Genomic DNA, 56832 nt, shown 5'->3' on the forward strand with positions numbered 1-56832 from the left:
ACGCGGCCCAGCCGTCGTTCATTTCAGCGCGCCAGTTCACGCCGTTGCCGGACGCTTCCAGGTTGATGTCGTCGATCTTGTGGTAACCGGCGTCGATCGCGCCGTACCAGCCGTCCGGCTCAGCCGAAGCAGCACCAGCGGACAGGGCGAGAGCCGCCGCCGCGCTGGAAGCCAGGAACAAGGTCTTGAAACGCATGGGTGTGAGCCCTCCGCAGCCATAATTGATTATTGCGGCGGTCTCACCGCCTCCCGGGGTCATAACAGCGTTGCCGCAGCAGGTCGATAGGTTCCGGCGCTGTTCGCCCGCTCAAACTGCAAGCGTGACGTTGAAGCTACAGGAGAAATCGGCAGCCCGGGTTTCGCGAACCCCGTTCGGCCGTCCGTTCTGCAGGCGCGCTCGTCCCGCTATCTCGACGCGCCGAACCCCGCTATGCCCGCGTGGCATGACAGGAGCCATAAGCGGATGATCCGGCCAAGGACGGGCATAGGCGTATTCACCGCCACGCGGGCGGAGTACGGCCTTCTGCGCCCGGTGCTCGCCGCGATGGAGGCCTCGGGGACAATTCGCCCCTTTCTGATTGTCGCGGGCGCACATCTGTCCCCCCGGCACGGCGCGACCCTGACGGAGATCGAGGCGGATGGGCGGCGCCCCGCCGCCCGCGTTTCGTCGCCCATGGCCGGCGATGACGGTCTGTCGGCGGCGCAGGACATGGGCGCGACCCTGTCCGGCTGCGCCGAGGCCTATGCGGAGCTGAAGCTGGACGCCGTCTTGATTCTGGGCGACCGCACGGAGGCGCTGGCGGCGGCGGCGGCGGCAGTCCCGCTAGGCCTGCCCATCCTGCACCTGGAGGGCGGGCACAGGACCGCCGGCGCGGTCGATGATGCGATCCGCCATGCGATCACCAAGCTGGCGGCCCTGCATTTTACGGCCGCCGAGCCTTATCGTCGTCGCCTGCTGCAGATGGGCGAGGCGCCCGAGCGCGTCTTCACTGTCGGATCGACCGGCGTCGACAACCTGATGGCTTTCGGGCGCAGCACGCCGGCGGAGGCCTCGGCCTTGACCGGCCTGGACCTGCCGTCCGGCTTCCTGCTTGTGACCTTCCATCCCGAGACTCTGAGCGCCCTGTCGCCGGGCGACCAGATCGAAGCCTTTCTGACCGGTCTGGCGAGCGTCGAGGACCGCGTGATTCTTTTCACCCTGCCGAACGCAGACGCGGGCGCGGGGGCGATCCGGGAAGCCATCTCCGCCTTCACCGCCGCCCGGCCTGGTCGCGTGCGGATCGCGGAATCGCTCGGCGCACGCGGCTATGTCGCCGCCCTGACCGCCTGCGCCGCCGTCATCGGCAACTCCTCCAGCGGCATGATGGAGGCGCCGGCCGCGGGTGTCCCGGTCGTCAACGTGGGCGACCGCCAGGCCGGGCGGCTGCGCAGCCCCGGGGTCATCGATTGTCCGCTCGAGGCCGGGGCGGTGGCCGCCGCGATCGGCCGCGCCCTGACGCCCGGGTTCCAGGCCATGGCGCGAAGCCAGCCCGCGCTTTTCGGTGACGGCCATGCCGGCGAGCGGATCGTCTCGATCCTCGAAGCCACCGACCTGAAAGGGCTGGCGCGGAAGCCCTTCATCGATCTCGACGACGTCTAGCGCCGCACACTGTCCAGAGGCCCGGCCGCCTCGCCCCGCACATGGGGCCACAGGGCCTCGCAGACGGCGAAATCGAAGGCCGTGTCCACGTCCCAGCCTCGCTCGGGCGGCATGACGTGGGCCAGGGTGTCGGGTCCGACGAAGGTCCGCCGCTCCAGCAGAATGTCCGGCCGCCCGACATAGACGGCGCCGTTGATGATCACCGGCTCGTCCGGGCGCTGCGTATCCGGACGATAGAGGCCCGACGCGTCGACCCGACCGTAGAAGGTCTGGGGCTTGAGCACCGGCGAGACCCCGATGACCGCCGAGGCCCCGCTGGCGTGGCACAACTCGACCGCCGCATCGATGTCTCCGCCGAGCCGCAGCGGCGAGGTCGGCTGCAGCAGCACGACATAGTCCCAGGTCCCGCCCACCGCCTCCAGCGCATGGGCGACGGCGTCGATGACCGAGGCCTCGGGTCCCGAGAGGCTGTCCGGGCGGCGAAACGGCGGCGGATAGCCCATTTGGGTCGCGACGGCGGCGACCGATTCGTCGTCGGTGGACACCACGACCCTGTCCAGCACCCGGGATTCGCGACAGGCCTCCAGCGTCCAGGCGACCATCGGTCGACCCGCCAGAGGGCGAACGTTCTTGCCCGGCAAACCTTGCGATCCGGCGCGCGCGGGGACCAGACCCAGAACCCGTCCGGCGAATGCGCCGTCGCCGATCATGTCCGCCTCCGTGACGCGCCTGTGGTGGTCCTTTAGACTCTGATTCGGACGGTCCGGGCGCAATCACGCCGCCGGACCGCGTCCCTGCGGACGGCGGGTCTTTCGTGGACGTCGAGGCGATCAATCAAACGCTCAAAGGTCGGCGGGTGCTGGTCACCGGCGCCGGCGGCTTCATCGGCAGCCGGCTTTGCGAACGGCTGGTCGAGATCGGGGCCAAGGTCCGCACCCTGGTGCGATATACGTCCGACGGCGACGCCGGCTGGCTGGACCGATCGCCGATCCGGGGCGAGATCGACGTCCGGCGGGGCGATCTGGCCGACCGCGACAGCGTCTATGATGCCGTGAAGGACCGGGAGATCGTCTTCCACCTCGGCGCCCTGATCGCCATTCCCTATTCGTATCTGGCGCCCGAGAGCTATGTCCGGACCAACATACTGGGTACGCTCAATGTGCTGCAGGCCGTGCGCGAGATGGGCGTCCAGCGCCTGGTCCACACCTCGACCAGCGAGGTCTACGGTTCGGCCCAGTTCGTGCCGATGACTGAGGCGCATCCTCTGGTGGGCCAGTCCCCCTACTCCGCGTCCAAGATCGCTGCGGACAAGCTGGCCGAAAGCTACCACCGCTCTTTCGAGACGCCGGTCGTGACCCTGCGCCCCTTCAACACCTTCGGCCCGCGCCAGAGCGCCCGGGCGGTGATCCCGGCCATCGCGGTCCAGCTGCTGGCCGGTCGGCCGATCAGGCTGGGCGACACGCGTCCGACGCGCGACTTCGTCTTCGTCGACGACACCGTCGAGGCCTTCCTGAGGGCCGCGACCGTGCCGGGGATCGAGGGACTGACAGTCCACACCGGCGGGGGACGCGAGATCGCCATCGGCGATCTGCCCGCCATGATCGGAGCCGCTGCTGGTCTCCCGGTCGAGGTCGAGGCCGACGCCCAGCGCCTGCGTCCGGCCGCCAGCGAGGTCGAGCGCCTGCACGCCGACGCCTCACTGGCGCAGGAACGACTGGGCTGGACGCCCTCGATCAGTGTCGAGGAAGGCCTGGCCCGCACCGTGGCCTTCATTCGGGACAACCCGACCCTCTACCGTCCGGCGGAGTATGCGGTTTGACCCCGCCGGGAGACATCGCCGGGAACCTGATGGGGCCCGACGCCCCCCTGCTGGACGCCATCGCCCGGCTCGACGCGGTCCGGCGCAAGCTGATCGTCGTCGTCGATGAGGATCGCCGGCTGGTCGGCAGCGTCACTGACGGCGACATCCGGCGTGGTCTTTTGCGCCGCCTGCCGATGGACGCGCCGATCCGAGAGGTGATGAACACGGCGCCCGTCGCGCTGCAGGTCGAGGGCTCGGACGTCGTCGCCCTGCGGCGTCTGGAGGAGCGCGGCGTCACCCTGGCGCCCCTGCTCGACCGGGCCGGGCGGGTCGTCGGCCTCTACCCGGACACGGTCGGCACGCCGCGTGCGCGGGACAATCTGGTGGTCATCATGGCCGGCGGTCGCGGCGTGCGGCTGGCGCCTCTGACCCAGACCTGTCCGAAGCCGATGCTCAAGGTGGCGGGACGCCCCCTGCTCGAGACCATCATCGAGCGGCTGAGGGCCCAAGGCTTCGGCCGGTTCCGGCTGGCCGTGAACTATCTGGCCGAGATGATCGAGGATCATTTCGGCGACGGCGCCTCGATGGGGGTCGAGATCGAATATCTGCGCGAGGATCACCCGCGCGGCACGGCCGGCGCCCTGTCGCTGGTGCGCGATCCGGTCACCAGCCCGATGCTGGTGATGAACGGCGACGTCCTGACGCGCATGGCTTTCGGCGGCCTGATCGACTTCCACGAAGAGCACGGCGCCCTGGCGACCCTGTGCCTGCGCGAACACCAGTTCCAGGCGCCTCACGGCGTGGCCGAGGTGGACGGCGTGCGGATGACGGCCCTGCGGGAAAAGCCGACCTTCCGCTGGCTGGCTAACGCCGGCGTCTACTGCCTGGACGGCTCGGTCCTGTCGCGCATCCCGGCCCAGGGCCCCTACGACATGCCCGAACTGCTAGCCGGCCTGGCCTCCGACGGAGAGATGGTCGGCGCCTACCCCATCCACGAATACTGGCTGGACATCGGCCGCCCGCCCGACTTCGAAAGCGCCCAGACCGATTTCGGCGCGGTGTTCGCCGGCGACTGAATCCAGCCGTGGCCCCGGCGCATACGCCGCCGCCTGATGGGTGACGGAAGCGCGCTGAGGCCTTGACCTCCGTTGCCCCCCGGCTCATTCAGCCTCCTGCCCCCGCTTGCGGTCGGGCTTGGACCGCGAGAGTACAGGACAGATGGTTTCAGGCGCGATTTCGCGGCAATCCCGGGTCATCAGCGCCCTGATCATGCGCGAGATGACGACGCGCTATGGCCGTCAGGGTCTTGGGTTCGCCTGGGTGATCGGCGAACCTCTGATTTTCTGCTTCGGCGTCCTTATCCTGTGGACATTGACCAAGCCGGCCTATGAACACGGCGTCCGGCTCGCGCCCTTCGTGATGACGGGGTACATGTCCCTCATCCTGATCCGGCACTTCATCAGCCTGCTCGCAAGCGCGCTGCAGGCCAATCTGGGCCTGATGTACCATCGTCAAGTGGCGCCCTTGCACCTGCTGTTCTCGCGCGCGCTGCTGGAGCTTGGCGGCGCGACCGCGGCTTTTGTGGTGGTTTACGCGGTCTTGCTGGCGCTCAAGGAGGTCAGCCTGCCTCACGACTATCTGCTGCTTTATTGCGGGTGGCTGTTGCTGGCCTGGACGGCCCTCGGCTTTGCTCTCGTGCTGACTGGCCTGGCGATGCGATACGACATCATGGAGCGACTGGTTCCGGTGATCAGCTACGTGCTGATCCCGATCTCCGGCGCCTTTTATATGGTCTCCTGGATGCCGGCGAGCGCGAGAGAATACATCATGTTGATCCCGTTCGTTCACGGCATCGAGATGGTCCGGGCGGGCGTTTTCGGAGAATTCGTTCCAACCTACTATAATCCCGCCTATGCCATGTTCACCGGTGCGATCATGAACATCATGGGCCTTTTGATCATCTCATCCTCGCGCGACCGCATCGAAGTTGAATAAAAAACCAGCCCGGAACAAAGACCTCTCCGGGTCCAGACGGATCGAATATGGCCGAAGCTCAAATCAACTACCTGGGTCCCATACCGGAGGCCCTCACCTTCCGTGAGGAGCGCAAGCCGTGGTGGCGTCGCCTGCCTGTCGGCTTCCTGATGGTCGTGGCCCTGCCGACCCTGCTGGCGGCGATCTACTATCTGTTGATCGCCACGCCGCGATACGTGTCGGAGGCGCGCTTCATCGTCCGGGCGTCGACACAGTCCCCGCCTTCGGCCATCGGCATGGCGCTGCAGGGCGTGGGACTGTCAACAGCACCCTCCGACGCTTTCGCGGTGCACGAATACATCAAGTCCCGCGACGCCCTGCGCGAACTCGGCCGTCGCTACGACATCGCCGCCATCCTGAACCCGCCTGGAGCCGACGCTTTCTCTCGCTACCCGCGCCTGTGGGACAGCCGGGGAGAGGAAGGCCTCTACACAGGCTTCAACCGCTTTGTCGTGGTCGGCTTTGATTCCACCACGGGCATCAGCACCCTGCGTGTCGAAGCCTTCAGGGCCGAAGATGCACGCCAGTTGAACCAGGCGTTGCTCGCCAGCGGCGAACAGCTGGTCAACCGACTGAACGATCGCGCGATGGGCGATGCAGTCTCCGAGGCGCAGATCGCGCGTGACGAAGCGCGCGCGCGTCTCAGCGCCGTGCAGCAACAATTGACCGCCTTCCGCAACCGCGAGGGCTTCATCGACCCTGAACTTGCGGCTCGCGAGAGTTCGTCCCTCATCGGCGGCCTTCTGGCGACGGTGGCCCAGCTCCGCGCCGATCGGGCGCAGCTTGTCGGAGAAGCGCCCCAGAGTCCCCAGCTTCCAATCCTTGACGGTCGAATCGCGGCCTATGAGCGTCAGATCACTGCGGAACGAGCGAAGGTGGCCGGGACCTCGACGTCGCTCGCGCCTCGCGTCGGCATCTATGCCGATCTGGAACTGCAACGTGAACTGGCGGATCGCGAACTGTCGCAAGCCACTTCAGCTCTTCTAAACTCCCAACAGGAAGCTCGGCGTCAGCGACTGTACCTTGACCGGATCGTGAATCCGAACCTGCCCGACAAGCCGACGCAACCGCGTCGGTGGACCGCCATACTGACGATTTTCGCCTCTGCGATGCTGATCTACGGCGTCGGTTGGCTTGTGTGGGCAGGGGTGCGCGAGCACCGCCAGGACTGATGGGCATCACCGCCAACGATATTGTCGAGGCGCCTGGCCTTCGGGTCTCGCGTCTCGGCAAGACCTTCCACGGCGCTAACCGGCCCGTGTTCCAGGACATCGATTTCACCCTGGGCCGCAGCGGCCGGCTGGCAATCCTCGGTCGAAACGGTCAAGGCAAGTCCACTCTGATCAAGATGCTTGGCGGCATCCTCCCGGCGACCGAGGGCGAGATCATCTGGAACATGTCGTCGTCATGGCCGATCGGCTTCGGGGGCGGCTTTCAAGGCAGCCTGTCCGGGCTGGACAACATCCGCTTCCTCGCTCGCCTCTACGCTCGCGACTATCGCGAGACGCTGGCCCGCGTCGATGATTTCGCTGAATTGGGCCGTTCGCTTCGTCTGCCGGTGAAACACTATTCGTCGGGCATGCGAGCACGACTGGCGTTTGGCTTGTCGCTGGCCATTGAGTTCGACTGCTATCTGATCGATGAACTCGTCGCCGTCGGCGACGCCCGTTTCCAACAGAAATGCCAAGAAGAGCTGTTCCAGCTACGCAAGGACCGGGCCTTCATGATGGCCTCGCACGACACCCATCTGGTGGCCCACTATTGCGATCGGGCGATCATCATCGAAAGCGGCAAGTGCAAGGTTTTCGAGGACGTAGGTGAGGCGGTCGAAATCTACTCCTGGCTCCGGGCGGCCTGATGACCGACGACAGCCTGACGCTTCTGATCACGCCCGGGCACCCGGGCGTCGCCTGGCGGGCCGCGATCGAGGCGCGCGCGGCGCAGATGGGCCTTCCTGTTTCAGAAATCGGCCCCGGGGAGGAGGCCGACCGGCGCAAAGGCGTGATATTCACCCACCAGAGTGCGGCACTGGCCTCGCCGTCGGGGCACCGTGTCGTGATCACGGACACCACCGCGGTGGGAATGCTGGACCCCTCGCAGCCGGCGACCGGAAACGAGCTGATCGTCAGAGCCCATAGCCTCGTTGAGGCGGACGCCGCCGCTCGCCAGGGCGCTATCGTGCTCAACGCGTCGCGCTATCAGCTCAACTTGCCGCTTCTCGGGACGGTCGAACGGCCCGAGGGCGAGCGCTACCACATTCACCCCCTCGCCGCCGCATCTCCACTCTCCATCTTCGACGAACTGCCTGTCAGGGCCGGCGCCCAATCGGTCTGGGCTCCTCATTGGTTCACATACGCGCCGGATGCCGCCGGTCAGGCGAGCGGCCCCTGGATCGACTTGACCGGTCGGATGCGCGCCTTGCTGTTCGGCCCGTACATTCGTCTGCCCGCCGGCAGATGGCGGGTCGACGTGCGAGTTTCGGTCGATCCCGAGAGAGCGCATGTGCCGCTTCTGTTCGAATGGGGCTCAGACGCGGAGTTCTGCCGGATTGTGACCGAGGTGCGGCATCCGGGATCCTACGGGGTTTCGCTGGACCGGATCTGGACCGGAGCCGAAGCCGCCCAACTTCGTATCTGGAACGCTCATCCGGTCTTCCAGGGGCGGCTCATGTTCGAGGATTGTCGCGTGGTTCGCGTGGCTGACGACGATCCGACGCCGCCGACGCCGCTGGACCGGATCGTCACCGCCGAAATCCTCTAGACTTCCCTGAGCCCCATCGGCTCACCGTCGTAGGCGAACGGACTCGCGAGCTGCGACAGAGGCGGCAGAGCCGCGTCCTTGTCCGAGATCGTCCGTTCGACCCCTGGCAACGGCCAATCGACCGAGATGGCCGGATCATTCCACGCGATCCCGCCCTCGGCGTCCCGGTCATAGGGACTGGACACCTTGTACACCGCGCGGACGTCGGCCGTCAGCGTGACAAACCCGTGCGCGAAGCCGACCGGCACGAAGAGTTGTTCCCCCGCCTCGGTCAGTTCGACGGTCAGGGTTTTACCGAACGTCGGCGAGCCCAGACGGATGTCCACGACATAGTCCAGGAGACGACCGGAAAGACAGCCGATCAGCTTGGCCTGTGCTGCAGGCGGCCTTTGGAAGTGGAGTCCCCTTACCGTTCCCGCGTTTCGAGACAGGGACTGGTTGTCCTGCACGAACCGGATGTCGAGCCCGATCGCCTCGAAATGACGTGTGGAGTAGGTTTCGCTGAACCAGCCCCGGGCGTCCGCATGCCGATGCGGACGGATCAGCGTGAGCGCCATCAACCAGCCTAGGGCTGGCCGGATGGCGCCGCGGCCGCGCCTTGCAACGCCGCATATGCCCGATCGAGGGCTTCATTACGGACGAACACCAGGCCGCCCGTCCGGGCCGGGGGCTCGGCGGGCGGGGTCAGGGCGCCAGGGGTGCCGCCGCCGCCCAGGGCGGCCCCATAGAAGATGTGGGTTCCGATCTGGCGAACCCGCTCCAGCCGACGCCCCCATGACGGAGATACGTAACTGGCGTGGTAGTTGAGCGAAGTCGCAGGCAGGGCGGCCGGCATGCGGCCCTCATGGACATCGCGGGCAATCCGTTCGGCCCGCGCCCATTTGACCATATCCACCGGACTGCGACCGATGGCGCCGTCGCAGGTGAAGGTGAATTGGCAGGTGCGACTGTTGCGCTGATAAACCACCGCGCAGACCGACCGGGGATAGGCCCCGCTTCGAGAGCGGTTCATGACGACCTCGGCGACAGCCGCCTGCCCCTCCTCGGATTCGTTTCTCGCCTCATAGTAGATGGCCTGGGTCAGACACTCGACGTCGCTGGTCGGAACGCGAGGCGGAGTGGTCAGGTCCAGCCGGGGCGGCGTGTAGTAGGCGCCGCTGGATCGCGGCGCCGCGCCCCCGACATAGGCTGGCGGCTGAATCGTCGATGCCGGCGCGATGACAGTCGAAGTCGCCGCAGCGGCGACGACAGCGGGGGGGGGCGTCGTCGGCGCCGCTGGCGTGCTCGAGCGCAAGGCGCGGCGACGCCCGGGCGTCGCACGACGCGATTGGGGCGCCGGTTCGGTCAGTCGTGCGCCTTCGCCGGAGCGCAACATTTCGGCCATCCTGGCGTTCAGGCGATCGCGACGCTGTTGATCGGTTTCGGTCTGCCGAGGCGCGCTCTCTCCAGCGGGAGCCGGGCTCGCAGCTGCCGCCGAAGACCAGGCGCAGGCGATCGCACACGCTATAGCGGCCGCCGGCAGTGTGGAACGAAGTAGACGCACGCTGTCTCCCCTGATGGCGCACCCATACCAGCGGGCCCGCAGGTCGCCAAGCGTCGCAGCCTGGTCGGTTCCAGGCTTTGCAAAGCGATCATGGCTGCGCTATCGCCAACGTTGTTCCCAAACACTGATCGAAAGTCGCCATGGCCTCGCCCCAGTTCCCTCTTGAGCGGACCCATCCGCTGGCCATGCCGACCGAAAACTTCCACACCCATCACTTCGGGGATGGTGAGGTGATGGTCGGCGCGAAGCCGGCCGAAATGCTCCAGGCCGAAGCGGACATCATCTTTTCGCAGGGAGTCCTGGGCAAGACGGTCCTCGACATCGGCGCCTGGGACGGCTTCTTCTCCTTCGAGGCCGAACGCCGCGGAGCGGCGCGCGTCCTGGCCACCGACAACTTCTGCTGGTCCGGCCCCGGCTGGGGGACGCGGCAGGGTTTCGAATACGCCCACCACAAGTTCAACTCAGGGATCGAGGCGCTCGACGTCGATCCGACAGAGCTGGATCCCGCCAGGATCGGGACCTTCGACGTGGTCCTGTTCCTGGGTGTCCTTTATCATGTGAAAGATCCGCTTCGGATCATCGAGATCGTCTCTTCCGTCGCTGCGGACACCGTCGTCTGCGACACCGAGACGGCGTTGGACATGTTCCAGGAACCCGTGATGCGCTACTTCCTGGGCTCCGAGATGAACGGCGACCCCACCAATTTCTGGGCTCCCAACAAGGCCTGCATGGAGGCCATGTTCCGCGAGTTCGGCTTTACCCAGTTCAAGTTCACGGAACACCCGCATCGTCCCAACACCGGTCTGCGGGGGCGGGTGATCATGCACGCGCGTCGCTGACACCGGAGGGTCGGGCATCAACCCCTACAGGCAGCGCCCGGATACGGCCTTCTGGTCGCGCTCCGTCGCCCGACCGGCGCCGGACGACGTGGATCCGATGTTGCCTCCGCCTTTCCTGATCGATCGCGACGATCGGGTAGCCACGGCTGGAAGCTGTTTCGCCCAGCATATCGCGCGGACGCTCAGCGCCCAGGGCTTCGGCTATCTGGTGACCGAGCCCGGCCCGGCTGAGGACGGCTACGGCCTCTACCCGGCGCGGTTCGGCAACATCTACACGGTCCGCCAACTGCGCCAGACGTTCCAGCGCGCCTATGGCCTGTTCGCGCCGATCGACGACGCCTGGCGGGTGGGCGACCATTGGGTGGATCCGTTCCGACCCGGGGTCCAGGCCGGCGGCTTCGCACACAGGGAAGCCCTCATCGCCGACCGGGACAGCCATATGGCCGCGGTCCGCACCATGTTCGAAACGGCTGACGTCTTCATCTTCACTCTGGGTTTGACAGAGGCGTGGATGGACGCCCGGAACGGCGCCGTGGTTCCGCTGGCGCCTGGCGTGGTCGGGGCCGAGGCGGCAGAGGCGGGCTACGTCTTCCACAACTTCACAGTCCAGGAGACGATCGACGATCTGCTTGCCTTCATCGACGAAGTTCGCCTTCTGTCACCGGCGCTCAGGATCATCCTGACCGTGTCGCCGGTGCCTCTGATCGCGACATTCGAGGACCGCCATGTGCTGCAGGCCACTACTTACAGCAAGTCAGTTCTGCGTGTGGCCGCAGAGACAGCGCGCACCCTCCGCGAGGGCGTCGTGTACTTTCCCAGCTACGAAATCGTCACCGGCGCGCACAATCGGGCACGCTTCTTCGAGGATGACCTGAGGAACGTGAGTCCGGACGGCGTATCCCGGGTCATGGCGATCTTTTCGAGACATTTCCTGTCGTCCGAAGACGGCGTCGCACGCCCGGCTCAGAGCTTCGCTCCACAGGAGTCCGTTCGCGACCATCTGGCGGAGCACCGGGCCCTCGCCGATGTGGTGTGCGATGAGGAGGCGATCGAGCGATGAGGCGGGCGTTCGTCCTCGGCAACTGCCAGGCCGAGGGGATATCTGACTGGATGCGCGCGGCGGCGGCCGAAATGACGGTCGAGAATGCCAGCATTGCGGGCGTAGCGCCCGGCGATGCTGGCGCGGCGGCCGCCTGGTCAGGGGTGATCGACCGATCGGACACCGTGTTCTGCCAGCTGACCGATGCGCAGCTGGCCGACTACAACCTGCCGTCACCCGGCGATATGGCCCGGGTGGGAAAGATCTTCGTTCGCCTGCCGGTGGTCGCCTTCAAGGGCTTCCAGCCCGACTGCACCTATGTGTTCGTTGGCGGTCACGCCGCAGCGGGAGCCATGGGCCCCTACCATTCCGCGATCGCGGTCGCCGCTTTCATGGAGGGCCTGAGTGTCGAGCGTGCGATCGGCCTGTTCAACACCTTCGTCTATGCGGCGCTTGGATACATGGCCGAGTTCGAGGCTGCCTCCACCGTGCTCCTGGAAAAAGCCCGGGAGATGGGGCTGGATCTCTCCTCCGGCGTGCGGCGCGACGGCTCCGTCTTCATGCATACGATCAACCATCCTAGCATCACCATCCTCGGCGAGGTCGCAATCCAGGCCCTGGCCCGGGCAGGGATCACATCATCCGCCAACGCCCCCGCGCCCCACGACGTGCTGGGGGACAGTTTCCGCTGGCCCGTGTATCCCGAGATCGCGGCCCGTCTGGGGGTGCCAGGCAGCCTGGCGTTCCAGGGGTCGAACGCTGGAAGCGAAGGCCTGATGGATTTGCGCACCGTCTTGGAAGCGACCTTTGCGAGCCTGGAAGCGTTGCAGGCCGCAACGGGATCCATCGTTCTCGATCAGGACCGGCCGATGGCCACCCCGGTGATCGAACGTGCCCAGGCTTTCATCCGGCGCCATGTGGTCATCTGACGGCCCTCGCAGCGCCCGCCGGATCGGACTAGGAAGGGCGATGCTCCGTCGCTCGGGATTTTCGCTGATCGAGGCCCTGGTGGTTCTGGCCATCGGCGGCATGGCGCTCGCAATCATCTTCAGCATCGGGACCAAGGCCGGCGACACGGGTTTCAAGATCGGGCGCGGGGCGATGGCGGCGGCCGATGCCGATGTCGCTGTCTCCGATCTTCGCACCATCCTCGGCAGCTTCGTCCTGAGACCGCCCGGCACATTCCTGGCCGACGTCGACGAACCCATCGCCGGCGAGGAAAGCCGGCTGACCGGCGACGTTGTCATGCGGCGGGCCAACATTTGCGGTCCGCAGGGTTGGGCCGGACGCCTGACGCTGGTTGTGGAAGCATTCGAGGGGGGCCAGCAACTCCTTTGCGAGGCCGGCGGGCAGCGCGCGACCCTCCTCACCATGGCGCGTGGCAGCGGCCGGTTCAGCTACTCGAACGACGGCGCGGACTGGAGATCGACTTTCAGCAACGATCCGGCTGACTTCGACACGCCCGCGGAGGTGACGCAGTTGCAACTCTTTGTCCGCTTCGAGGGCGAGGTCGACGGCATTGACGTCGTCCAGGGCCTGTCGTCGGGCCCTGCCGAACGCTGGATCAGAAATATTGGCCAGCTCTAGGTCATCCCCGTCGCGCTCCGGGTTCGCCCTGCCGGCGGTGCTGGCGGTAACCGGCGTGGTGACGCTGATCTTCCTCGTGGCGATCACCGCCCTGTCGAACCTGAACGCTGAGGCGGCATCCGCGCGCGCGCGCGTTGCCTTCCTGGAACGTGCGCTCACGGCCGAGGCACGCGTGGCCTATATCGCGCAGACCGAACCTTTCGGGCCCTTGGGTCTGCGCATCGGCAGCCTTCGGAACGTCAACGAAATCGCCGGCTTGATGCCGACGGAATCTTCCGGCCTGCCCACGGCGGACCTGCGCCTCGACGATCGACCCTATCGCATGACGGTTGGCGGCGACGAGATCATCGTCCGGCTTCAGGATCAGGCGGGAATGCTCAACCTCGCGAGGCTGGATGACGAGGGGCTCCGCCGCCTTGCCCTGACGGCGGGTGTCGCGCCCAACCAGATCCAGGGCCTGATCGCCCGGTATCGCGACTATATAGACGCCGATGATCTCAAGCAGATCAACGGCGCGGAACGCCGCGACTATGTCGCCGGGCGCCCGGCCGACCGCGCGCTGTTGACCGCCGGTGAGTTTCTTTCAGTGCTCGGCGCCCGAGAAGCGGTCGATGGACGGCGCTGGCGCGCCCTGCGTCCCGACCTGACGGTCGACTACCAGGAAATTCCGGCCAATGTGAACACGGCCACAGCACTGACCTTGCAGGTTCGCTACGGCCTGACCAGCGAGCAGGCGCGGACGGCGATCGCCGCTCGGGACAACACGACCCTGCTGTCGCTTGAGGATCTTGCCGCCGTATCCGGCGCGGCCATGCCGTTCGTCGAAGGCATCTTCGCCTATCCCTCCGGACGGATCGTCTTTACGATAGAAGATGAACGGTCACGGTGGACATATCATGGCCGGCTGGCCATTTCGCCCGGTCACCCCGACCGCCCCTTCTGGATCGATCAGACAGAGCTCACGGAACGGCAAGCCCGCGAGACCGGAACCGAAACGCCCGATGCACCTGAGTTTCCTTATCCCGAGAGTTGAGAGACTGTCGGCCGAAGGGCGGTTCGAACCGCTTCATCCGGGTGGCGCGCTGGGCCGCTTCCGTCGGCCGGTCGTGCTTCTCGACCGGAGCCTCTGCACGTTCGCCCGCCTTGAGACAGCCGCCCTTCCCAGGGGACGGCGCCGCCAGGCCGCCCGGCTGCACGCACGCCTGGGCTCCCCTTACATCATCGGCGGCGTAGCCTTGGTGAAGGCGGGAGCCGATTTCGGCATCTGGTGGTGGGATCTCGAGTCGGTGGAGCCCTATGTGGCCGAAAGATTCGGTCCGGGCGGCGCCTCGCTTCGCCCAGAAACGCTCGCGCAACCCATCGGCGACGGCTTCCGGATCGTCAGGCTCACCCACGGTTACGAGGCGCAACTCTGGCGCTTCGGAGCTTTGATCGCTTCGTCGTGGAGACTGGACCGGTTCGATCCGCAGCGGTGGCTGGCCTTCATCAGTCTGCAACGGGGCGCCGATGCTCCTGCCTCGCCGCCTGCGGCGGTCACTCTTCCGATCTCTTTTGAGGGCGAGGCATTCAGCTTCTCCACCTCGGAAATCTCTCGCGAACAGGCTGTCGCCGGCGCAGCGGGGGGATTCGCATGCGTCGCGATGGCGATCGCCGCCTTTCTTTTCGGTCAGGGCGTACAGTTGGGCGACCGGGCCGAAGCCCTCAATCTGGAGACGGTGGCGCTGCGCGCCGAAACACCCGCGGCCGCCTCCGTCCAGGCTCTGGACGCGACGCGCCGCCGGCTCGCCGACTTTCGCGCGATCGAGGAGCGCACCAATCCGTTGAGCGCGGCCGGCGCCGCAATCGGCATCGTCGCCTTTCACGATTTTTCGCCCACCGCCGTGGATGCGGAGGAAGACACGCTCCGGATCACGCTTCCCTACAGCGCGGTCGAACGCGCGGACGAACTGGTCGCCGACTTCGAGCAATCGGGCTATTTCTACGACATCGAACCCCGGACTGAGCCGTCGAGCCAGTCGCTGATTATCGAGATGAGCGTGCGAGCGGCCGCGCCGCCGTTGTCTGCAGCCGGCTGAAGCGACAGTCGGGCGTATCGCTGCGCAGGGTCATGACAATCCGGTCGTTGTTCAGCAGGTTCACGCTCGTCGGCGCGCATATCCCGCCTTCGGCGATCTCCATCGCGGGCGCGATCGTATAGCGCCACGGGTCGCGCAGTACGATGTGCCGATCACCGGCGTCCGGGTCGAGCTCCGCAGCAGGATCCACCAGGCGTAATGGCGTCTCGCTCCGGTTCGCCTCGCGACGCAGATTGGACACGTCTCGCTGAAACTCGAAGAAGACCGCATGAGCGGTCGCCTGATCCAGCATTCGCGACATGCCGGGCATAATGATCGCCGTCGCCAAGGCCATCAGCGTCAGGACGATGAGGATTTCGATCAGACTGAAGCCTGCGCGACCGCCGGCCCTGGCTCTCGCCGGCGGCGGGTCAGCGCGCCTGATCGGACGAAACATCGGCGTTGACGCCCTGGCCGCCCTCAGTCCCGTCGGCGCCGTAGCTGACGACCTTCGCGGCCGCCGATGCCTGGCCCGGGGCCCCCGTCGCTTCTGCGGGCGCCGGGACATAGACATAGGGACGTCCCCACGGATCCGCCGGCAATGCCTTGTCGAGATAGGGTCCGTACCACCCGGAAACCGCCTGCGGATCCGCTTCGATCAGAAGACCCAGTCCTTCCTGCTCGGTAGGCAGGCGTCCGATGTCCAGCCGCATCGTTTCGAGCGCGGCTTCCAGGGAGCGAATCTGCAGACGCGCCGTCTGCGTCTTGGACCGATCCAGTTGGGCGAACAGGCGCGGGCCGACGACGGCCGCGATCAGGGCGATGATCGCCAGGACGACGAGAATTTCAAGCAGGCTGAACCCGGCGCGATCTCCTTCGCGAGACCGGATTGCGACGCGTCGGGTTGCGACCCCGCGCCGGAGCGCTTTAAGGAACATGAAGACGATTGCCTTGAAAGTCTGAGCTATTCCGCATATCGGCTGGCTGATATAGCCCACCGTCTACAGGCGGTCGATGACTAAAGCGGCGCGGGGGGCGTGCGGCGAACCTGGCGGTAGGGATTTGCAGAAGTTTCTGGCTGAATTGCTATCCGCGGCTCGTGTGCGGGCGGACCAGCTTTCGGCCCGACTGCAACGCACGACAATGCGTGAACGTCTGCTGCTCGGCGGCCTGGTCATGGTCGCCCTCATCTATGCGCCGATGGCCGCGTTCGAGTGGCGCGGCGCCCGCGAAGAACTCTACATCGACGCGGTGACGGAGCGCGCCGCCGCCCGGCTGAGCCGGGATTCGGCGAGACGTGTCGCCTCAACCGCAGCGAACAGCGCGGCCCAGCGAGACATGGATGAATGGGGATTCGACGCTTCAAACGTCGCCATTGCACAAGTCCTGATCGAACGCCGTCTTCTTTCCGCAGCAACCGAAGCGGGTCTGACCAGTGTACGGATCACCGTGAACGACGAGGTCGAACAGATCGGATCTGTCAACTGGTTGGCCGGTGAAGTGCAGGCCGACCTGATGTGGAAAGGCGTCTTTGGGATGCTCGACATCCTGGGCGGATGGACGGAAGGGTTCCGCGTCACCGGATTCCACTATCAGATGCGGCCGACGTTGCCCGGGGCGGTCTATGTGCCGGGCGGGCCTCCGATCGGTTCGGTCAGGATCGGGTTCAGCTTCCCCATCATCGTCCCGAATGCCAGAACCGACGACACCGACGGTGCGACCGGGACGGGGGGCGCATGAGGCCGATTCTGTTCATCGTGCCGGCGCTACTGGCGCTCGCACTGCTGCTGGGTTGGGTGTTTCCCGGCGCGCCCGCGGACCCGCCGGCGGTCGTCCGAGGCGGCGCGAGGGTCAACGAAACCGGCCTGAATCTTCGGCCAGGCGAGAGCACGGTGGAGGCCGTTAGATTCCTGCGCACGCTGCAATCGGATCCGCTCCCCCCCCCGCCTCCCCCGCCGCCTCCCCCGCCGCCGCCGCCGCCTCCCCCACCACCGCCTCCGGATGTCGCGGTAGTCTTCCGCGCGGCCCTGAGCGCCATCGAACGGGACACGCAAACAGGCCGTTATGCAGCCCTGGTCCGGAATCCGGCCCCCGGGGGGCCTCAAATCGTCGCTATGCAGGTCGGACAGATGTTCGACGACTGGCGGATCACCGATATTTCATCAGATGCCGTCACCCTCTCGAGGGGCCGAGACCGGCGTGTCGTCCGGCTGTACGGCTGAGTTGGGGAGAGTGAACTTGTCCACCACCATGATGGATCGCAAAACGCGCGGCCTGCGCACGGCAGTATGCCTGTTGCCTCTTCTTCTCGTGGTCGGTTGCGCTGCGACCTTTCCGTCCATGTCGACGACGGTTCAGCAGCCGGATCCCGCCCAGCGCCGGACCGGAGACGACCTCGAGGTCGTGGTCGAGACAGGCGGCGGGGCGCCTTCCGGCCGGCGCGACACTCTGCGAATTCCCGGAGAGCAATCCGCCACTCCGCCCCGCCCCCCCATCACGGATGCGCAGATCGACGCGCTGATCCCGGACGGCTTGGTCGACGCCGCCCTGGCCCCTCAACCGGTGCCCCAGTTCGTCGCGACAGTGTTCGGAGCTCTGCTGGAGGTGCCCTATACGATGAGTCCGGGCGTCGCCTCGCGGCAGGAGATCATCTCGGGCGGGACCGGCGGCACGATCAACAAGCGGGATCTGTTCCGGCTGACCCAACGGGCCCTGCAACAGTACGGCATCCAGGTCTATTCGGACGGCACGTTCATCACCGTCGGGGAATCGGGCGGGTCTTCAGGCGCGGAAATCGTCCGCGGTCGCGAGGCCAACCCGAACGCCAGCCGCGTCGTGCAATTCTTCACGGTGCAGTCGATCGAGGTCGGCGCCCTTCAGGCCTTGCTCACGGACCTCTATCCCGAACTCTCGGGCGTGCGGGTCACGCCGGATCTGAACACCAACAGCCTCATCCTCTCCGGGAGCGGCCGCGACGTCGCTGCCCTCGTGCGAGCCCTGCGGGAAATCGACCAGCCGCGCTTCGCCGGCTCGGAGGTCATTCGCGTGGAACCCGTCTTCTGGTCGGCCGAGGCCCTGGCGGGGTCTCTTGAGCAGGTGCTGACGACCGAAGGCTATATCGTCAGCCGCCAGGCGGGTATCGTCCGGGCGATCACCATCCTGCCCTTCCCCAGTGCTAACCAGATCCTCGTCTTCTCGGCGGATCCGGAACTGCTATCGCGGGCGCGCTACTGGATCGATACCCTCGACCAACCCACAGCTCTGGGCGACAAGACCTCGACCTTCGTCTTCCAGGTCCGCAATACCGACGCCCGCTCGATCGCCGAACTGGCCATGGGCCAGGCGCCTACGGTGCAGACGCCCCGAACGCCCGTCGGCGTTCCCGGCACGGTGGCTGCTTCCGGCCAGCAGTCGCAGCAGGGATCTACCAATCCGGCGACGGGACAGTCGACGCCGGGCTCCACAGCCGGCGCGGCCGGCAACTCCTCGGGCCAATTCCTGGACGGACGTGTGATCTCCGATCCCACAGGGAACCGCATCCTGTTCACAGGCACAGCCAGTGATTTCGCCCAGCTTCGCGCCCTTCTCGCTACGCTGGACGTTCCTGCGCCCCAGGTGGTGATCGAGGTCATGATCGCAGAGGTGACGCTGACGGACGGCACCGATATCGGCGTCCAGTTGTTCGGGTCCGAGTCGCGCGGCGACGGCCTGCTGTCAGGCGGAACCGAGGGGCTGGGCCTCAGCGGCGAAGCCCTTGTCGCGACCTTTATAGGGCCCGACTACCGCGCCCGGCTGGCTGCGTCCGCGTCCAACACAAAGATCAATATCCTCCAGAGGCCCCAGCTGGTCACCCGCAGCGGCGGCACGGCGCGCTTCCAGGTCGGTACGGACGTGCCGATCATCACCTCCCAGCGCGCCACCGACTTCCAGTCCGGCAATGGCAACACGGATATCCTTCAAAGCGTGCAGTATCGGCAGACCGGCGTGATCCTGGAGCTGACGCCGGTCGTTTACGGCGACCGCGTCGACATCACGATCAGCCAGGAAATCTCGTCGGCCGGCGCAGCCCCGACCGGCATCTCGAGCCCCACGATCCTCAATCGGAGCCTGACCACCCAGATCTCGATAGGAGATGGATGGACGGGCGTGCTCGGCGGCCTGATCAGCAACGCCTACACCAAGTCGAACACCGGAATTCCCTTCCTGAAGGACATTCCTCTGGTCGGCTCGGTCTTCCAGACGAACTCGGTGGAGGGCGACAGAACAGAGTTGCTGATCCTCATCACTCCCCGCATCCTGCGCGGCGATGAAGATATGTCCGATCTGGCGGGGACGTATGCGCGCGACATGAACGCGGCGTTCCGGACAGGTCGCGGCTGGTCCTACACCCTGACACCCTTCAGCGTCAGTCCCACGATCCGGGGGATCGGCTTCGATCTGCCCAGCCCCGAACGGGCCTCGGAGCGACCGGCCCTGCGGCCGCGCCGGGATCCCGCTGCGGATGACGCCACGGCGCCAGCCGACATGCCCGATCCGGTCGCCGATGAGGGACCCGCCACTCGCTGAGATCAAACGCCGGCTGAGATCTAGAGGCTGGTCCAGCCCACGCGTTCGAACACCATCGGCCGAGGCGAGCGGCCGGTGCGTCGCTCGACCTCGACCGTCACGCGGAACCGCTGCACCCGGTAACGGCCGTCGCCGGACGGGAAGCCCGCGCCGCGCACGGGCTGGCCGATCATCTCGCTGGTCCAGCGTATGGTGTCGCCATCCGGCAGTTCGATCTGTCCGACCGGCTGCGCCATCGGGTTCAGGTCGCGCGTCAGCGCCAGGGCGTTCTCCTGCGCCGCGACCTGCTGCATAGCCTCGGAAGCCCGCTCCCGGCCCCGCACCATCTGGATCTGAAGTTCGAAGATGGCCGTGAGCGTCATCGCGGCGATAGTCAGGGCGACGAGCGCCTCGATCAGACTGAAGCCTGGCCGCGACCCTGCGCGCACGATCATACCACCCCTTCATAAACGCTCGACAGAGCGAGCACGAGGGACAGGGCGACGAAGCCGACCACCAGTGAAATCACCGCGATCGCCGCGGGCTCGAGCAGCGCCGTCATCCGCTTCATGCGATCGCGCAGACGGCTTTCATAGTTGTCAGCCATGAAGCCGAACATCGGCCCGATCGCGCCAGACTTTTGTCCGGCCCGCAACAGGCTCAGATCCATCGCCTCCAGGCTGGTGTGAGCCCCCAGAGACTGATCGACGGTCTGGCCCGAAAGGAGGTCGCGTTCCAGCAGCTCAAGCCCCTGACGGAAGGGTCCGATCGGCACCGCCGCCTTGGCGAGTTGCGCCGCTGACAATATCGGCACGCCATTGTTGAGCGCGAACGCCGTGAGTCGGGCCCAGGAGGCGATTTCCCGGGCCTGGATGACCGGCCCCACCACGGGCAGTCCGTGCGCGATCGTATACGCGCGCGCCTTGAACACCGGATTGGCCACGATCACGACGATCAACGCGATCAGGGCGGCAAGTCCCACTCCCACGATCGGAAGGTTGGCGTTGGCGAATTCGCCGGCCGCGAGCACCCACCGGGACATGGCGGGCACGTTGGTGCGGTCGTCCCCGATCATGGCGCCAAAGCGGGGCACCACCTGGGTGAAGATGAAGGCGACAGCCGATACGCCCGCCAGACCAAGGAAGGCCGGATAGGTCATGGCGTTGGAGAAGTCGCGGCGGAGCCGATCCTCATAGGCCATCTGCTCGGCAGCCTCTTTGAGAACCTCCGCAACACGTCCGGAGGCCTCGCCGACGCGCGACATGGCGTAGACATAGAAGGGAAACCCCTCGACGTGAGTCTCGAGCGCATGACCGAGAGAATCGCCGCGACGAAGAGAGGCGATTGCCGCCAGGAACTGGGCCCGGCCCTTCCTCGCCTGCATGCCTTGCGTCACCGTCTCCAGGGCCTCCATCAGCGACACCCCTGCCTCAAGCATGATGGCCAGCTGGCGAAGCACGAGGACGCGCTCAGCGGGCCTGAGAGCCCGGTCCTTGCCGTCCGCGCGGGTCGCCCTGACCGGACCGATCCGCAACACCGTCAGCCCGTCCCCCGTCAGCCGGCGGAGCGCGGAGGCCTCATCCCGAGCCGTGAGCGTTCCCTTCGAAACCTGGCCATCGCGGCCGACCGCCTCATAGGAAAAACCAGGGAGGTCGCTCATTGACGAATATAGGCGCAGATCCGCTGGCCGCGCGGATGGCCCCATTCGCCGATAGGCTCAAGACGCCACGGCGCTCCGTCGATCGCCCACTGCAGGTCGGAGACCCTGTAGTGGTAGGGATCCTGATAGTCGCGGGTCACGACACCGGCCGGTTCGTGGACGAGGGGCGCATAGAGATCGCGATCCGGCGGGCACTCGAAATAGGTCACGAAGAACCGGCCGCCGGACGCCATGACGGGGGCGAGCTTGTCGAGACACCGGCGCAGGTGATTCAGCGGAAGATGGGTGAACAAGGACTGGGCGATCGCCACATCCATCCGTTCACGGAGAAAGCTGAAGTCGAAATCGCCATTGGCGTCGAAATGGGCCGGCGGGCATTTGGCCCGCAAGGCGCCGTCCAGCTCCCGGCTATATCCCGCCTCGATGAGGGCGCGCGAAAGATCGATCCCGAAGTATCGCGCGGGGTCCAGCCAGGCGATCGCGCGCGCGCCGAGCCGCAGGGATCCGCACCCCACGTCCAGCAACCGATCCGACGGTTTCAGGCCCTGTGCGATCAGGAAAGCCAGCTGATGATCGCCGACCTCGTCCCACAGCCCGCCGATGATTTCGCGATGTCGGCCTTCGCGCACGCCGGTTTCGACCGCGGTGACATCATAGTAGCCGCTATGCGACATCCGCATCCTCCGCAACGGAGCCGGCGACGCGATAGACCTCGGTCAGCGCGGTCTGGCCGCGACGCGCTTTCAGGAATCCGTCGTCTCCGAAACTGAGGAAGCCGTCGGCCCGGGCCAGCTCCGTCAACTGGTCCTCGTCCGCCCGGGCCCGGACGCCAGCCAGCATCGCCGGCGAAGCGGGCGCGATCTCATACAGGCCGACGCGGCCTCTGAAGCCGCTCTGCCCGCATTTGGGACAGCCGACGGGCTCGCGCCAGGCCGGCTGTTCCTCGGCCGCCAGGCGGCGCAGATGGGTCGGTACCGCGCGCTCGTGCGCCGCGGCCTCCGTGGCCGTGGATGGGCGACTGCAATCGGGACATAGCCGGCGCACCAGTCGCTGCCCGGCCACGCCGCGAAGCACGTCCGCCAGCAAATAGTCCTCGATACCGAGATCCAGCAGACGAGGCACGGCGGCGAGAGCGGAGTTGGTGTGGACGGTCGAAATCACGAGGTGGCCGGTCAGGGCGGCCTGGACGGCGATCCGGGCGGTCTCCGGGTCCCGGATTTCGCCGACCATGATGACGTCGGGATCCTGGCGCAGGATCGAGCGCAGCCCGGCCGCGAACGTCAGCCCGATCTCTGCCCGGACCCGGACCTGGATCACGCCGGGAAGGTCCAGCTCCACCGGATCCTCCACCGTGATGATCTTGCGCTCGCCGTCGTTGAGGTGGGTCAGCAGGCGATAGATCGTCGTCGTCTTGCCCGAGCCCGTCGGCCCGGTGATCAGGAACACGCCGTTCGGCTGTTCCGCCATCTCGATCAGCGTCGCTTCCTGCCCGGCGCCGACACCCAGCTCGGCGAGCTCCGGCAGGCGGCTCGTCTTGCCCAGCAAGCGCAGCACGATCGATTCCCCCCAGGAGCAGGGCAGGGTCGAGACGCGCAGATCGACCTCCTGCCCGGAAACGCGGATGGACTGGCGGCCATCCTGCGGCAGGCGACGCTCGCCGATGTCCATGCCGCTGAGCAGCTTGATCCGGGAACACACGGCGTCGAAATTGGACCGCGGCGCCGAGCGGGCGGTGCTGAGCACGCCATCGATCCGCATACGGACGACAAAACGGTCTTCGAACGGCTCGACATGGACGTCGGACGCTCGCCGGCTCAAGGCCTCGGCAAAGATCGAGTTCACGAAATCGATAGTCGGCGCTTCCTGGGCCAGCTCGCGCAGCCGCGCGGCGTCTGCGCCTCCCACTGCGCCCGCCGGGTTCATTCCGTCGCGATGGTCCTCGCCGACGTCCTGTGTCAGGGCCTCGATCAAGGCGCGCTGGGCCAGCAGGAAGGTCACAGGTTCGCTGGTGGCCTGGCCGAGACGCTCGGCGAGCAGGGGGTCCAGCGGCTGGACCGCGGCGCACAGGATCGGACCTCGGGCTCCCTCCGGCGCGCCTTCGGGCAGCGTGGCCCGCCAGGCCACGGCCTCGCGCTCGGCCCACCAGGACAACGGCGAGCGGATTTCCGCGAGAAACTCGTTCGCCTGCTCGGGCGTGGGGCCGTCTTCGGGCGCCAGGACGCCCAGGCTCAGCTCGGTGGACAGCACCTCCAGAAGCTGGACTTCCGATACGGCGCCGAGCCGAACCAGATTGAGGCCCAGAAGGCCGCCATTCTGGCTCTGCAGCGCGAGTGCGTTGTTCAGGTCGGCCGGACGGATCAGCCCCCGGCCGATCAGCACCTCTCCGAGACGCTGGCGCATGGGTGCGAAGCGGATCGTCACCGACTCGGCAGGCTCTGGAACGGACGGCGTCGTCACGGCTCTGTCGAGGCCGGCCTCAGGCGGCAATGTGCGAAGGCGGGACATTGTCGTTGAATAGCCGGTCCGAAAGCCTTTTTCACCCGCTCATTCTTCGGTCGGGCGCGCGCCGAAGAAGGTGAACGAGCCGTACTCTCCGAGGCAGTCATCGGGCACGACATCCAGGACGACCAGTCCGGCGCGCTGCATTTCCGCCAGGACGACGGGGCGCGGCAGGCCATGCATCTCCATCTCCGGCGGCGGACTGGCGAGATAGCTGGCGGCGTCGAAGGCATAGCCTTTCATGTCGCTGGGAATCTGGAACAGGGCGACGCCCCCGGGACGCAGGTGGGCGAAGAGCTTGCGGAGCATCTGCTTCTGGATCGGGGGCGGATTGTGCTGGAGGACAATGAACGAATACAGGCAGTCCGCAGGCGGAAGGGCATCGAAATCGTCGAGGCTGCGGATCAGCACCGTGGTGACATTGGTGACGCCGATTTCCGCCATATAGGCTTCGCAGGCGGCCAGGTTGCCGGGCGAGATGTCGAGCGCGAAGACATGCTCGAAGCGACCGGCCAGATGCCGCGTGATCCGCCCTACTCCGCAACCGAGCTCGAGGCACACGCCGTGGCGCACGCCGACGCCTGCACGACTGGCGAACAGATCGACGTCCGCGGCTTCCTGCGCCCCTCCCGTCCGGAACAGCTGCAGGGCGCGGTCATCAAGGTTCGCCGTGAGAAACTCCGGCTGGCTGATGACGGAGTACATCGGCTCGGTCTCGCCGAGGGTCGTCCACTGGTCCTGGATGCGAGCCAGCATCGCCGCCAGGGTCTGCGGGTCGGTCTCGTGCTCCACGACGCCGCGCGTGACGCGATGCGACGCGCCGAGATAGGGCGACGCCCGGAGCGAAGTCGCCGCGTTTTCAAACCGGCGGCGAACCTCGTCGGAATCCCGCATGGCGGCATTCAGGTCGGTCTGGGTGGTGTAGTGGGCGACGTGATCGTCGATGACGGACTGTGACTCGGGATCGCGACCCAGGATCATCCGATAACTCTGGACGACCTCGGCTCCGGTCAACGGCCTGGGACGCGGGCGCTGGTCGCGTCCTCGGGATAGGAAAGTACGCACGCATCCTCCTGACAGGTCGGCATATCCAGCCGGGGTTCATGGCATGCCGGGGGTGGCGCGCCAACAGAATCGTGCCGCGGCGAAAGCCGAGGTTGCCTCGTTTGCTGGAGCCCGGTACTCGGGCATGAACCCTGAGTAGAGAATTGGAATTCGAGATGAACCTGGCCGAACGGATGAAGTCGCATTTCTGGTTCCACTCCATTGATCTGGGCGACGGCCTGGTCACGCCCGGCATCAAGTCCGCCGAGGTGCACGCGAAGGAGTCCGAAGCCTTTTTCGGCGACCTGGACCTGACGGGAAAGTCCGTGCTCGATATCGGCGCGTGGAACGGCGTCTATAGTTTCGAGGCCAAGAAGCGTGGCGCGCGCCGGGTGGTGGCGTCCGACGCCCCGACCTGGATGGACCCGGCGGTCAGCGGGCACGGCGCCTTCTCGTTCGCGCGCGAGGCCCTCGGGCTCGATGTGGAAGACGCGGTCATCGCCGTCGACGACATGACCCCGCAGACCTTCGGGGAGACCTTCGACGTGGTCCTGTTCCTGGGTGTCTTCTACCACCTGCAGGATCCGCTGCTGTCGCTGAAGCGGGCGGCGGCGATGAGCCACGATCAGCTGATCGTGGAGACCCATATGGACCTGGTCAGCCTCGGCGTGCCGGCCATGCGCTACTACGTCGGCGACGAGCTGAACGGCGACAGCAGCAACTACTGGGGGCCCAACCCCCTGCTGGTCGTCGAGCTGCTGAAGGCCGAAGGCTTCGGCGAGGTCGAGGTCAGCACCCCGCTTCACCCCAGCCGCGGCATCTTCAAGGCCCGGCGGACCGGTCCGCCGGCCTAGGACCTGATTGACTGACGGGCGGCGGGATCGACCCCGCCCGTCGGCGACGGATCAGTTCGACAGTTCGGGAATAAGGCTTTCGACGACCGGCCGCATGCCGGTGGTCCGCGCAGCCATGGAACGAAGGAACAGCAGGGTGTCGTTCGCCGGGCCGTCGAAGGTGAAGGTCGCCTCGTTGAAGCGGCAGTTCAGGAACTGCGGTGGCGTTCCGCCCGAATACATCATCTGGACGTCCAGGAAGTCGCAGTTGTCGAAGACGCCGCCGTCCAGCGTGACGCGGCCGCTCAGCGTTTCGTCCTTGTAGTTCGTCATCTGTCACAGCTCTCCGTTTGCGCCGTGCCCTCTTAGAGGTTCGGCCCGGACAAGGGGAGCCTTTTCGCGCCCGTCCGATCCTGTGCGCCGACGAGCCCAGGGGCGGCCACGTCCGGGCTGCGCCTCATTCATCGATCGCCCCGGCGCTCCCCGCCCCTTCGCAGTCTCACGGCGACGTGCGTCCGATCGCACACCGGCCGCCGCCCGTCGGGACATGGCGTCCGGACAAAAGAAAAGGGGAGGGCTTTCGCCCTCCCCTTCCCACTCTGGCCGAAGCCGGGGTGGCTAGTCTTAGTAACCGACCGTCTGGTTTTGCGGCAGGTTGGCCAGCGACGAACCTTCGCCGGCGACAACAGTCATTTCGGTCAGGCCGCCAGCAGCGTTGGCGATGATACGCTTCACGATGATGGAGGAGTTGCCCGAACCAGCGCCGGCAGCGGCGTTGGGGATGGTGTTGCCCGTGGCGTCGACCGTGGCGATGACCAGGCGGACGTCGGCGCGCTGGTAGTTGCCGAAGGCGGCTTCCAGGGTGGCGCTGTTGATGATCAGTTCGCCGTTGGCGTCCAGATCAGCAAGGCGGACCGAACGGCCGCTGTTGGTCACGGCAGCAGCGTTGATCGGGTTGATCAGCTGGGCGTAGACGCGGCCGCGGGTGGTGCCGCCGGCGACGCCAGCGGTGACTTCAGGCGAGATGTCCGAGATACGGATGATCGTCTGGTTGCCCGAAGCGCCGGCTTGCGTGGCCGAGGACACCCACGGGATGATGTAGGTGTAGCCGTCCGACTGCAGTTGCTCGAAGGCGCCGGTGACCGGAGCCGGGTTCACGAAGGCCGAACCCAGGAACAGTTGGGTCGTGGCGATCAGCTGGGTCGGAGCCAGTTGCACGGTTGCGCCGAGGCCGGTCGGAGCGACCGAGATGTTACGCAGGCCGTTCGGAGCCGAGGTCAGGATGTTGTGCGCCGTGTTGGTCGGAGCGGTGACCGTGGTCGTGCCCGAAACCGGAGCGAACGAAACCGAGGCCGGCAGCGGCTGGGCCGGAGCGTCGGCCAGGATGGCGTCGGCCGAGGAGAAGGCCAGGTTCGACAGCAGGCCCTGGATGGTCGTGGACTGTTGGGTCACGTCCGTCAGAGCGACGGCGGTGCCGTTCAGGTCCTTGAAGACGACCGGCGACGGAGCAGCGCCCGTGAAGCCACCGAAGGCGGCGCCGAAGCCGTTCAGGTTGCCGGCGACCGTAGCGGCGGCCAGTTGAACCTGACCGACGCGGGTGTCGGCCGTCAGGGTGGTGAAGAACGGAGCAGCGCCGCCTTCCAGGATGCGGGTGTCTTCATCGGCCGAGGTCGTGCCGGCGCCGATGTCGAGCGCGCCGTTGATGCGGGTCGCGAAGCCGACGCCGGTGTTGTTGATCAGCGGCAGGTTCGAGAAGCCCGGCTCGAAGGCCGTGCTGGTCGTCTGGTTGATGATGTTGGTGGTGGCGCGGACCTGGCCGGTGACGCGCAGCGGAGCGGCGACGGCGATCGACTGGACGGTCGCGCCGGCCGGGACGAACAGGGTGTAGGTCACGGTGTTCGAACCGGTGGTGCCACCCGACGAGCGGGTCAGGGTCGAGCCCGTGGCGCCGGCGGTGTTCACGAAGCCGACGTCAGCCGTGATGTTGGCGTTGACGGCCAGGGCGGCGTTGGTGACCGTGGCGGTCGAGACGTTCGCGTTGAAGGTCGCGCCGGTGTCGTAGGTCAGGGTGAAGTTGTAGGTACCGGCGGGAACGCCGGCGCCGTTGAAGACGACGATGGTGTCGAACTGGCCGATCGTCGAGGTGACGCCCGTGCCGAAGTTCAGTTCGCGAGCCAGCAGGTACTGACCACCGACGGTGGTGTCGGTGATGGCGCCGGCGCCGGCGCGGTACGACAGCGAGGCTGCGTTAGCGGAGCCTGCGAAGGCGATAGCGCTAACCGCAGCGGCGGCGAGCAGGAGTTGCTTCTTCATGGAGTGGTCCCCCTAAGGATCCGGATTAAAACAGGGCCAAAGTGCAGTCGAGAGGCGGTCACAGCGGACCGCGGATTGCGCCCCGTCTGCTCCTCAGACCCCTGCTACATGACCGAGGGCCGATCATCCGTCAACACCAACTTCCCGCCACCGATATGAGCCTTTTGTGACGTGGGGCGTCCGATCCACCTGTCGCGCCGATGTGCGTTTGGCGGCCAAAAGCCTGAAATGTGGGAAAAACCTTAGAATAATCAACGTTTCTGAGGCGCGCCGCCGCCCCGGTTTCGCCGCCGATGTGGCGATTTCCATTCGGTTGCAGTTCAGAAAATGGACCATGACAAAATCTGATCCAGCTTGGCCTTGAGGCTTGAGGTTGTTCAGGTTTGTGTGGTTCAGGCCACAAGTCGGGACCTGCCGCTCGCCCCCGGAGGGAACTCCGCCGCCGGAGAATCGCCGTTCAAGAAACGGGCGTCGGCGAAGGCGGAGGGGCAAGGCGGGAAAACGGCGTTCCGGGCCGGTCGAAGTGGGCGTTATAGTCCGGGTCCGTCCCGAACGTTTCGCCCCAGCGCTCCCAGACCAGGGCCGCCGACCGGCTGGACGCGACGATCCGGTCGCCGTCGCGGGTCACGCCGCGGCTGCGGGATTCATAATGATATAGAGTGGCGGCCGGCTCGTAGATCACGTCCAGGCCCTCGGCCCGGGCCTTCAGGCAGAACTCGACGTCGTTCCAGTCGATCGGCAGGTTGGCCGCATCGAAGCCCCCCAGTCGCCGGAACAGCTCATTCCGCACGGCCATGCAGGCCCCCGTCACCGCCGCCGCGCGGCGCAGCCGCGCATGACGGCCCAGATAGCCGCCGTCCGAACCTGGCGCCCCGACCCCTTCGGGCATCAGGAAGCTGTCGGGCAGCGGGCGCGAAACGAATCCCGCATGCTGGATCGCGCCGTCCGGGAAGATCAGCCGCGCGCCCACCGCGCCCACGTCCGGCCTCGCCGCCTGCCGGCACAGCCGGTCGAGCCAGTCCGGGGAGACCACCGCAGTGTCGTTATTGAGGAAGACCAGAATGTCGGCGTCGGTCTCGACCGCCGCCAGATTGTTCATCAGCGCCCAGTTGAAAGCGCCGGCGTAGGGCAGCACCCTGATGCGCCCCTCGGCCTCCAGCGCCTGCAGATAGGCGACGGTTTCGGGGTCACGGCTCTCATGGTCGACGACCAGGATCTCCATGGCCACGCTGTTGGCCGGTTCCGCCTCGAACAGACTCTCCAGGCAGGGCCGCAACAGATCGATCCGATCCTTCGTCGGAATGATCACCGCCGCGCGCAGGTCGCCGAGCGCGTCCCGGGGCTCGACCCGCACGGCGACGCCGGCGCCCAGCGCATCGTCGGTCACCCGGGCGTCCGCCGGAATGCCGAGCCGGTCGATATGGGCCTGGACGGCCGACGCCCAGGCGACGGGGTCGACCTCCGCCGGACGCTGTCGGCTGTAGAGGACCTGCGCCAGGTGTCGGACAGGCCGTTTCTGCTCCGCCAGCCGCAGCCCCGTGTGCGACGGCGTGTCCGATGACCACACCCCCTCGCCCAGCGCCGCGAGGGCGCCGGGCGTCAGCGCCATTCCGGATCCGAGGTAGGGATCCTGCCTCAGCAGGTCGAGGTCGAACGCAGGCCTCAACTGCGGCATCCGCCGGCGTCGGGCGGCATGACCCTGAGGCGCCTGGGCCCCCTGCTCCATCACATCTTCGTCCCAGTAGGCGGCGTCGGCGTCGCCCAGCATCGACCGGATGATCGCCAGAGCGTCCGGCGCCAGGACGCCGCGCCCATCCAGGCGAACCACGCAGGCCGCGCCGGACGGGGCTCCGTGCTCAGCCGCCGCTGCGGGGGCCAGGACGCGAACCTCGCGTCCCGACCGCCATTCGGTTCGCCGCGCCAGATCCTCGATCATGGCGCCTTCGCCGATCAGAACGGCGGACCAGTTGGGCTCGGTCTGGCTGACCAGACTGTCGAGCACATCATCCAGCCAGGGCGCGGGCAGGCCGCGCGCATCGAGAACGACCAGCACCGGTTCGGATCCATCAGGGATGGCTGCGCTCGCTGCGCGGGGCAGTTCCCGCCGCCGATAAGTCTCGCGCCAATCCCCGTAGGCGTCGAGATCGAAGGCCAGGTCCGCCTGAACCGCCGGCAGGGCCGCCTCGATCCGGCCGAGCGCCTGCCGGACGCCCGCGAGTTCGGCGAGCAGGGCGGCATGGGCCGTGAGCGGCGCCGATTGGGCCGACAGGGTGATGCCGTCGATGCGAACGCCGGTCCGGGCCTCATGGACCTCCACCCGCACCGCGCGCGCCGACGCCAGAAGACGGTCGTCCAGCACGAGCTGGAAACCGCACAGGCCGGAGCCCCCGAATCGTTCCTGGACTTCACGCCTGAATATGGAGGACGACCCCAGCGCGACGACACGGCCATCGACCCGCGCCTCCACCGTCAACGGCGCATCGCCGCCGCCCGGGGCGACGACCCAGCCGCTCAACCCCTCGACGGTCCGCCGTTCGACCCGGCCCTCAACCCGCGCGAAGCTGGCCAGGGCGGCAAGGACGCCGCGACGTCGCGCGGCCAGCCCGGCCTCGGTCTGCGAAGCCCACAGGGGATCGGAGAACAGGACCTCATAGGCCAGGTGCCAGGACGCCGCCGCTCCCGCCAGCGCCGCGCGACCTTCGGCGCTCAAGGGCAGGGCCTCGGCCGCCCAGGCCAGCAGATCCTCGCCCGGCGCCTGGTCGAGAAGTCCGCCGGTCAGGCGGCGTCCCGTCTCGAGCGGTTCCAGGATGTTCGTCGCATGCTCGGCGGTTGCGAAGAAGGTGCTGACCAGCATCGCCCGGTCATGACCCATCATGCCCCGCATGACTTCAGGCGACTCGGGATGACGGCCCAGGCTGAGCGCGTACAGGTTGTAGACGTCGGCGTCCGTCGTCAGCGAAGGATCGACGCCGGCGGCGTCCCGCGCTGCTTCTTCGGACATGTTCGCCTCATGATCAAACCTTCAGCTTGAGCCCTAGAGCGATCGCGAAAGGAGGGAAAGGCCGACTATGGTCCTCTGACGCTTGTTTCCTGTGAGAGACGCTGAGATAAACCGCAGCGCTCGCTCCGAGGGGACGCTGGCGGCTTGCCCAGGGAAGACGGAACCAACAATGTCAGCTAAATGCGCGGTCGTGACCGGTATCACGGGCCAGGACGGAGCCTATCTGGCTGCCTTGCTGCTCGAAAAAGGCTATCGCGTCGTCGGCGTCGTGCGCCGCTCCAGCCACTCTGGCGTGGCCACCCACCGTCTGGACTGGCTCGGCATCACAGATGATGTGGAACTGGTCGACGGCGACCTGCTCGACCTCGGCGGCCTGTGCCGCACCTTCCAGGAGGTCAAGCCTGACGAGGTCTACAACCTCGCCGCCCAGTCCTTCGTCAAGACCTCGTGGCACCAACCGACCCTGACCGCACAGGTCACGGGCATCGGCGCGGTCAATGTGCTCGAGGCGGTCCGCCTGCAGGCGCCGGAAGCCCGCTTCTATCAAGCCTCGTCGTCCGAGATGTACGGCCTGATCCAGGAGCCCGAACAAAGCGAATCGACGCCCTTCTATCCCCGCTCGCCCTATGCCGCGGCCAAGCTGTTCGGCCACTGGATGACGGTGAACTACCGCGAGAGCTTCGGCCTCTTCGCGTCGTCCGGCATCCTGTTCAATCACGAGTCGCCGCTGCGCGGCCTGGAGTTCGTGACCCGAAAGGTCACCGACGGCGCCGCCCGGATAAAGCTGGGTCAGGCCAAGACCCTCGCGATGGGCAATATGGACGCCAAGCGGGACTGGGGTCACGCCAAGGACTACGTCCGCGCCATGTGGCTGATGCTGCAGCAGGAGGTCGCCGACGATTATGTCGTGGCTACGGGACGCACATCGACCGTCCGCGAGATGGTCCGGATCGCCTTCGAACACGTCGGCCTGAACCCTGAGGATCACATCGTCATCGACCCGCAATTCATGCGTCCGGCCGAGGTCGACGTGCTGCTCGGCGACCCGACCAAGGCCAGGAACGCCCTGGGCTGGGAGGCCACGATCACGATGGAAGAGATGATCCGCGAGATGGTGGACGCCGACCTGAAACGGCGCCGCGACGCGCGGTGACCGGTCACAGCGACCGGGTTCTGGTCACAGGCGCCTCCGGCTTCGTCGGACGCCACCTGATCAGACGCCTGACCGACACCCTGCCGGACGCGACACTGCTGGCCGTAGGCGGCCCGAATGAGGACGGCGTCGGGCTGGACTTGCTCGACGCCGCAGCAGTCCAGACCCTGGTGCGGGATTTCGCTCCCACGGCGGTGGTTCATCTGGCCGCGGCCTCATCGGTGGCCCAGACAGCAGACGCCCCGCTGACGGCCTGGGACGTCAATGTCATCGGGCTGCGCAATCTCGCGGTCGCGCTGCTGCGGCTTCCGTCGCCCGTTCGGCTCGTTTTCCCGTCCAGCGCCGAGGTCTACGGCCGCGCCTTCCTTGACGGGCCGTGCGGCGAGGATACGCCACCCCAGCCTGCCTCCGGCTATGGACGCACCAAGCTGGCGGGCGAGTTCCTGTTGCGCGATCTGGCCGGACCCGGTCTGCAGGTCGTGGCGTTGCGTCTGTTCAATCACACCGGTCCCGGCCAGGACACGCGGTTCGTGGTTCCCGGGTTCGCCGACCAGATCGCCCGGCTGGAGCAACTGCCCGGCGGCGGAGCCATCCGCGTGGGCAATCTCGACGCCCAGCGCGATTTCACCCACGTCGCGGACATCATCGACGCTTATCTGGCCGTGCTTCAGGCGCCGACGGGCGGATCGCCCTTCGCTCTCTATAATGTGGGCAGCGGAGCGCCGCGATCGATCCGGTCTGTTCTGGATGCCCTGCTGGCGCTGACTTCCGGAGACATCACGGCGGAGATCGACCCCGATCGCCTTCGTCCGTCTGAAATTCCTGTTGCACAAGGGCTTTTTTCCCGCTTCGCGACCGACTATGGCTGGCGTCCGACGCATCCCTTCGAGACGGCCCTGGCGGCGGTTCTCGACGATCGGCGGGCCCGGCTCTGCTGGAGCCTGGCGCAGGGGGGGGACGAAGCAAGATGAGCAACGGCGTGGGCAATCCGCGGGAGCGGTACGGTAAAGTCATGGCGAAGACAGTGAACCAGGCGTTGGCGGCCATAGGCGCCGGGTCGAGAGACATCACGCCCGCGGGCCTGAATGTGCGCCAGCTGGCCAGCCGGTCGCGCGCCGCGCGAAACTGGGCGGGCGACGTCTACTATCGCCGCCGGATCGTCGAGCGGGATCCTTCAAACGCCGCGGCCCTGGTCCAGCTGGGCCATGCGCTCAAGGAAGCGGGCTTCCACGCGCGCGCCAAGGGCGCCTACGAGGCCGCCCTGGCGCTCACCCCCGACGATTCGGACATCCACCTTCAGCTCGCCCACCTGTCCAAGATCTCAGCCGATATGACCGCAGCGCGCGGCCACTTCCATGAGGCGCGGCGGCTCGGGCATCCGGATGGCCCCGGCATCGACTTCGAGCTCAGCCTGCTGGACCGGATCGACAACCACGTGGTCTTTGCCGAGGCCCCACGCGACGACCGTCGCGAGGGTGTCATGATCTATCTTTCGGTTCCGGGCGGCCGCATCAGCGAAACCGACCGCTCGGCGGTGGGATCCGGCCTCGGTGTCGCCGACTATTCCTATTCCTTCGCCATGCGCGGCTTCCTTCAGGCGCTCGAGGAGCTGGAACTCGACCACATGGTGATCGAGCATCCGGAATATATCTCCGACATCCGCGAACGGTCCTCGGCGGCGGTGAACATTCACCTGTGCTTCTACCCGCCCGAGCGTCTGCGGCTGCTCAAGGGCGCCTACAACATCAACTGTTTCGCGTGGGAGTTCGACCGTCTGCGGGCACCTACGGAACTCCTGACCTATCACGCGTTCGCCGACCAGGCGACGATGCTCAACCGCGCCGATGAGGTCTGGGCTCCTGCCCAGAGCGCTGTCGACGCCATCGTGGCCAGCGGCGTGACCGCGCCGGTCCGCATGGTTACCGCGCCGATCATCGAGAACCTCGCGCGCCGTCCGCGCAAGGGCCGCGGCGACTGGCGCCAGCTGGACCGCCTGGCCGCCTCGCTGAAGGATGTCTCCTGGCAGCCGCTCGCGATCGTGCCCCGTATCCAGCCGTCCATGAACAACGCCTCGGCCGCCCGCCGCAGCAATCTGCGCACGGTTCTCCGGAACAGCGAGGGCGAGACGCCGCCGCCGGTCTTCCTTACGGTGTTCAACGTCCACGACTTCCGCAAACAGCTCCGCCCGATGCTGGAGGCCTTTGTCCAGTTCACCCACGATCGCCCGGACGCGATCCTTCTGCTGAAGATGTCGACCCCGTTCCGCGGCAAGGCGCCGGTCAACTCACAGCTGTTGGGCGAACAGATCACCAACCCGGGTCGCCTCGCGCCGCCGCTCGTCAGCGACCGGGTCTGGATCACCGATCAGATCCTGACCCGCGACGAGATGAACAATCTCTACGACGTCGCCGACTTCTACCTGTGCACGTCGCAGGGCGAGGGCCAGAATCTGCCGCTGATCGAGGCCATGGGGCGCGGCCTGGTGCCCGTCTCTGTCGATAACACCGCCATGGGCGGTTATGTGTCCGAGACCGACGCCGTGGTGATCCCGTCGACCGAAGGTCCCTTCGATCCCCGCCTGGCCGGCCGCTACGGCATGTACGGCGTGAACACCTTCTACGTGGACGAGCATGACGTCCGGGCCGGACTGAAGCGCGCGGTCGAGCTCAGCGACGAGGAGTTCACCCGACGCTCGTCGGAAGCCCTGTCGACCGTGCATGACGTCTTCGGCGTCGGCCCCTTCAAGATCGCGCTGGACGAGGTGATCACGCGCCTGTCCTCCGCCCAGACCGAGGCTGGATGATGCGCAAGGCCTACCTTGAGATCGGCGCCCTGTTCGAGAACACCTGGACCGGCATCCCCAACGTCATTGCGGCGATCGCCCGGGGCGCGCTGAAGGATCCGACCATCGACTGGGCGTTCCTGTTCGAGACGGTCGAGGTTCCACGCGACCTGGTCGCCCGCTTCCTGTCCCAGCATTCGGGCATGGGCGGCCTTGGCGCTGTCGAGCAGCTTGTCTGGGACCGGAAGCCCATCTCGGCCGCCGAGGCCGCCGAGGGCGTGTGCGTGTACACCAGCATCAAGCCGATGCGCCGCTATTTCGGGCGCGAGGCGACAGTACTCTACGACCTGTCCCCGCTGCTCACGCCCCAGTTCCACAACGCCGACAACATCAACCACTTCGCCAACCGCATCCGCCAGGACATCGAGACCTCGGACCATCTGTTCCCCATCTCCCGGGCCTGCATGACCGACGTTGAGGCCTATTTCGGCGTCTCGTCCGAGCGGATGTCGATCATCGAGATGGGCGTGGACTTCGACCCGGCCGACCTGACTAATGCCCACATGCAGCTGCACGGCCCGCTGGCGGCCGAGCCCTACATCGTGGTCCTGGGCACACTGGAGCCGCGCAAGAACGGTCAGATCGTTCTTGACTACATCGCGCGCAATCCAGGCTTCGCCAACCGCTTCCGCATCGTCTTCATCGGCCGCGAAGGCTGGCTGGACGGTCGCGAGCGCCTGACACGGGCGCTGGCGGAAGCGAATGTCAGCCAGGATCGCGTCCTGTTCACCGGCTATGTTTCCGAAGCAGACAAGGTCGCCCTGCTGCTGAACGCGACGTTCGCCGTCTATCCGTCTTTCTTCGAAGGTTACGGCCTGCCTGTGCTGGAGGCCGGGGTGCTGGGCAAGACGACGGTCTGCTCGAACAGTTCCAGCATCCCCGAGGTGTTCCCGGACGCCTGTGTGTTTTTCAATCCATCGGACTCGTTCGAGTTCGACCGTGCCATGCGGATCGCGGAGCTTCGTGCGGCCCAGTCGAGATCGTCGATCCAGTCCTTGTCCGACATTCTGGAACGCGCGGCGCCCTATTCCTGGGACCGCTGCTATCCCGGCGTGGCGCGCTGGGTCGCGGAGCAGTAAGCCATGATAACCTACTCTCCAGTCTCTGACTTCGCCGTGGAGATCGTCGAGGACTCCTACGTCGGGTTCGCACAACCCGCAGGCGGCGGCGCCCAGCCCTGCATGGTCGCACTCGTCGCTGACGGCGTCCCGATCGCCTATGGGCGCGCCGCCCGCTTCTCGCCCACGGCCGCAGCCCAGGGGCGACGCCGCGGCTGGTGCGGCTTCGTGCTTCCGGGTCGCACGCTCGCCATGGGCCTGGGCGACAGCGTTCAGATCCGCTGTGCGGTGACGGACAGGGTCCTCAATCAGCCGGCCTTCGACGCCGCCGTTTTCGAACAACCGGGCCGCGATCCGTCCCAGATTTCGGTTATCGACATGATCACCCTGACCCGTCAGGGCGAGTCCTGCGCCGACCTAGACCAACTGGTGCAGTTTGGCTTGCACCACCTGCATCGCCACGGCATGCACAGCTTCCTGCACGCGACCTATCAGATGTTCTTTGGCCGCGACGCGGACAACGAGGTCATCGACGCCTGGCTTCACTGCGACGACCCTTCCGCCGAGGTCGAGGTGCTGCTGACCGGCGTGATCGAGAGCGATGAGTACCGGGCCAAGCCCTTCCGTCTCCTGCCGGGGCCGTTCCAGTCGCAGTTCCGCTACGATCGCGATCTGATAGACCGCTAGTAGCTCGAACTTCGCGACCCCCAGGAGTTGAGATGGCCAAAAGACCGACGCAGTTGAGCCACGCGGCCGTAGTTCGGGCCCTGTATCAATCGATGCTGGGTCGCGAACCTGACTCCGAGGGAGGGCAGTCGAAGATCGACGCGCTCATCGACGGCTCGCTGAACCTGACGGAGATCATCGCCTCAATCCTGCATTCTGACGAGTTCGCGGAGGTGAACGGGACTGGCGACACCGGCGCACGCCTGACCAACGATCAGACCCAGTTCGGCGAGTTCGAGATTCTGCTCAAGCTCTGGATCAATCGGTTCGCGAACCATCGAATAGTGGTCGACGTCGGTGCGCGCGGCAAGGCGCGCTCCAACTCCTACGACCTGATGAAGTCTTTCGGCTGGCGCGGCTATCTGTTCGAGGCCAATCCCAGGCTGATCGAATCCATTCGCAGCGAGTTCCACGGCCTCGACGTGCAGATCATTCCGTGCGCCGTATCGGACTATACCGGCGAAGCGACCTTCCACCTGGGGGTCAATGACGACGTGTCATCGCTGAACGCGGAGGCCGCGGCGGGTTGGGGGCCTTTGGCCGGCGCTGTCACCGTGCCGGTGGAGCGCCTCGGCAACATCCTGCGCGATTACGGCGTGCCCCAGGATTTCGACCTCTTGTCCATCGACATCGAGGGCGAGGATGTGAAGGTGCTGAACGACGTCGTGGTCGCCTTCGGTTACCGTCCGCGCTGGATCATCATCGAAGCCTCGTATGACTTCGCCACCACGTCGCTGGATGACCTGCCGGCGGATGATCTGGTGCGCCAGACCTACCGGATCGTCGGCCAGACGTCCGCCAACCTTATCCTGGGCCTGATCGAGGAAAACCCGATCGACTAGACCGCCGCGTCAGGCGACCCAGTCGACGTGTCCCGCCGCAATCCGGTGGTCGTATGTCCATTGGAGGTAGTGGTCGTCAACGCCCGCTTCGGTGGGTGTGAACTCGGGCCCGCCGCCGTGAATGATGTCGCTCGAGTGGGCGGCAACCAGCGTCTGCGGCGCCGTCCAGTCCTCGTGGCGCGACGCCCAGGGTCCGTCTGCCTCGAGCGACAGGAAGCCATCGTCCATCAGAACTGCATCAGCGCCTTTGTCGACGTCCATCAGCGGGCTGGCGACACCTTCGAAGCGCACGCCGCCCAGCCAAAGCGCTGCGGTCAGGCTGACGTGTTCCGCGCTTTCAGAGAAGGTCGCCAGGATCTGCGCCCGTGTCGCTCCGCCGTTGAGGGCGTTGACCCAGACCTGGACCCCGCCCGCATCGCCCTCCCGGTTCAGGCAGAAGCGGTACATCTGTTCGACGAAGGCCTGGTTCGACAGGGCGCCGTAGCGGGCCTGGAACTCCGCGGAGCCGGCGAACGCGGCCGCGATGGAAAACAGCGGGGCCCCCGCCTTCAACTGGTTTGTCCATGTGTTCAGGCCGCCCACGTCCGGAAGGCGATCGAAGGTGGCGTCATAGAGGCGCGCGATCACGAGGGCCTGGTCGTCGGCGACCCAGAGGCCGGCGTTCAGGGTCGCCATGGTCAGGTTGCGATGCTCCTGGCTCTCCGAAAACTGAACCAGGATATCGGTCCGGCTGGCGCCGGCGTTAAGGGCCCCGACCCAGGTCTGGACGCCGGCCGCATCGCCTTCGCGGTTCAGGCAGAAGCGATACAACTGCTCGACGAAGGCCTGGTTCGACAAGGCGCCGTAGCGCTGCTGGAACTCGGCGGAGTTCAGGAACGTCCCGGCCAGCGCCGTCAAAGAAATCCCGGCCTCGAGGACGTTCAGATTGGCCTCGAACCCGCCCTGATCGAAGGTGCGATCAAAGGCGGCGTCGTACAGGCGCATGACCTGCGCCGCCTGGCTGTTGACGTCGAACGTCAGCACGCCATCGACGAAACTGGCGTTCTCCACGTTGACAAGAGTGTCCGTTCCTTCGCCATTGCCTGAGACGGAAGCGGAGTTGGCGACATACTGGCGCCGGCCGCCGCCATAGGCCGCTGTGTCCACGCCGCCGTTGCCGTTCAGGATGTCGTTTCCAGTCCCGCCGTTCAGGTAGTCCCCGGCGCCGCCGCCCAGAAGCTGGTCGTCTCCAGCTTCGCCGATCAGGCGCGACCCGGTCAGCGTCAGCGGCGTGACGCCATGGTCCGTGACTGACACGTGCAGCGTATAGGTTCCGCCGGCGGTGATCGCCTTTGAAGTGAAGGTCGAACCGGAGTTGGCGTCCCACTGGCCGACAGCGACGTAATAGACCCCGGTCGCCGGCACGGTGAAGGTGATCTGGGAATCGGTCGCGGGGCCGCCGTCCGGATTGGAATCGTCGTTGGAGGCCAGTTCGACCCCGGCGGCGTTGAACAGTCTCAGAGTGCTGTCGAACGAGGCGTTGTCGATATCCAGGGTAATTCGGCCTCCGGCATTGGCGGTGAAGCCATAGTATTCGATGCCTGCATGGGCCGTCGCGCGAACCGTGGCGTGCGGGATGGTCGCGCTGGAAGCGATGTCATCCTGCGGCAGGAGGTCGAACCCCGGGTCCATGGAGATCGCCGTGGCGATCGAGGCGTTGGCTGTCGTCGCCGCCTTGATGATGTCGGGGGCGCCGCCGGTCAGGGCGCCGTCGCCGGCCTGGAGAATGTCGTTCCCGCCACCGCCAAAGATGACGTCCGCTCCGCCGCCGCCGGCGATAGAGTTGACCTCATTGTCCCCCACCAGTGTGTCGCTGAATCTGCTGCCGGTGATGTGCGTGATGCTGACCAGGGTGTCGTTGCCGGCGCCCCCGGTCGCCCGGTTGGTCAACAGGGAGACGCTGACCGCCGCCGTCGCACCGGCGTAGTACGCGTGATCGAACCCCGCGCCGCCGTCCAGCACATCATCTCCGTCGCCACCGATCAGGACATCGTCTCCGTCGCCGCCGGAGATGGCGTCGTTGCCTGACCCTCCGTCCAGGTAGTCGGCCCCCCCCAGGCCGTTGAGCGTGTCGTTGCCCCCCAGACCGTAAAGGAAATCGCCAAAGCCCGAACCGGTCATGGCGTTCGTGGTGATGTCGCCGCTGACGTTCAGCCCGCCGGTGAAGGCCGCCGCGATCGTCTGGTCTGCGAACCGCAGGAACTCCACGTTGGAGATGACGTCAGAGCCGTCCGGCCCCACGACGTTCGCCGTCTGCCCGTTCCAGGTAATGGTGTATTGCGCGCGGTTGCCGCTGAACACCACGGTGTCGGACCCAAGGCCGCCGTCGATCCGGTCGTTGCCGGCTCCGCCCGTCAGGACGTTGTCACCGGCGCTGCCGAAGATCGTGTCCGCGCCCGCGCCGCCGACGGCGTTCTCGATCACCGCACCGAGGGCTATGGAGACGTTGCCGATCAGGGCGCCCACGTTCGAGAAACTACCCTGGCGCAGGTCGATAACCTGGGCGTTGCTGTAGCCCGAGAAGTCGAAGGTGTCGGTCCCGCCGGCGTCCCACACCGCGAAGATCAGGATGGAAGTGGTGGACGTCGCGCTGAACCAGGCCTGGCCCGCATTGGAGTTAAAGCCGTAGGTGTTGTTGCCCGTGCGGGTCGTCATGTTGGCGCCGTACAGGCGCTGGACTGCGGCGATATCGTCCATGAGCGGAGCGGCGGAGTAACGGCCGGAGCCGAAGCTGGCCCCGGTGTTGGTCTCGCTGAAATAGCTCATGACCGAGTACTGGCGGCTGTCTTCGAAATAGCCGGCGTTGGCCGCGTAGGTCAGGCTCTGACCCGCGGTCGCGTTGTAGGCCGCCGGGTGCGACAGGCCTATGGCGTGGCCGATCTCGTGCGTCAGCACCTGCTGCCCGTAGCCCAGCAGCAAGGGCGTGGCGTTGTAGGACAGGCTGTTGTTGATCCAGACGTCGCCGCTGTTGCTGCTGTCGGCCCGGTTGGAAGGCAGAAAGGCGAAGGCGGCCGCGCCCTCGGAGCCCGATGAATAGTTGCCGAACAGCATCGTGGCGGCATCGGAGAAGCCGTCGCCGTCGTTGACGCGGGTGAAGGTGATATTGGCCACTTCGGACCAGGACGCGAGGGCGAGCAGGGTGGCGGTGATCTGCGCGTCGGTAAAGCGTGTGAAGCCGGTCGTTTCGGACGGCATGGTGCTTGGCGCGGTCGAGCGAAAGGCGAAATTGACATTCGTGGCCTGACCGAGGCCGGTCGCCCAGGACAGGTTCGAACGGGTGAGCGTCTGCGCAGCGCCGGCCGTCGTCAGCGACACCCGGCCGTTCGGTCCGAATCCACCCCGATCGTCACTGTTCAGCAGAGCGAGCGGACCGACCTCTTCTTCGAAGATCGCATGGAAGCCGCCGCAGCAGCCGCACGGGGCATAGCCGCCGACGTCGCCAAAAGTGCTCGCCCCCTCCGCACCAAAGGTGCGGGTCATGCCCGGGAAGCTGTTCAGACCTTGAAACGCCAGGGCAGGGGTCATGATGTTCGCACTCTGCTTACGGAGACCGCCACCCTAGCGCATGCAAGGCCGGCCACAAGCAGAGCAGGTGGTTTGCGGAACAACTCCCGGTGAAGCGCGTTTCGCGCCGCCTACGCGAGGCTGATATCGGACATCCCGCGCAGCCCCTCGACGCGCCCCGTCTCGGCCAGCTGACCGAAGGCCGCGGCGATATGGTAGAGGGAACTCGCCGGCGCCGGTTCATCGATGAAACCGCCCTGCGGCAAGCGTTTGTCGCGCCACAGCCCGTCCGGCGTCAGATACAGCCACAGGCCCCTCAGCGCCGTCGCCGCATCGTCCATCAGGCGCTGACGTTCGCCGTCTGTGGCCGTCTCGGCCAGGATCAGCGAAGCCTTCAGCCATTCCGTCTGGGGCCACAGTCGAGCCCGGCGGCTGCGCACGGTTCCATCGTCGTTCAGCGCATCGACGGCGATCATCGGGCGCTCGGAAACGCCCCTGCGGCCGGCGGCGTACAGGCGTTGGGCCGCTTTCGTCACATCGGCCCGGCCGCGCGACCGACCGACCCGCGCCAGCAGCCAGGCCCACTCGAACTGGTGGCCGGGCTCGACCAGCCGGCCGTCCTCGCCCGCCGCAGGGCCCCAGTCGGGGCCGAAGAACTCGCGCAGGAAGCCGCCCTCCGCATCAATGAATTTCGTCAAGGCCAGATCGACGACCCGGTCGGCCAGCGCCGTCCAGCCGTCGTCGCCGCCGGCCGCCTCCCAGCCCAGGCAGGCCTCGAGCAGGTGCATGTGGGCGTTGGACTGGTACGGCTGGTTCCCCGCCTCGATCAGACCGCCCGTCGGCGGCCCGGCCGCCAGCAGGGCGTCGCGCAGGGTGACCGCCCGCGCCTCCAGGGTCGGATCGTCGACGCCCGCGCTCTTCGCCGCCGACAGGGCGAACAGGACGAAGGCCTGGTCATAAAGGTAGGCCGTCTCGTCCAGCGGCTCGCCCTCGGGCGTCAGCGTGGTCCGACACAGGCCATCGGGCCTCAGATAGTCGGCGTAGAGCCGTTCGAGGCCGCGCTCGACGATGCCGCGCCACGGCCCGTGCCAGCCATTCATCCCGGCGTTGGCGTAGACGAAGATCTGGCGCGCCTGCACCCGCGCGCGGCGCGGCAGCGTCAGCGCCCGCCCGTCGAGCGACAGGACCTCGGCGAAGCCTCCGTTGGTCGCCTGGCCCAGGGTCGACCAGACCGGCAGGGCTTTCATTCGCATCCAGTCGGCGAACCGGACCGCGCCTTCGGCCAGATCTTCCTGCGGAGCCGCCGCAAAATCGAGATGGCGCGGCGAGGTCGCCTTGATGCGGTCGACGACCTTCTTGACGCCCTGCGACTGCGACAGGTCGCAGACCAGGACCGCGTCCTCCTCGACCACGATGGCCAGGTTCCGCACGCCCAGGGCGGCCACCAGGATGCCGTCGGGGGCCCGGACCAGACAACCTTCGGCGTCCTCGAAGATGTGCTGGCCCGTGTCGCCCTCACCCGAGGCGGCGATGGAGTCCCATGCGCCCAGATCCGACCAGGCGAAGTCGACTTCCAGAACCGAGGCCCGGGCGGTCTTTTCCATCACCGCATAGTCGATCGAGATTTTCGGCGAGGCCGCGAACGCCGCCCCCAGCGTCTGCACGGTCCCGGAGTTCTCGTCCGGCAAGGCCGATCTGATCGCGTCCAGCACCGCCGGAGCATAGGCGGCCAGTTCGTCGATCAGCGCCCCGGCGGCGACGATGAAATTGCCGCTGTTCCACAGATAGCCGGCGTCGATATAGGCCTGCGCCTGGATCCGGTCCGGCTTCTCGACGAACGAGTCGACCGCCGACAGCCCGCGCCCGGACGGCTTGATATAGCCATAGGCCTGGGACGCCTCCGAGGGCGTGACCCCGAGGGTGACGATGCGGCCTTCGGCGGCCCCGGCGGCTGCGGCGGTAACGGCCTCGCGGAAGGCGTCGTGGTCGGGAATGTGGTGATCGGAGGCGACGAAGGCGATGATTGCTTCCGGATCGTGCCGCGCGGCCCAGGCGGCGGCGGCCATGGCGGCGGCCGAATCCCGCGCTTCGGGCTCCAGCAGGACCTGGGCCTCGATCTCGAGCTCGCCCAGCTGATCGACGATCCAGTCGCGGTGACGCAGGCCGCCGACGACGATCAGCTTCCCGTCGTCCCCGGCCAGGGGCGCCACGCGCGCCGCCGTCTCCTGGAACAAGGAGCGGTTGCCGGCCAGCGGGATGAACTGCTTCGGTCGCGACGGCCGCGACGCCGGCCACAAACGGGTCCCGGCTCCACCGCACATGATCACAGGATAAAGCGCCATGAGGGTGCTTTAGCCGGATTGCGGAGTTTGGCAAACGGCTCCGCCACGTTGTGCGACGCCCTCGACTGGGGCAAACAACGTGTCGAAGGATCAGGGGGTTAGGCGAACCATGAAGACGGCCCTCGTCGTACTGGGAATGCACCGGTCGGGCACATCGTCCGTGGCCGGAGCTTTGACCCTGCTGGGCGCCGCCGCCCCGCGCACCCTGATGGCCCCGGCCGCCGACAATCCGCGCGGCTTCTGGGAGAGCCACGTCGTCATGGTCCTCAACGACGCCCTTCTGGCCGAGGCCGGATCGAGCTGGAGCGACTGGCGTCGGTTACCCCGCATGCCCGACCCCGCCGCCGCCCGCGACCGCATCGTCCAGACCATGGCGGGCGAATTCGGAGACGCGGAGACCGTCGTCCTCAAGGATCCACGCATGTGCCGCATGTTCCCGGCGTGGCGCGACGCGCTGGGACAGGCCGGCTACCGCCCCCTCATCGTCACCCCGCTGCGCTCGCCATCTGAGGTCGCGGCCTCGCTTCAGGCCCGCAATCCGATCTCGCGTGAACAGGGTCTGCGCCTGTGGCTGCGTCATGTGCTGGACGCCGAGGCCGCCAGCCGGGGCCTGCCCCGCCATTTCATGCGCTGGGCGTCCTTCATGACCGACTGGCGGGCCGAGGTCGCCCTGATCAACGCCCGTCTGGGTACGGCCCTGGCCCCCGCCGCCGGCGACGACGGCGCCGGGATCGACGCCTTCCTGACGCCCGACCTGCACCGTCAGCGCGATGAGGCCCCGGCCCCGGCCCTGGTCGCCCGGGCCTGGTCCGTGCTCGGCGATCTGGCCCGCCACGGCGAACATCCGGACCTGCACGCTGCGCTGGACGTCCTGCGCCACGCCTTTGACCAGGCGGAAGAGCTGTTCGCCGACGCCCCCTGATGCGCGCGCCGAGGCCTGATCCCGCGTGACACGGCGAAGCCTCGCCGGTATCAGCCCCGCCATGGACGAGAACGAGCGGCAATCCGAGGAACGCGGCTGGGCCACGGCGAAGACCCTGGCCGAGGCCCTTCCCTATATCCAGATCTACGACCGCGAGACCGTGGTCATCAAATACGGCGGCCACGCCATGGGGGAGACGGCCGTGGCGAAGCAATTCGCCGCCGATGTCGTCCTGCTGCGCCTGATGGGCGTCCTGCCGGTGGTCGTCCACGGCGGCGGCCCGCAGATCAGCGCCATGCTCGACAAGGCCGGGGTCAAATCCAGCTTCATCGACGGCCTGCGCGTGACGGACAGGGACACGATGGCGGTCGCCGAAATGGTCCTGTCGGGCGCCGTGAACAAGGAGATCGCTCACTGGATCACCGTCGCCGGCAAGGAGGCCGACGTGCGCGGCATCGGCCTGTCGGGCAAGGACGCCGGCCTGCTGACCGTCGAGAAGACCACGCGCACCAAGCGAGATCCCGACAGTCTGATCGAACATGAGGTCGACCTCGGCTTCGTCGGCGAACCGACGAAGGTCGATCCCAAGCTGATCAAGGGGCTGATCAACTCCGAGACCGAGGACTGGGTCCCGGTGATTGCTCCGATCGGCGTCGCCGAAGACGGCCAGACCTACAACGTCAACGCCGACACCGTCGCCGGCGCTGTCGCCGGTTCGCTGAACGCCAAACGGATGCTGCTGCTGACCGACGTCAAGGGCGTGATGGACAGGAACGGCGACATCATCCGCCAGATGACGCTGGAACAGGCCCAGGCCCTGATCGACGATGGCACGGCGTCGGGCGGCATGATCCCCAAGCTGGAGACGGCCATGGCCGCCGTCCGCGCGGGCGTCGAGGCCGTGGTCATCCTCGACGGTCGCCGTCCCCACGCCATGCTGGTCGAACTGTTCACCGAATACGGCGCGGGCACCCTGGTGAAGGCGTGACCCCCACCCTCGCCCGTCCGGATCTCTCGCACATCGACGCCTGGGTCTTCGACCTGGACGACACCCTCTACCCTTCCGAGCAAGGAGTGATGGCCCTGGTCCAGGCGCGCATCAACGCGTTCATGGTCGACGCGGTCGGCCTCCCCGCCGATGAGGCGAAGGGGCTCCAGCGCCAGTTCCTCAACGAACACGGCACCACCCTCGCCGGCCTGATGGCCAACTACTCTATCGACCCGGAGAAATTCCTGCACGATGTCCATGACGTGCCGCTGGACTCCCTGGAGCCCAATCCGCGCCTCGCCGACGTCATCGCCCGCCTGCCGGGCAGGAAGTACGTCCTGACCAACGGCGCGAGGTTCCATGCGGCCCGCGTCATCGAGCGCATCGGACTGACCGGCCTGTTCGACGGCGTCCACGCCATCGAGGACATGGACCTGACGCCCAAGCCCGCGCCGTCGACCTACCGCCGTTTCCTCGAAAAGTTCGCCATCGATCCGACGCGTGCGATCTTCTTCGACGATACGCCGAAAAACCTGACCCCGGCCCGATCCCTGGGCATGACCACCGTCCTGACCGACACGCCGGAACATCTGGCCGAGCGCGGTCTGGTCGCGGGCGAGGGCATCGACGCGACCGCGCCCGACCTCCTCGACTTCCTCACCCCCTATGCCCTGAAGGACGCCGCATGACCGACCTCGCCAGGCTCGAAGCCGTCATCGAAGCCGCCTGGGAGGCCCGCGCCGACCTGTCCTCCTCGACCCACGGCGAAGTCCGCAAGGCCGTCGAGACCGCCATCGACCTGCTGGATTCCGGCCAGGCCCGCGTCGCCTCGCGCGGCGCCGACGGCGTCTGGACCACGCATCAGTGGCTCAAGAAGGCGGTGCTGCTGTCCTTCCGCCTCAACGACAACGAGATCATGCGCGCCGGCGAGCGCGGCCTGTCGGCCCCCTCCTCCAGCGGCGGCGCCCCGGCCGTCGGCCCCTGGTACGACAAGGTGCCCAACAAGTTCGCCGACTGGACCGCCAACGAGTTCAAGGAGGCGGGCTTCCGCGCTGTTCCTGGCTCGATCGTCCGCAAGGGCGCCTTCGTGGACCGGAACGTCATCCTGATGCCGTCCTTCGTGAACATCGGCGCTTACGTGGGCGAGGGTTCGATGGTCGACGGCTGGGCCACGGTCGGCTCCTGCGCCCAGATCGGCAAGAATGTGCACCTGTCCGGCGGCGTCGGCATCGGCGGCGTGCTGGAGCCGCTCCAGGCCAACCCGACCATCATCGAGGACGGATGCTTCATCGGCGCCCGCGCCGAGGTCGCCGAGGGAGTCATTGTCCGCGAAGGCGCCGTCCTGTCGATGGGCGTTTACCTGTCCGCCTCGACGAAGATCGTCGATCGCGCCACCGGCGAAGTGACGCGTGGCGAGGTCCCCGCCTACTCGGTCGTCGTCCCGGGAACCCTGCCCGACGCCAACGGCGGCCCGTCCCTCTACTGTGTCGTCATCGTCAAACGCGTCGACGCCCAGACCCGGGCGAAGACGGGCGTCAACGAACTGCTGCGGGACTAGGTCTCGTCCCCTCTCCCCTTGCGGGAGAGGGAGATCGCGCACGGCGGCGTAGCCGTCGTCCTGGCGCGATCAGGTGAGGGGTGGCGCCGGCTCTGACCGCTCATCCCAGCCAACCCTCATCTCAACCACAGTGTGACCCCTCATCCATCAGCCTTCGGCTGCCACCTTCTCCCGCAAGGGGAGAAGGAAAGTTGATGATCAACACATCGCCCGAATCCGCGTTCAAATTCAAAGCCCGGCTCTATCGAGAGCCTTTATCCCGACCGTCCCTGAAAACCGTGGGATAATGGTTCCGGTCTTTGACATCGCCATCGCCAACCCCCAGCCGAACTGGACTCAACGGACTATCTGGACTCCAATTTCCGGAGTCTGGATGCCCTTCCCCGAACGCTTCGGACGCTTCGGACGGTGTTTTAGAGTCCGGCCGCTCGTGATGGATGACACCCCGGAACAGATCGGGCACAAGCCGCCGATGCTCGCCGAATCCCCCACCTCCCCGCCCGGCCTCGACGCCGCGCGCGCGACGCTGGAGCGGGTCTGGGGTCACGCCGATTTCCGGGGGCTGCAGGCCCGGGTCGTCACCGAGATCATGGCCGGACGCGACGTCCTCGCCGTCCTGCCGACCGGCGGCGGGAAGTCTGTCTGCTATCAGATCCCGGCCATCCTGCGTCCCGGCCTCGGCCTCGTCATCTCGCCCCTGATCGCCCTGATGACCGACCAGGTCGAGGCGCTGAAACAGCAGGGCGTCGCGGCCGCCCGCCTCGATTCCGGCCTGTCGCTGAACGAGCGCACCGATGTCCTGCGCGCGGCCCAGTCCGGCGAACTGGACCTGCTCTATGTCTCGCCCGAAGGCCTCGCCTCGGGCGCCCTGACCGACCGGCTGCGCGACCTGCCCCTGTCGCTGATCGCCATCGACGAGGCCCACTGCGTCTCCCAGTGGGGTCACGACTTCCGTCCCGACTACCGGACCTTGGGCCGCCTCGGCGAGCTCTTCCCGGGCGTCCCGCGCATCGCCGTCACCGCCACCGCAGACGCCCGCACCCGCGACGACATCCTGGCGTCGCTCCACCTCGAACACGCCGCCGTCTTCGTCGACAGCTTCGCCCGCCCGAACCTGCAGCTCTCGGCCATCCGCAAGGAAAGCGCCTCACGGGCCAGGACCGACGCCCACGTCATCGACCTGGTCCGCGCCCGGAAGGGCCAGTCGGGCGTCGTCTATTGCGGCAGCCGCGACGGCTGCGAACGCGTCGCCGACGCCCTGAAATCGGCCGGGACCAACGGCATCGCCTATCACGCCGGCATGTCGGGACCCGAGCGCGACCGCCGCCTCGAACGCTTCCTGGCCGAGGACGGCGCCGTCATGGTCGCGACCATCGCCTTCGGCATGGGGGTCGACAAGGCCGACGTCCGCTTCGTCATCCACGCCGATCCGCCGGGCTCCCTGGAGGCCTACTGGCAGGAAATCGGCCGCGCCGGCCGCGACGGCGAACCCGCCGAGGGCATCACCCACTACGGCCCCTCCGACATCGCCTGGACCCTGAAACGCCTCGACAGCCGGCCGATGGCCGAGGAGGTCAAAGCCGTCCAGACGCGCAAGGCCCGCCAGCTGTTCGCCATGCTGGACGGCGCCGTCTGTCGGCCCCAGGCCGTCCGTCGTTATTTCGGCGAGACCGACGCCGACCCCTGCGGCGTCTGCGACATCTGCGCCGACCCGCCGGCCCTCTATGACGCCACCGTCCCCGCCCAGAAGGCCTTGGCCGCCGTCCAGCGTCTCGGCGGCCGGTTCGGCAAGGGCCGGATCGTCGACCACCTGCTGGGCAAGACGAAGGACGTCCAGCCGTGGGAGTCCGACCTCTCCACCTGGGGCATCGGCAAGGACATCGCCCCCACCGGCTGGCGCGACATCGTCGACCACCTGATGTTCGAGGGCCTGCTGCTCGAGGATCCCAATGACGGCAAGCCTCTGGTCGGCCTCGGCGACGCCGAACGTGTCCGCGCCGTCTATCGCGGGGAGATCGCCGTTGAAGTCCGCCGCACCCCGCCAGGCTTCGACGCCGCCACGCGCTCGGGCAATCCGCGCACCCGCACGCGCAACGACAGGAACGCCGCCGTGGAAGCGCTCGACGCCGACGTCCGCGCCCGCTTCGAGACGCTGCGCGCCTGGCGCCGCGACCGCGCCGCCGAACAGCACGTCCCGCCCTATGTGATCTTCCAGGACAAGACCCTGCTGGAGATCGCCCAGCGCGAACCGGGCTCGCTCGACGCCCTCGCCGCCATCTCCGGCGTCGGCCAGTCCAAGATCGATCGTTACGGGAAAGGCGTTCTGGCCGCCTTGCTCGGCTCGACCTAATCCAGCGCGCAGATGTCCGGAAGGCCACGCATCGCGCCGGCATGGTCAAGGCCGTAGCCGACCAGGAACCGGTTGGGGGCCTCCCAGCCGACGAAGTCCGGCTCCGGCGCGCGCGGCAGGGGCCAGGGCTTGCGGGCGAAGACACAGGTCACGACCTCGGCGGCCCCTGCTTCCTTCGCATGCCGCACGGCCTCCGCCAGCGACAGGCCGGTGTCGAACACGTCGTCGAGGATCAGCACCTTGCGGTCCTTCAGCGACCGCTGGAACGGCGCATGCACGTCGATCCGACCCCGGCTCGACTGTTCATCGCCATAGGAGGCCAGCCACAGGGCGTCGAAGCGGACATGCCGCCCGATCCGCGACAGGGCCCGGGTCAGGTCGGCCGCGAACCACAGCCCGCCGGTCAGCAGGACCGCAGCCACGGTCTCGTCGTCGATGACGGGGGCGATCTGCGCGGCCAGATCGGCGACGATGCGCGCGATGTCGGCTTCAGGGAGAAGGACGGGGGGCGTCGGGGGAGCTTCAGCCATGCGAGGCGGATACCGCCTCGGCCCCATGGCTGTCGATAGCCCCATGGCTTTCCGCCGCATCATGCACGGGTTCGGCCTCGATCGGCTCGGCGTGGGTCGTCGGCGCTTCCTCGATCAGGGCGGGGCGCATTCCGTGCTCGTCAGGGGTCGGTAGAGGACGGCTGTGCGCCGGAGCCGTGTCATGTTCGGCGTCGTGGGCGGCGGCCGCGGGCCCATCCTTGGCGAAGTCGACGCCCACATCGACACCGTGGGCGCCCGGATCGCGGATCAGGGCAGCGAAGCCCTTGACCCCGCCGGGCAGGACCGGTGCGCCTTCCAGCTCGATCAGGGCGAAACCGACCTCGGCCCCATGGGCGTCCAGCAGTGCGACCCGCACCGGAGGGGCGACAATCTCGCGATCGCGAACATTCCTCAGGGCGCCAGACACCATCACCATGTCCGGGCGATCGGCCACAGCCTTGGCGGTCACGGCCTCGAACTCCAGCCCCACCGCGTTCACAGGCGTCCCGACCATGGCGTAGGCGGCTGCGGCGCGAGGATAAAGTTCGACCACTTCGACGCGGAACAGCCAGCCGGCGCCGATCAGGCCGACGAACAGGCTGGCCAGACCGGCCCAGACCGCGCCGTGGGTCGCCGCACGACGCAGTCGGCGCTGTTGCTCAGCCCGGGCGCGGAAGGCCTTGGGCAGCTCCGGGGCGGGGGTTTCGGGCGCGACTGGCGGGGCGTCTTCGAACGTCCTGGGCTCCGGCGCGACGATCGGCGCGCTGGCTGCCGTCAGCTCCAGCGGCTCCTCGGTCGGCATGCCGTGCCAGACATGGGCGCAGGACTGGCAGCGCACCTTGCGGCCGCCGGGCGGAATGGCGCCGTCGGGGGCGAAATAGCTGGTGGCGCAGGACGGGCAGGTCAGTATCATGGTCGCTGACTGCGAGGCCGCTCGCCGGCCCCCTCCTGTCGGAACGCAATGCGCTCCGGTCCATACGAAAAAATCAGATGCCTCAGTCGCCCCGTCGCGCCGCCGAATCCGCGCCATCGCCCGAAACCGTCCGCCTGTCGACGGTCAGTTTCGGCTATGCCGAATCGCCCGGCGTGCTGCGGGACGTTAACCTCATCCTGCCGCGCGGCTCTTTCCACTTCCTTACCGGCGCGTCGGGAGCGGGAAAGTCTTCGCTGCTGCGTCTTCTGACTCTCGCCGAGCGGCCGACAGAGGGCCGCATCACCCTGTTCGGCCAGGACGTCACCGAAGTCTCGTCGCACGACCGCCCGATATGGCGCCGCCGCCTCGGCGTCGTGTTCCAGGACTTTCGCCTGCTGGACCACCTCAGCGTCTTCGACAACGCCGCCCTGTCGCTGCGGGTCCGCGGCGGCAAGCGCAGAGACTACGCCCCCGACGTCGAGGAAATGCTGGCCTGGGTCGGGCTGGCGGACCGGGCAAACGCCCTGCCGACCGCCTTGTCCGGCGGCGAGAAACAGCGCCTCGCCATCGCCCGTGCCGTCATGGCCAAACCCGAACTCATCCTGGCGGACGAACCGACCGGCAGCGTTGACCCGGCCATGGCCGACCGGCTGCTGAAACTGTTCCAGGCCCTGAACAGGCTGGGCGCTACGGTGCTGATCGCCAGTCACGACGAAGATCTGGCCCGGCGCTCCGGCGCGCGTCGTCTCGTCCTTCGTGACGGCCGCATCTCGGGGGCTGCGGCATGATCCGCTGGTCCAACCTCTTCGGCCCCGGCCCTCGCGTCCGTCCGGCCCGTCCCGAGAGCGGCCTGTTGCCTCGCGACGCGGCGGGTGAACGCTGGCTGGGCGTGGTCATCGCCGTCCTCTGCTTCCTCGCCTGCCTCGCAGCCGTCGGCGCCGTCGCGGCGGACCGGGCCGCCCACGGCTGGGCGCGAGAACTCCGCGCCGAGGCTACCGTCCAGGTCCGCCCACGCGTCGGCGAGAGCGGCGACACCGCCGCCGCCCGCGCCGCTGAGACCCTGGCCGGGGTCAACGGCGTGGCCGAAGCCGCCGCCATGGACCGCGAGACCGCCGAGGCCCTGCTGCGCCCCTGGATGGGCGAGGCGGTGCTGGCCGACCTGCCCCTGCCCTATCTCGTCACTGTCCGCCTCGACCGGGACGCTCCCGCCAGCGCCCTGACCCTCGGTCGCGCCCTGGCCGAGGCGGGGCTGGACGCCACCGTCGACGACCACAGTCTGTGGCGCGGCGAGGTCGAACGGTCGGCGGCCCTGATCACCATTCTCGCACTCGCGGCCTTCCTGACCACCGCCTTCGCGGCGGGCGCGGCCATCATCTATGCCGTCCGGGCGGGCCTCCAGGCGCGCCGCTCCGTCATCGAGACTCTCAGCCTGTCGGGCGCCACCGACGCCTCCATTGCCTGGTTGTTTCAGCGGCGGTTCGCCCTGCTGGCTTTGGTCGCCGGGGCGGCCGGTTCGGCGGGCGCGATCGCACTGCTGGGCCTTCTGCGCTTCCTCGGCGGTGCAGAAGGCCTGACCCCCGCCCTGCCGGTCGCCTGGGCTGACATTCTCATGCTCTCGCCATGCCCGCTGGTCGCCGCTACGGTGGCGCTTGTTGCGGCGCACCTCAGCGCCGGGAGAGAGATGGCGAGGCTTGGCGCGTCCCAGGTCGGCGGCTAGGATTAAGCATGAAGTTTCTGGCGCTTGTCGGGATCGTGGCCCTGATCTGGCTGGTGGGGCTGTTTGCCTTCGCCGACCGGGTGCGCGGTTTCACGCCCACGCCGGAACCGGAACGCGCCGACGGCATCGTCGCCCTGACCGGTCCCTCGGCGGAGCGCGTCAACGCCGCCATCCGCCTTCTGGAGCAGGACAAGGGCGAACGCGTGCTGATCTCGGGCGTCAACCGCGAGGTTCGTCGTCAGGAGCTCAACGCCGTCACGCCCGGATCAAGCCGACTGTTCAACTGCTGCGTCGATCTCGGCTTCGAGGCCGAGACGACCAACGGCAACGCCCAGGAGATCGCCGCCTGGGCCCGCGCCAAGGGCTATGACAGCCTGATCGTCGTCACCTCGGACTACCACATGCCGCGTTCGCTTCTGGAACTCCGCAGCGCGGCGCCGAACCTGGAGCTCACGCCCTATGCGGTTTCGACGCCGTCGCTGGATAATACTGGCTGGTGGCGGGCGGCGGTCACGGCGCGCCGGATGACGCTGGAGTATGTTAAGTATCTCGCTGTCCTCGGCCGCGAGACCCTGCACAGGGTGACCGGCCACAACGAGCGGCCCGCCAGCGACGCCCCGACCGAAGAGGCAGCGCCAGCGTGAAGACCGTTCGCACCTTCCTGTTCGTCGTTTGGTTCTATCTGTCGATGGCCGTCGTCGCCGTAGGCCTCTCGCCCGCTCTCCTGATGGGTCACCGCCAGGCCATGGGCGTGGTCCATATCTGGGCCAGGACCGCGCTGTTCGGCTACCGCTGGATAGCGGGCGTGAAGGTCCAGACCCTGGGTCGCGACCATGTGCCAACCGGCGGCGCGCTCGTCGCCTCCAAGCACCAGGGGCTGCTGGATTTTGTGGCCCTGATCGCCGTCCTGCCGGATCCTTGCTTCGTTCTGAAGAAGGAACTTACGCGCATGCCCTTCCTCGGCTGGTTCGGCGTGAAGACGAAGATGATCGCCGTCGATCGCGACGGTCATGCCAAGGCGCTGAAGGACATGGTGCGCCAGGCCCGCGACCGTCTCGCCGAGGGTCGTCAGATCATCATCTTCCCGGAAGGCACCCGCGCCGAGGTGGGCGCAGAACCCGAGTACAAGCCCGGAATCGCCGCCCTATACCGCGAGCTGGAAACGCCCTGCTGCCCGGTTGCGACCGATTCCGGCGTCTGGTGGCCCGCGAAGGGGACCATCCCCCAAGGCGTGGCGACCTTCGAGTTCCTGGAGCCGATCCCCGCCGGGCTGAAACGCGCGCCCTTCATGGTCGAGCTGGAACAGCGGATCGAAACGGCCTCGAGCGCGCTGGTCCGACCCTGACCGTCAGCTCTCCTTACGCTCCAGAATGAGGTTGGCGCAGGTCTGACCCACGATGGAGTAGGCGGACCGCACCCCTTCCGAGAAGGGTGCGTCTTCCAGTGTCTTGACGATAAAGTCGTTTGACGCCTCGATAATGACCCAGCGCGGCGTCCAGCCTGCGGCCACGGTGTCGTTCAGCACCTTGATGTCCTCGCCCTCAATGTCGATCGACAGAAGATCGAAGTCCCGTGAGACGCCGTGGCGTTCCAGAAGGGTCGGCAGGCGGACGACCTTAACCGTGATCTCGCCCAGCGTTTCACCCCAACCCAGACTGGCGGCCTGATTGAGAGAGGACACGTCGTCGTTGACCCCGATGTGGAAGGTCGCCTCGCCCTCGAAATCGGACGCGGCGCAAACCTCAAGCGCAACATCGAGGCCGGCGAAGTCGATGCGAATCTGGTCAGCCAGGGCAGGGTTGGCCTCGACCAGAATCCCGCGCCAACCGAAACTCTTGAGCAGATCGTAGCTGTTGGAACGTTCCTTGCCGCGCGCGCCGACATCGACGATCACCCGCTGCCCGTCGGTCCTGAGCATCCGCGTCAGCAGAATCATGAACTCGCCGAACTGGGTCTGGTCGTTCGTCAGGCTGTCGGCCTTGCGACGGGTCTCGCGCACCAGGCCGAATTCCGGCGAACGGAGGAAGGCGTTGATGATCTGGGGGAACGTCACTGTTCCCTCATCGAGCGCCTTGATCATCGTCTCCGCACTGGGATCCGGTTCACGGCCGAGGAACCCCCGATAGAGGTCGGCGACCGCGGTCGCATTTTCAGTGTCACGCAATTCCTGGATTCCCCGGACTGGTTTCTGGCGGCGGTGGTCAGCCTGCAGCGAATTCGCTGAGGGCGTCGATCACCGCGCGGTTCTGGTCCTCGGTGCCGACGGTGATGCGCAGGCCGTCGTGGATGCCGTAGCCGCCGACCGGGCGGACGATGATTCCCCTGGAATTCAGGTAGTCGCTGGCGGCGGCGGCGCTGCGTTTCTCGTCCTTGAACAGGACCAGGACGAAGTTCCCGGCCGAGGGCAGGACCTCGAAGCCGAAGCCCCGGATGGCCTGGGTCAGGCGCGGACGCCAGGCCTGGACCAGGTCGCGTGACGCCTTCTGGTGCGCCTCGTCCCCCAGGGCGGCGGTGGCCGCGTCGAGGCCGGGCACGGAGACGTTGAACGGCAGGCGGATGCGGTCGACCGCCTCGGCCACCGCCAGAGGTGCATAGCCGAAGCCGATGCGCAGGCCACCGAGGCCGTGGATCTTGGAGAAGGTGCGGGTCACGACGATGTTCGAGGCGTCGCGCGCCAGGGGGAAGGCCGTCTCCCAATCGGCCTCGGTGACGAACTCGGCATAGGCCTCGTCGACGACCAGCAGGACGTGGGCAGGCAGGGCCTCGTGCAGGCGACGGATTTCCTCGCCGGAGTTGTAGCTGCCGGTCGGGTTCGAGGGATTGGAGACGTAGACGATCTTCGTCCGTTCATCGACCTGTTCGAGCAGGGCGTCGACCTCGGCCTTGTAGCCTGGCTCGGGCGCCAGCTTGACCTGAGCCTCGCAACCGAGGGCGCTGATCCGGTAGGCGAGGAAGCCGTACTGGCCGGTGACGATGTTGTCGCCCGCCGTCAGATAGGCCTGGTTCAGCAGGGCGAAGACCTCGTCCGAGCCGTTGCCGAAGATCAGCCGTTCGGGCTCCAGCCCGTGGTGTTCGGACACGGCGGCGCGCAGCTTGGTGGCGCGGCCGTCCGGATAGATATGGATGTTCCTGATCGCGGCCTCATAAGCCTCGCGGGCCTTGGGGCCGGCGCCTAGCGCGTTCTCGTTCGAGGACAGTTTCATCGGCTCGGCGATGCCGACGATCGAGGACTTGCCGCCGACATAGGGGGCGATGTCGAGGATGCCGGGCTTGGGCGCGGGCGCGTCGGTCATGGAGAGCCTTGCGGTCAGAACAGGGGAGCGGCGCCGATCACGCCCTTCAGGGCGCCGGGCGCTGCCGAGAGCCGCCCGTCTTCGACCTGCACATAGCCCGCCAGCGTGAACAGCTTCAAGCCGCCTGCCGAGGCGAGGGGGCGAGCCACGAAGCCGCAGGCCGACAGGGCCTCGACGATCCGACCGTCGGACAGGCCGGAATCCGTAACCCAGAAGGTGCGGTCCTCACCGGTGGGGCCGGTCGGGGAGGCGGCGACCATAAGAGCGGAGGGGACGCCGTTACGGTCGTCGGGCAGGGCGGCAATGACCTGAAGTTCGGGCCGGGCCAGCAGCTTGCCCCACCAGGGGCGGCCAGTGGCGAGGTCGATCAGGGCGCGAGCTCCGGTCACGGCCTGGGCCAGGGCGGCGTCAGGATCGGCGACCGCCTGGGCCGACAACCCGAACCGGTCGGCGGCCAGAAGCCGGGCGGCGGGGCCGGCGACGACCAGGGGGGCTCCGGTGCGGGCCTCGATCCGACCCCACAGGGCGCGAAGCATTGCGGACTGGTGCGGGTCGTAACTCTCGGCCAGCAGGGCGCGCAGGGCCAGGGTCGAGGCGTCGGGCGAGGGGTCGGCCCCTGCCGCCAGTCGATCGGTCAGGGCCTCGATCAGGGCCTGATCGAGGACCAGCCGGTCGGTGTCGACCTTGGGCTCTTCCAGCAGGGCGCCGTGCTTCCTGGCCATCAGAACAGCTTGGGCGCCGGGACGATTGCGAAGGGGCCAAGGAAGGTGCGGCCGTCGCGGAAGGTCAGTTCCAGCGCCATGTCGTCATCGCCGCGCACGGCGGTCGCGGCGGCGGCCCCGGCCGCGCCGACCCGATTGACCG

At 67.2% G+C, this 56832-nt stretch carries 52 protein-coding genes and 1 pseudogene (1 of these 53 only partly in view); 31 read left to right on the plus strand and 22 right to left on the minus strand.

The window, feature by feature from the left end; genetic code table 11:
* A pseudogene (locus tag RMO01_RS02725) lies at window positions 1-196 on the minus strand (cell envelope biogenesis protein OmpA); the annotation flags it as partial.
* Between the two features lie 267 nt (window positions 197-463).
* Here RMO01_RS02725 and neuC point away from each other — a divergent pair.
* On the plus strand, window positions 464-1639 hold the full coding sequence (gene neuC / locus RMO01_RS02730) for a UDP-N-acetylglucosamine 2-epimerase (RefSeq protein WP_309627515.1): 1176 nt from the start codon (window positions 464-466) through the stop codon (window positions 1637-1639).
* Here neuC and RMO01_RS02735 read toward each other — a convergent pair.
* Window positions 1636-2349: an acylneuraminate cytidylyltransferase family protein gene (locus RMO01_RS02735; RefSeq protein ID WP_309627516.1), complete on the minus strand. Its 714-nt coding sequence runs from the start codon at window positions 2347-2349 to the stop codon at window positions 1636-1638. The two genes, neuC and RMO01_RS02735, sit on opposite strands and share 4 nt — an antisense overlap.
* Before the next feature lie 104 nt (window positions 2350-2453).
* Here RMO01_RS02735 and RMO01_RS02740 point away from each other — a divergent pair, with 104 nt between their 5' ends.
* From RMO01_RS02740 to RMO01_RS02765, 6 genes are all read left to right on the plus strand, one after another.
* Window positions 2454-3458: a GDP-mannose 4,6-dehydratase gene (locus tag RMO01_RS02740; protein ID WP_309627517.1), complete on the plus strand. Its 1005-nt coding sequence runs from the start codon at window positions 2454-2456 to the stop codon at window positions 3456-3458.
* Window positions 3455-4516, plus strand: a complete 1062-nt coding sequence (locus RMO01_RS02745; protein ID WP_309627518.1) for a nucleotidyltransferase family protein — start codon at window positions 3455-3457, stop codon at window positions 4514-4516. Before RMO01_RS02740 ends, RMO01_RS02745 begins: the two co-directional genes overlap by 4 nt.
* 142 nt (window positions 4517-4658) lie before the next feature.
* Complete coding sequence (locus RMO01_RS02750) at window positions 4659-5435, plus strand: ABC transporter permease (protein ID WP_309627519.1); 777 nt, start codon at window positions 4659-4661, stop codon at window positions 5433-5435.
* Between the two features lie 47 nt (window positions 5436-5482).
* On the plus strand, window positions 5483-6646 hold the full coding sequence (locus RMO01_RS02755; RefSeq protein ID WP_309627520.1) for a chain-length determining protein: 1164 nt from the start codon (window positions 5483-5485) through the stop codon (window positions 6644-6646).
* Window positions 6646-7332: an ABC transporter ATP-binding protein gene (locus tag RMO01_RS02760; protein WP_309627521.1), complete on the plus strand. Its 687-nt coding sequence runs from the start codon at window positions 6646-6648 to the stop codon at window positions 7330-7332. The genes RMO01_RS02755 and RMO01_RS02760 overlap by 1 nt, the downstream gene beginning before the upstream one ends.
* Window positions 7332-8234, plus strand: a complete 903-nt coding sequence (locus RMO01_RS02765) for a hypothetical protein (RefSeq protein WP_309627522.1) — start codon at window positions 7332-7334, stop codon at window positions 8232-8234. The genes RMO01_RS02760 and RMO01_RS02765 overlap by 1 nt, the downstream gene beginning before the upstream one ends.
* On the opposite strand, the gene rfbC is transcribed toward RMO01_RS02765, so the two are convergent.
* Together rfbC and RMO01_RS02775 are read right to left on the minus strand one after the other, a co-directional pair.
* Complete coding sequence (gene rfbC, locus RMO01_RS02770) at window positions 8231-8791, minus strand: dTDP-4-dehydrorhamnose 3,5-epimerase (RefSeq protein ID WP_309627523.1); 561 nt, start codon at window positions 8789-8791, stop codon at window positions 8231-8233. The genes RMO01_RS02765 and rfbC overlap by 4 nt on opposite strands.
* Window positions 8792-8799: 8 nt before the next feature.
* The gene (locus tag RMO01_RS02775; RefSeq protein ID WP_309627524.1) at window positions 8800-9609 is read right to left on the minus strand and encodes a cell wall hydrolase; all 810 of its coding nucleotides are present in this window, start codon (window positions 9607-9609) and stop codon (window positions 8800-8802) included.
* A gap of 308 nt (window positions 9610-9917) precedes the next feature.
* Here RMO01_RS02775 and RMO01_RS02780 point away from each other — a divergent pair, with 308 nt between their 5' ends.
* The 6 genes from RMO01_RS02780 (at window position 9918) to RMO01_RS02805 (ending at window position 15317) form a co-directional block, all read left to right on the plus strand.
* Window positions 9918-10616 carry a class I SAM-dependent methyltransferase gene (locus RMO01_RS02780; protein WP_309627525.1) on the plus strand — a complete coding sequence of 233 codons (699 nt, stop codon included), beginning with the start codon at window positions 9918-9920 and terminating at the stop codon, window positions 10614-10616.
* A 100-nt stretch (window positions 10617-10716) separates the two neighbouring features.
* The gene (locus RMO01_RS02785; protein ID WP_309627526.1) at window positions 10717-11676 is read left to right on the plus strand and encodes a GSCFA domain-containing protein; all 960 of its coding nucleotides are present in this window, start codon (window positions 10717-10719) and stop codon (window positions 11674-11676) included.
* Entirely contained in the window at window positions 11673-12584 is a 912-nt protein-coding gene (locus tag RMO01_RS02790; protein ID WP_309627527.1) for a WcbI family polysaccharide biosynthesis putative acetyltransferase, read from the plus strand. The genes RMO01_RS02785 and RMO01_RS02790 overlap by 4 nt, the downstream gene beginning before the upstream one ends.
* A gap of 40 nt (window positions 12585-12624) precedes the next feature.
* On the plus strand, window positions 12625-13242 hold the full coding sequence (locus tag RMO01_RS02795; protein ID WP_309627528.1) for a prepilin-type N-terminal cleavage/methylation domain-containing protein: 618 nt from the start codon (window positions 12625-12627) through the stop codon (window positions 13240-13242).
* A gap of 76 nt (window positions 13243-13318) precedes the next feature.
* A complete protein-coding gene (locus RMO01_RS02800; protein WP_309627529.1) occupies window positions 13319-14275 on the plus strand; it encodes a type II secretion system protein GspK in 957 nt (318 codons plus the stop codon).
* Window positions 14244-15317 carry a hypothetical protein gene (locus RMO01_RS02805; RefSeq protein ID WP_309627530.1) on the plus strand — a complete coding sequence of 358 codons (1074 nt, stop codon included), beginning with the start codon at window positions 14244-14246 and terminating at the stop codon, window positions 15315-15317. The genes RMO01_RS02800 and RMO01_RS02805 overlap by 32 nt, the downstream gene beginning before the upstream one ends.
* On the opposite strand, the gene RMO01_RS02810 is transcribed toward RMO01_RS02805, so the two are convergent.
* A complete protein-coding gene (locus RMO01_RS02810) occupies window positions 15265-15753 on the minus strand; it encodes a type II secretion system protein (protein WP_309627531.1) in 489 nt (162 codons plus the stop codon). The two genes, RMO01_RS02805 and RMO01_RS02810, sit on opposite strands and share 53 nt — an antisense overlap.
* Complete coding sequence (gspG, locus tag RMO01_RS02815) at window positions 15728-16234, minus strand: type II secretion system major pseudopilin GspG (protein ID WP_309627532.1); 507 nt, start codon at window positions 16232-16234, stop codon at window positions 15728-15730. Before gspG ends, RMO01_RS02810 begins: the two co-directional genes overlap by 26 nt.
* Window positions 16235-16310: 76 nt before the next feature.
* On the opposite strand from gspG, the gene RMO01_RS02820 reads away from it, so the two are divergent.
* On the plus strand, window positions 16311-17036 hold the full coding sequence (locus tag RMO01_RS02820) for a hypothetical protein (RefSeq protein ID WP_309627533.1): 726 nt from the start codon (window positions 16311-16313) through the stop codon (window positions 17034-17036).
* A gap of 600 nt (window positions 17037-17636) precedes the next feature.
* The gene (locus RMO01_RS02825) at window positions 17637-19862 is read left to right on the plus strand and encodes a secretin N-terminal domain-containing protein (RefSeq protein WP_309627534.1); all 2226 of its coding nucleotides are present in this window, start codon (window positions 17637-17639) and stop codon (window positions 19860-19862) included.
* A gap of 20 nt (window positions 19863-19882) precedes the next feature.
* Here the strand turns inward: RMO01_RS02825 and RMO01_RS02830 are convergent, their stop codons facing one another.
* From RMO01_RS02830 to RMO01_RS02850, 5 genes are all read right to left on the minus strand, one after another.
* Window positions 19883-20296, minus strand: coding sequence for a prepilin-type N-terminal cleavage/methylation domain-containing protein (locus RMO01_RS02830; RefSeq protein WP_309627535.1), 414 nt, complete (start codon window positions 20294-20296; stop codon window positions 19883-19885).
* On the minus strand, window positions 20293-21546 hold the full coding sequence (locus RMO01_RS02835) for a type II secretion system F family protein (RefSeq protein ID WP_309627536.1): 1254 nt from the start codon (window positions 21544-21546) through the stop codon (window positions 20293-20295). Before RMO01_RS02835 ends, RMO01_RS02830 begins: the two co-directional genes overlap by 4 nt.
* Complete coding sequence (locus tag RMO01_RS02840) at window positions 21498-22175, minus strand: class I SAM-dependent methyltransferase (protein ID WP_309627537.1); 678 nt, start codon at window positions 22173-22175, stop codon at window positions 21498-21500. The genes RMO01_RS02835 and RMO01_RS02840 overlap by 49 nt, the downstream gene beginning before the upstream one ends.
* The gene (locus tag RMO01_RS02845) at window positions 22165-23958 is read right to left on the minus strand and encodes an ATPase, T2SS/T4P/T4SS family (protein ID WP_309627538.1); all 1794 of its coding nucleotides are present in this window, start codon (window positions 23956-23958) and stop codon (window positions 22165-22167) included. Before RMO01_RS02845 ends, RMO01_RS02840 begins: the two co-directional genes overlap by 11 nt.
* Before the next feature lie 87 nt (window positions 23959-24045).
* Window positions 24046-24981, minus strand: coding sequence for a class I SAM-dependent methyltransferase (locus RMO01_RS02850; RefSeq protein ID WP_309627539.1), 936 nt, complete (start codon window positions 24979-24981; stop codon window positions 24046-24048).
* A gap of 227 nt (window positions 24982-25208) precedes the next feature.
* Here RMO01_RS02850 and RMO01_RS02855 point away from each other — a divergent pair, with 227 nt between their 5' ends.
* Window positions 25209-25898 (plus strand): DUF1698 domain-containing protein, encoded by a 690-nt coding sequence (locus RMO01_RS02855; RefSeq protein ID WP_309627540.1) that lies wholly within the window; start codon window positions 25209-25211, stop codon window positions 25896-25898.
* A 51-nt stretch (window positions 25899-25949) separates the two neighbouring features.
* Here RMO01_RS02855 and RMO01_RS02860 read toward each other — a convergent pair whose 3' ends face one another.
* From RMO01_RS02860 to RMO01_RS02870, 3 genes are all read right to left on the minus strand, one after another.
* Window positions 25950-26210, minus strand: a complete 261-nt coding sequence (locus RMO01_RS02860; protein WP_309627541.1) for a hypothetical protein — start codon at window positions 26208-26210, stop codon at window positions 25950-25952.
* A 291-nt stretch (window positions 26211-26501) separates the two neighbouring features.
* Entirely contained in the window at window positions 26502-28190 is a 1689-nt protein-coding gene (locus RMO01_RS02865; protein WP_309627542.1) for a hypothetical protein, read from the minus strand.
* Between the two features lie 457 nt (window positions 28191-28647).
* A complete protein-coding gene (locus RMO01_RS02870; RefSeq protein ID WP_309627543.1) occupies window positions 28648-31191 on the minus strand; it encodes a glycosyltransferase in 2544 nt (847 codons plus the stop codon).
* 169 nt (window positions 31192-31360) lie between these two features.
* Between RMO01_RS02870 and gmd the strand changes: the two genes are divergently transcribed.
* The 6 genes from gmd to RMO01_RS02900 are packed head-to-tail and all read left to right on the plus strand — an operon-like array spanning window position 31361 to window position 37812.
* Complete coding sequence (gene gmd / locus RMO01_RS02875; protein WP_309627544.1) at window positions 31361-32344, plus strand: GDP-mannose 4,6-dehydratase; 984 nt, start codon at window positions 31361-31363, stop codon at window positions 32342-32344.
* Entirely contained in the window at window positions 32341-33315 is a 975-nt protein-coding gene (locus RMO01_RS02880; RefSeq protein ID WP_309627545.1) for an NAD-dependent epimerase/dehydratase family protein, read from the plus strand. The genes gmd and RMO01_RS02880 overlap by 4 nt, the downstream gene beginning before the upstream one ends.
* A gap of 41 nt (window positions 33316-33356) precedes the next feature.
* A complete protein-coding gene (locus tag RMO01_RS02885; protein ID WP_309627546.1) occupies window positions 33357-35147 on the plus strand; it encodes a tetratricopeptide repeat protein in 1791 nt (596 codons plus the stop codon).
* On the plus strand, window positions 35147-36265 hold the full coding sequence (locus tag RMO01_RS02890) for a glycosyltransferase family 1 protein (RefSeq protein WP_309627547.1): 1119 nt from the start codon (window positions 35147-35149) through the stop codon (window positions 36263-36265). The genes RMO01_RS02885 and RMO01_RS02890 overlap by 1 nt, the downstream gene beginning before the upstream one ends.
* A 3-nt stretch (window positions 36266-36268) precedes the next feature.
* Window positions 36269-36931, plus strand: a complete 663-nt coding sequence (locus tag RMO01_RS02895) for a hypothetical protein (protein ID WP_309627548.1) — start codon at window positions 36269-36271, stop codon at window positions 36929-36931.
* Window positions 36932-36963: 32 nt separating this feature from the next.
* Complete coding sequence (locus tag RMO01_RS02900; RefSeq protein WP_309627549.1) at window positions 36964-37812, plus strand: FkbM family methyltransferase; 849 nt, start codon at window positions 36964-36966, stop codon at window positions 37810-37812.
* 9 nt (window positions 37813-37821) lie between these two features.
* On the opposite strand, the gene RMO01_RS02905 is transcribed toward RMO01_RS02900, so the two are convergent.
* A complete protein-coding gene (locus RMO01_RS02905) occupies window positions 37822-41376 on the minus strand; it encodes a DUF4214 domain-containing protein (RefSeq protein ID WP_309627550.1) in 3555 nt (1184 codons plus the stop codon).
* 110 nt (window positions 41377-41486) lie between these two features.
* Complete coding sequence (locus tag RMO01_RS02910; protein WP_309627551.1) at window positions 41487-43697, minus strand: AGE family epimerase/isomerase; 2211 nt, start codon at window positions 43695-43697, stop codon at window positions 41487-41489.
* Between the two features lie 109 nt (window positions 43698-43806).
* Here RMO01_RS02910 and RMO01_RS02915 point away from each other — a divergent pair, with 109 nt between their 5' ends.
* The 5 genes from RMO01_RS02915 (at window position 43807) to recQ (ending at window position 49515) form a co-directional block, all read left to right on the plus strand.
* The gene (locus RMO01_RS02915; protein WP_309627552.1) at window positions 43807-44619 is read left to right on the plus strand and encodes a hypothetical protein; all 813 of its coding nucleotides are present in this window, start codon (window positions 43807-43809) and stop codon (window positions 44617-44619) included.
* Window positions 44620-44680: 61 nt separating this feature from the next.
* On the plus strand, window positions 44681-45607 hold the full coding sequence (argB, locus tag RMO01_RS02920; protein ID WP_309627570.1) for an acetylglutamate kinase: 927 nt from the start codon (window positions 44681-44683) through the stop codon (window positions 45605-45607).
* The gene (locus RMO01_RS02925; protein ID WP_309627553.1) at window positions 45604-46296 is read left to right on the plus strand and encodes a pyrimidine 5'-nucleotidase; all 693 of its coding nucleotides are present in this window, start codon (window positions 45604-45606) and stop codon (window positions 46294-46296) included. The genes argB and RMO01_RS02925 overlap by 4 nt, the downstream gene beginning before the upstream one ends.
* Window positions 46293-47165, plus strand: coding sequence for a 2,3,4,5-tetrahydropyridine-2,6-dicarboxylate N-succinyltransferase (gene dapD / locus RMO01_RS02930; protein ID WP_309627554.1), 873 nt, complete (start codon window positions 46293-46295; stop codon window positions 47163-47165). The genes RMO01_RS02925 and dapD overlap by 4 nt, the downstream gene beginning before the upstream one ends.
* A 472-nt stretch (window positions 47166-47637) precedes the next feature.
* Entirely contained in the window at window positions 47638-49515 is a 1878-nt protein-coding gene (recQ, locus tag RMO01_RS02935; protein WP_309627571.1) for a DNA helicase RecQ, read from the plus strand.
* On the opposite strand, the gene RMO01_RS02940 is transcribed toward recQ, so the two are convergent.
* Window positions 49512-50045, minus strand: a complete 534-nt coding sequence (locus RMO01_RS02940) for a phosphoribosyltransferase family protein (RefSeq protein WP_309627555.1) — start codon at window positions 50043-50045, stop codon at window positions 49512-49514. The genes recQ and RMO01_RS02940 overlap by 4 nt on opposite strands.
* A complete protein-coding gene (locus RMO01_RS02945; protein WP_309627556.1) occupies window positions 50038-50958 on the minus strand; it encodes a zinc-ribbon domain-containing protein in 921 nt (306 codons plus the stop codon). Before RMO01_RS02945 ends, RMO01_RS02940 begins: the two co-directional genes overlap by 8 nt.
* Window positions 50959-51035: 77 nt before the next feature.
* On the opposite strand from RMO01_RS02945, the gene RMO01_RS02950 reads away from it, so the two are divergent.
* Genes RMO01_RS02950 through RMO01_RS02965 form a run of 4 tightly spaced genes read left to right on the plus strand, consistent with a single transcriptional unit; the run spans window position 51036 to window position 54020 of the window.
* Window positions 51036-51746, plus strand: coding sequence for an ATP-binding cassette domain-containing protein (locus tag RMO01_RS02950; protein ID WP_309627557.1), 711 nt, complete (start codon window positions 51036-51038; stop codon window positions 51744-51746).
* Window positions 51743-52675, plus strand: a complete 933-nt coding sequence (locus RMO01_RS02955) for an FtsX-like permease family protein (protein WP_309627558.1) — start codon at window positions 51743-51745, stop codon at window positions 52673-52675. The genes RMO01_RS02950 and RMO01_RS02955 overlap by 4 nt, the downstream gene beginning before the upstream one ends.
* A gap of 8 nt (window positions 52676-52683) precedes the next feature.
* Window positions 52684-53319: a YdcF family protein gene (locus RMO01_RS02960; protein ID WP_309627559.1), complete on the plus strand. Its 636-nt coding sequence runs from the start codon at window positions 52684-52686 to the stop codon at window positions 53317-53319.
* Window positions 53316-54020: a lysophospholipid acyltransferase family protein gene (locus RMO01_RS02965; RefSeq protein WP_309627560.1), complete on the plus strand. Its 705-nt coding sequence runs from the start codon at window positions 53316-53318 to the stop codon at window positions 54018-54020. The genes RMO01_RS02960 and RMO01_RS02965 overlap by 4 nt, the downstream gene beginning before the upstream one ends.
* 3 nt (window positions 54021-54023) lie before the next feature.
* Here the strand turns inward: RMO01_RS02965 and RMO01_RS02970 are convergent, their stop codons facing one another.
* The 4 genes in view from RMO01_RS02970 to RMO01_RS02985 are tightly spaced (at most 37 nt apart) and all read right to left on the minus strand, a layout consistent with a single transcriptional unit that may run on beyond the window.
* Window positions 54024-54839 (minus strand): FkbM family methyltransferase, encoded by an 816-nt coding sequence (locus RMO01_RS02970; protein WP_309627561.1) that lies wholly within the window; start codon window positions 54837-54839, stop codon window positions 54024-54026.
* Between the two features lie 37 nt (window positions 54840-54876).
* A complete protein-coding gene (gene hisC, locus RMO01_RS02975) occupies window positions 54877-55968 on the minus strand; it encodes a histidinol-phosphate transaminase (protein WP_309627562.1) in 1092 nt (363 codons plus the stop codon).
* A 14-nt stretch (window positions 55969-55982) separates the two neighbouring features.
* Window positions 55983-56690 carry a hypothetical protein gene (locus RMO01_RS02980; protein WP_309627563.1) on the minus strand — a complete coding sequence of 236 codons (708 nt, stop codon included), beginning with the start codon at window positions 56688-56690 and terminating at the stop codon, window positions 55983-55985.
* Window positions 56690-56832, minus strand: partial view of a DUF2125 domain-containing protein gene (locus RMO01_RS02985; RefSeq protein ID WP_309627564.1) — the 3' end only. 907 nt of this gene lie beyond the right edge of the window; the window shows 143 of its 1050 coding nt (coding positions 908-1050); its start codon lies beyond the right edge, outside the window — the gene reads right to left on this strand; it ends in the stop codon at window positions 56690-56692. Before RMO01_RS02985 ends, RMO01_RS02980 begins: the two co-directional genes overlap by 1 nt.

Source organism: Brevundimonas sp. (genome assembly GCF_031412435.1).
In the GTDB taxonomy this organism is placed as follows: domain Bacteria; phylum Pseudomonadota; class Alphaproteobacteria; order Caulobacterales; family Caulobacteraceae; genus Brevundimonas.

Bases quoted from the DNA above. Each gene is read 5' to 3' on its own strand.
- RMO01_RS02805 (WP_309627530.1), top strand. From the start codon at position 14,244: ATGCACCTGAGTTTCCTTATCCCGAGAGTTGAGAGACTGTCGGCCGAA.
- RMO01_RS02870 (WP_309627543.1), bottom strand. From the start codon at position 31,191: ATGTCCGAAGAAGCAGCGCGGGACGCCGCCGGCGTCGATCCTTCGCTG.
- RMO01_RS02735 (WP_309627516.1), bottom strand. From the start codon at position 2,349: ATGATCGGCGACGGCGCATTCGCCGGACGGGTTCTGGGTCTGGTCCCC.
- RMO01_RS02840 (WP_309627537.1), bottom strand. From the start codon at position 22,175: ATGTCGCATAGCGGCTACTATGATGTCACCGCGGTCGAAACCGGCGTG.
- hisC (WP_309627562.1), bottom strand. From the start codon at position 55,968: ATGACCGACGCGCCCGCGCCCAAGCCCGGCATCCTCGACATCGCCCCC.
- RMO01_RS02915 (WP_309627552.1), top strand. From the start codon at position 43,807: ATGAAGACGGCCCTCGTCGTACTGGGAATGCACCGGTCGGGCACATCG.
- RMO01_RS02980 (WP_309627563.1), bottom strand. From the start codon at position 56,690: ATGGCCAGGAAGCACGGCGCCCTGCTGGAAGAGCCCAAGGTCGACACC.
- RMO01_RS02940 (WP_309627555.1), bottom strand. From the start codon at position 50,045: ATGGCTGAAGCTCCCCCGACGCCCCCCGTCCTTCTCCCTGAAGCCGAC.
- dapD (WP_309627554.1), top strand. From the start codon at position 46,293: ATGACCGACCTCGCCAGGCTCGAAGCCGTCATCGAAGCCGCCTGGGAG.
- RMO01_RS02755 (WP_309627520.1), top strand. From the start codon at position 5,483: ATGGCCGAAGCTCAAATCAACTACCTGGGTCCCATACCGGAGGCCCTC.
- RMO01_RS02945 (WP_309627556.1), bottom strand. From the start codon at position 50,958: ATGATACTGACCTGCCCGTCCTGCGCCACCAGCTATTTCGCCCCCGAC.
- gmd (WP_309627544.1), top strand. From the start codon at position 31,361: ATGTCAGCTAAATGCGCGGTCGTGACCGGTATCACGGGCCAGGACGGA.
- RMO01_RS02830 (WP_309627535.1), bottom strand. From the start codon at position 20,296: ATGATCGTGCGCGCAGGGTCGCGGCCAGGCTTCAGTCTGATCGAGGCG.
- RMO01_RS02775 (WP_309627524.1), bottom strand. From the start codon at position 9,609: ATGTTGCGCTCCGGCGAAGGCGCACGACTGACCGAACCGGCGCCCCAA.
- RMO01_RS02955 (WP_309627558.1), top strand. From the start codon at position 51,743: ATGATCCGCTGGTCCAACCTCTTCGGCCCCGGCCCTCGCGTCCGTCCG.
- recQ (WP_309627571.1), top strand. From the start codon at position 47,638: ATGCTCGCCGAATCCCCCACCTCCCCGCCCGGCCTCGACGCCGCGCGC.
- RMO01_RS02750 (WP_309627519.1), top strand. From the start codon at position 4,659: ATGGTTTCAGGCGCGATTTCGCGGCAATCCCGGGTCATCAGCGCCCTG.
- RMO01_RS02835 (WP_309627536.1), bottom strand. From the start codon at position 21,546: ATGGGGCCATCCGCGCGGCCAGCGGATCTGCGCCTATATTCGTCAATG.
- RMO01_RS02885 (WP_309627546.1), top strand. From the start codon at position 33,357: ATGGCGAAGACAGTGAACCAGGCGTTGGCGGCCATAGGCGCCGGGTCG.
- RMO01_RS02795 (WP_309627528.1), top strand. From the start codon at position 12,625: ATGCTCCGTCGCTCGGGATTTTCGCTGATCGAGGCCCTGGTGGTTCTG.
- rfbC (WP_309627523.1), bottom strand. From the start codon at position 8,791: ATGGCGCTCACGCTGATCCGTCCGCATCGGCATGCGGACGCCCGGGGC.
- RMO01_RS02850 (WP_309627539.1), bottom strand. From the start codon at position 24,981: ATGATCCTGGGTCGCGATCCCGAGTCACAGTCCGTCATCGACGATCAC.
- RMO01_RS02890 (WP_309627547.1), top strand. From the start codon at position 35,147: ATGCGCAAGGCCTACCTTGAGATCGGCGCCCTGTTCGAGAACACCTGG.
- RMO01_RS02895 (WP_309627548.1), top strand. From the start codon at position 36,269: ATGATAACCTACTCTCCAGTCTCTGACTTCGCCGTGGAGATCGTCGAG.
- RMO01_RS02790 (WP_309627527.1), top strand. From the start codon at position 11,673: ATGAGGCGGGCGTTCGTCCTCGGCAACTGCCAGGCCGAGGGGATATCT.
- RMO01_RS02810 (WP_309627531.1), bottom strand. From the start codon at position 15,753: ATGTTTCGTCCGATCAGGCGCGCTGACCCGCCGCCGGCGAGAGCCAGG.
- RMO01_RS02760 (WP_309627521.1), top strand. From the start codon at position 6,646: ATGGGCATCACCGCCAACGATATTGTCGAGGCGCCTGGCCTTCGGGTC.
- RMO01_RS02905 (WP_309627550.1), bottom strand. From the start codon at position 41,376: ATGACCCCTGCCCTGGCGTTTCAAGGTCTGAACAGCTTCCCGGGCATG.
- RMO01_RS02765 (WP_309627522.1), top strand. From the start codon at position 7,332: ATGACCGACGACAGCCTGACGCTTCTGATCACGCCCGGGCACCCGGGC.
- gspG (WP_309627532.1), bottom strand. From the start codon at position 16,234: ATGTTCCTTAAAGCGCTCCGGCGCGGGGTCGCAACCCGACGCGTCGCA.
- argB (WP_309627570.1), top strand. From the start codon at position 44,681: ATGGACGAGAACGAGCGGCAATCCGAGGAACGCGGCTGGGCCACGGCG.
- RMO01_RS02820 (WP_309627533.1), top strand. From the start codon at position 16,311: ATGACTAAAGCGGCGCGGGGGGCGTGCGGCGAACCTGGCGGTAGGGAT.
- RMO01_RS02825 (WP_309627534.1), top strand. From the start codon at position 17,637: ATGTCGACGACGGTTCAGCAGCCGGATCCCGCCCAGCGCCGGACCGGA.
- RMO01_RS02910 (WP_309627551.1), bottom strand. From the start codon at position 43,697: ATGGCGCTTTATCCTGTGATCATGTGCGGTGGAGCCGGGACCCGTTTG.
- neuC (WP_309627515.1), top strand. From the start codon at position 464: ATGATCCGGCCAAGGACGGGCATAGGCGTATTCACCGCCACGCGGGCG.
- RMO01_RS02960 (WP_309627559.1), top strand. From the start codon at position 52,684: ATGAAGTTTCTGGCGCTTGTCGGGATCGTGGCCCTGATCTGGCTGGTG.
- RMO01_RS02865 (WP_309627542.1), bottom strand. From the start codon at position 28,190: ATGAAGAAGCAACTCCTGCTCGCCGCCGCTGCGGTTAGCGCTATCGCC.
- RMO01_RS02950 (WP_309627557.1), top strand. From the start codon at position 51,036: ATGCCTCAGTCGCCCCGTCGCGCCGCCGAATCCGCGCCATCGCCCGAA.
- RMO01_RS02780 (WP_309627525.1), top strand. From the start codon at position 9,918: ATGGCCTCGCCCCAGTTCCCTCTTGAGCGGACCCATCCGCTGGCCATG.
- RMO01_RS02860 (WP_309627541.1), bottom strand. From the start codon at position 26,210: ATGACGAACTACAAGGACGAAACGCTGAGCGGCCGCGTCACGCTGGAC.
- RMO01_RS02900 (WP_309627549.1), top strand. From the start codon at position 36,964: ATGGCCAAAAGACCGACGCAGTTGAGCCACGCGGCCGTAGTTCGGGCC.